Genomic DNA, 57,671 nt, shown 5'->3' with positions numbered 1-57,671 from the left:
CAAGCCGCCGCGCGATGCACTTCCGCATCGGGGCACTGAGGCGACAACAGTCCAAACGGAGGCGCCCAACAGGCCGCTCTCTGCGCCAAAGGATCGCCCGAAGCCTCCGGCCAATTATCCTTCGCGCGGCGCGTCGGATGTCCGATCGTTTGAGGCCTATCGGCTTGGGTTCTCGGGAGGGACGACGACACCGGCCACCGGGATCGACCCGCGCATACGATCGGATTTAGCCGCAGGGGAGCGGACTGAGACCTATGCCTTTCTGCTGATGGATTTCCTGCCGGACGCGGCCACGGAGCGCACGCTGATGAGCGAGTTCGGGGTCGCATCGCTCGGGCTGCATGGGACAGCACTCAAGGTCCGCGTCCCCCTGCAAGCCCAGGCGTTGGAGGGTATTGCCAGATTGCCCGGGTTTAGATCACTGGCTTACCCCTTGCCCGACCAAAAATTAGCGCCGGAGCTGAGATCTGCCATCGAGCGTTTCGGGGCCGAGGTGGTTCGATTTCCAATTGTCATCAGCCTGTTTGAAACTGATCCCAAAACTTCGTTCGCCGAACGGGTCCAAGCTACGGGTGCGGAGGTCGGTCGCTACGACCCGGTGTTGCGGAGCTATGAGGCTCTCGCAACACCCGAACAGATCCGCATTCTTTCCGGTTTGGATTTCATCCTGTTCATCGAAATCGAGCGTCGCAGCGGCGGCGGACACGATCAGAGCATGGCTACGAATGGCGTCGATTACATCCGAGCGTCCGGCTTCCTGGGTGCGGGAACTGTGTTGGGCTTACTCGACACCGGCGCCATGTTGGGAAGCGCGGCGGCAACCATGCACCAAGACCTCAACAAGAACGGTTGCGGGATTAATTTCACGAGCGACGCTGCGGGCGTTTGGAATGATCAGAATGGCCATGGCACTCACGTCCTCGCAACCATCTCCGGAACTGGGGCTGCGAAAGCGCGGTTCCGGGGCGTCGCAACTGCGGTCGGTTCGCGTGAGCGCATCCGGGTTGGAAAGATCTGGAAATCGACCAACACTGGACAAAACTCTTGGTTGCGGGACGCAATCGACTACATGGCGGACCCGACCAGCTGCGACGCGCCACGCCCCTCTGTCATCAATCTGAGCGGTGGGGCGAGCGGATCGGGACAGACTGGAACCGATTCCGAATCGCGCAAGCTCGACGCCCGCGTCTGGGAAACACGCCAGGCCTACATCGTGTGCTCCGGCAATAACGGCCCGGGCGCACAATCGATCTGGTCTCCCGGCGTGGCCAAGAATGCTCTTACGGTCGGAAACGTGCAGGACGCGGGATCGAGCTTGGTTGGCGAATTGTCCGGCAGCAGCAGCCGCGGCCCGACCGGCGATAATCGGATGAAGCCAGACCTCGTTGCAACAGGTGCTGTCGTGACCTCCGCGCAGGCGGGAACGACGGATGGTTATGTGGATAAGAGCGGATGCAGCATGGCAACGCCACATGTCAGTGGCATCGCGACGACGTTGCTGGAGCACTATCCTGATTTCAGAGATCGACCGCACTTGCTGCGTGCCCATCTCATGGCTTCCGCTACGCTGCATTCGGACGAGGTCAGTCCGGCGAACAACACCGGTGGCGGACGCAATGATTTTGGGCTCGGACGCGTCTCCGATTATCAATCGCATTGGGCGCGCCTCGACCCCAACGGCTGGAGCGGCCATTGGGCGTGGATGACAATCACCGACAAGTCTTGGGGCTTCTTCGACATCGACGTGCCTCGGGGTACCAAGCGGGTCGTCGCTGTGCTTACTTGGGACGAGCCCGAAGCGAGCGCAGGGGCATCACAGGCGGTGACATACGATGTTGACCTGTGGGCCGATCCCGGCGCCAGTTGCACGCCGGACGCAGTTGGACAATGTGGTGGCTGGGCCTCGCAGTCTAATATCGACAACGTCGAATATCTCATCATCGACAATCCGCCTCCTGGCGTTCTCCGGCTCAAAGCAATCAACTGGAGAGCTCCCTCATTTGGCTTGCCGGTGGCAATCGCAGCTAAAATCATTCGCGGCGATCCAACGCCTGCGATTTCGATGACGGCTACGCCGAGCACAACGTCTCCCGCGATCGGCTCGACCTTCACAATCAAGACAACCATTTTCAACCCGAGTTACGAGGCATATGGGGTTCAGGTGTCAGCGGCGGCGGGGTCTAGCGGTCTAAGCCTGCTCGGGGTCTCGACCACCCGCGAGGATGGCGTGGCGATGGATTTTTCAAATGCGGCCAGCCTCACACTTGGCACTGTAACGGAGGCCGATACGCGCTCCGCCATCTGGAAATTCAGTGCCACCTCGCGAGGCCCGCAGACCGTCCGCTTCAGCGGCCGGTCCAACAATGGCGGCACCGTCTTCAAGAGCGTGACTGTTACACCTTGAGCACCCAGGACTGAGTTTGACCAAGTCGCCTGAGACATTCACACTTTGCTCTCAGCTCAGAGTTCACGGTCAGCCGACTCACGAATGAATAGTTGTTGACTCCAGGGGAGAGCACGCGAGGGTTCGAGACGATAGCCCGAATAGCGGACCTCTCCGAGATCAGCAGCTTCGGACCAGAGGCCGACCTTCCGCAGAGATTTTCGGATCCGTCAGTTAACGGATTAGTAACGGCTTCTTGCCAGCCTGAATCATTGCAGATCGTCGCAACTGCGACTTCAGAAGCATATCGTCTCTCTCAGTTCTCGGTTGGCAGTCTCATCAAGGGACAAGTCCGCTATGTGCAAGGGAATTCTGATTTCGCTTAGTGCGCTGTTCTTTTTGCTGGTTTGCGATCAGTTCTGGTCGAACGGCCGCTATACGGACGTTGCTATCGTGATGGCGAAACACATCAGTCGCTCTTTCGGTGTCTGATGCAGCCAGTTTCACGAGCTCGAAATGACTGTCGCAGATGCTCTTGACGCATTGAACCAGAGAGAATGCCCGGATTGCGGGTCAAAAAAGATGTTATCTGGATTGCGGGTTGACATTGCGGAGCACTTGGAATGCCTCGCCTGTGAGGCACGCTTTTACGTTGCTCCGCGACCTCCACATGCCATAGTTTTCATCCGACAATAGGTCCATGCGAGAATCAACAAGCGCTTGCATTGGTCAACAGCGCCTGCCGTCATTGCCGACCACCTACCTGCAGCCGCGGCAGATCGTAAGCTTGCGCTGCAATACCTCATCTACTTGCTCAACCAGGTGCTGTGCCGCGATGTTGTCTGCCCCCGAATTGGGCTAGGAAGGTCTTGCTGCGCGGGCTTCATGGTTCGCGCCGCGTAACCTGACGTTTTACTATCGTCAACCGTGCCGACGCTAAAGCCATCGTAGTCCCCGGCTGGGCTGAGGACCGACGCAGGCGCGCCGATCAATGGTGTAGACAAAACCTTGTCCGACGCTGCCGGCCGGAGAGCGTCGGTCCGCGATGACGGCCCGCCATTGGTCTTCGCCGAAGGCCTTGGATTCTTGGCCGGCGCCGGTGGCGACGATACTTTGGCCGCCGCCGTTGTCGGCCAGGCATTCTTAGGGGTGGCCGGAGTGCCGGCTCCCGTTCGCTCGACGGCGGAGCGAGCGGAAGCGGCGGAGCGACTAAGGTCTGACCTTTGGCGGCGCCCTGCTACCAAACGCCAGCAGACACGAAGCCAACGACCAACAGCGTCGCGCTTTTCATCCGCGTCATTCAAACGGCTTTGGTTGACCATTGACGCATGATCCTCCGAAGTATCCAGCTCATATGGCGATCAACGTTGACGGAAATGGGAGGGAGGGGCGTCTGCACGAATCCGGAGCTTATTTCATAACGTGGCGCGCACGGCCCGCTCTCGAGTCAACGCACCGCTCTCATGGACATGATGGACGAGACCAGACACTGCCTATCGATCAAAGTGTCGCATTGCCGACTGATACAGGCCAATAGAGCTGACTTTTCTTATCCGGCTCGGTTCGACTAAAACCAGTTGGACACAAAGGAACCGCGTCGATTGTCGCGTGGCTAGTCGAATGGCCGACCAACCAGTATTGCCGGCATGAGCGAGGTATCATACTGATATGCAAGGGTCATCCCCAGTCAACGAAGGCCTCCTGAATCAGCGCCTCATAGAGCTCGGGTCAATAGCGAGCTGGGCGCCGCAGACCCTTTCGGACCTCGAAGGTTTTATTCGCGCCTCCGGCGACTATGATCTCTTTCGAGTCAATCCTATCCAATATGCGACTGCCAACGGCCTAAGTGACGCCGAAGGAATCGAGCTGTTCGTGCACGCCGCTAAGGTTGGCCTATTCGAGATGCAGTGGCTGCTCATCTGCGCCTATTGCCCGCAGGTCGCCGGCACTTTTCGTGAGCTAGACCAGGTTCATCCACGTTTCCAATGCGAATTCTGCAACGCCCTCAATGAGGCGGCGCTTGACGACTACATCCAAGTCACCTTTACGGTCTCGAGTTCGGTTCGCGACATCCTATATCGTCATCCGGACATGCTGTCCGTCCAGGACTACTATCTCCGTTACAACTTCTCCAAGGACTTCAAGCCCCCGCACGGAATGACACACGAGCAACTCGTTGCGGCACTCTCGCGGGGATTTGCCGATATCGAGGCGGGTCAGCGGTTGAACTTTGAATTCGCCGTAACGGCCGGCCGATTCGAGGTGCTCGATCTTAGCCATAAGCTTCTTTTGGTTTTCTTCGCGAACGGTGAACCGGCGGAACGCCAAGAAACGCTGGTCCAGCTCGAATCGGGCCGGTTCGTAGTTGCTGATCGGCCCACTGGACCGAGAAATATGATCCTTGGCGACGGACGCTTTGCGTTTCGACAGACGGCCGATCTTAGCCCAGGCAAACACATCATCCACATTGAGAACCGCACCAAGGATCGAGGCCGCTTCTGGTTTCTCCAGTATCCTTCCCAGTTCCAGCCCCATCTGGTCGAGTATGAGCCTTTTCTTTCCGGTAAGCGATTATTGCTCACCCCCTGCTTCGCCGAACTCTATAAGACTCAATTGGTGGACGAGCGCGATAGTCTAGCCGTTTCCGACATCACTTATCTGTTCACTGATCTAAAGGATTCGACTCCGCTGTACGAAAGCATCGGCGATGTGAATGCCTACTTTCTCGTCCGTCAGCACTTCGACATTTTGAATAAGATCATTAGGAATCGATCTGGCACGATCGTGAAGACGATCGGCGATGCAGTCATGGCTGGCTTCGAGCGTCCACAGGATGCCGTTGTTGCATCCGTCGAGATGATCGAAGAGCTGTCGCGATTCAACAAAACCGCTTCGCGGCCGCTCGGCCTCAAAATCGGCGTGCACAGAGGCAGGGCCATCGCCGTAAGGCTCAACGATCGGATCGACTACTTCGGACAGGACGTGAATATCGCCGCCCGTGTGCAAGGTCTAGCCGGTGTCAACGAAATATGCCTGACAGAGATGGTGATGGAGGCTCCCGGAGTCAGTGACATCGTCAAAGGATGCCCGGCGTCGCGCGACTACCAAAACTTGAAGGGCATCGGTCAGAAAATGGAAATACATCGGTTCAAAATTTCTCCCACGCAGAGATGAACGACCGCGCCCGTCCTGCGCAGCGGCAGACCGATTCTCGGCTGCGGTTTACCGCCAATTTTCGGCGCTGCTGCGTTGGTCTCCTGTATATTCCCGGCGGACGACGCCAGCAGGCATCAGCGTGTCTGCGTTCCCAAGCCGCGCGATCGTTCGGGTATCCTTCATTATGGAATATCGAAGTCGAGTTTACATCAAGATCGTGTTGCGGAAAGCCCGCCTGGTTAGTTACTGAGCTAGAGGGATTCCACGTGTGGCCTTAGCACGTCAACCGTCTCAATCAGCCCCGCAGCTTCCATCACGAGCAAGAGCTCCGCCGGCGTCATTTCCGGTTTCTTGAAGCGTTCGCGCATACACCGAATGGGCTGCAACAGCGCGAGCTTCGTCGAGTGCGATAGTATCCGCAATGAAAGCGTCGGCCGATTTCGCCTCCATGTTCAGGTCGGAAAGAACTGCCGCGGGAAAGTCCTTAAGGTTTTCCGGGGCCCGTCAACAAAGTCAGCCACGTGTTTACCCTCGGCCATGTCGCCGAGATGCTTGGAGAAGACGAGGAATGGCTGTTCGAGGTCGCCGAAGAAATGGACCCCGAGGATGGCCAGCTATGGGTCGTGGGCGTCGGTGAAGATGGGGTGATGGCGTTCACCGATGAGGGGATCGAGAACCTCAAAGAGCTGATCGCAATCCACAAAGAGGACCCTAGCATCATCGAAAAACGCCGCCAAGTGCTCGCTGCGACGATGAAGCCGAAAACCGAGGAGTCCGACGAGCTCTAACGGTTAACTGGAAAGATCAGCGCGCTGCGGCCTACCGCGTAGGGTTACGTTTTCCGTTACGATCATTGCGACCTGCGTCTTGGCCGCCGCAGCAACAACGTGATGATCGCCAGGATCGGGGAGCCCAGCCGCAACGGACAAGAAGTTGTCAAAATCCGTAACCATGGCATCTTCAAAGGCAGCTTCCATGCTGGCGCGCGCCCGCTCTGCACGCGCCGCGGCATCGGCAAAGCCTTTGGCGTTCAGGATCTCCTCGATAGCTGTTTCGGTCTCATCCAGAACGCGGCTTGACCAGCGGAGACGAAAAAATTCCGCCTCCGCCAATGAGAGAAGCAGGTTCCTTTTGAGCGCGCTTGCAAGCGAGCACGCATCGACGAATGCGGTGAAGCGGTTTGCAAACAAGCTTACAGGTGCTCCGCGTCCTGCTCAGCGAGATTCGCAAGCGCTTTGCCCCGCTTCTCATCACGCGTGCGCTTATATGCGAATAGGTCCTCTGCCCTAATCCTGCGATGACGCCCCACTGTCACGTGCTGAATTTCGTTCTTTTCGAGCAGCGAGACCAGAAACGGACGCGAGACATTCAGAATGTCGGCAGCTTGCTGCGTGGTCAACATCTCATGCACAGGCACAAGCGTCACCGCATCGCCGCGACCGATATGCCGCAGCAATTCCATCAAAAGACTCGATAGCGCCGGCGACAAGGTTATCTCAGCAGCCTGCTGTGCATCGTCGAGCAGTCGCAGTTTGGCATCTCCCGTCGCATGCGAAGCGAGTATCTGACGAAGCTGGTTGGCTGCCGCCTTCTCGCTCGCGGAAGGCAGGCGAGTACCTCCCAGCTCTTCAGCGTAGGCTGGCATCGTCATCGTATCTTCTCCCCTGTACGGCCTTTTGTATAGGCCATATTCGAAATAAACGCAACAAGCGAAATAAACGAAATGGCCCAAAGTTCCTGACCAGCTGGGTCCCTGCCCTTTGTCCCAAGCCGATCCTTGGGAACTTTTGGCGTTTGCCGTGCCTCATGAGCTGGTCGGCTAGGAATAAATTCCAAAATCTATGTTCTGCGAACAAATAAAATTTAGCTATATCAATGGCTTCAGCCAGCTCGCCCGACATTTGAACAGAGAGATTCTTAGACCGTCATCGATTGCTCCGCATTGGCGAAGTGATCTCGCGCACGAGCGCGCACGCATCGACGCCCGAGTGTCTCCTCGCCATATGGACTGGGCATTGGGGCGAGTCTGAAGCAGCAAAGGGTTTCTTGGTCCCGAATACAGGGCCTTCCTAGGAGGCGTTCGCCCGAGATCATTCGCGAGCCGCACGGCGGCGCTACCGGCGTTCGTGCCGGCGCAGCCTTGGTAGGCTGGCGCCGAGTTCGAACGGCTGAAGGATCCAAGATATCCTAGCGCCCTCGGCGCCGGAATGCAGAGGAACTTCGATCGAAATTCGGTCGATCAGGCTTGCCGGGTTTGAATTTCGAACAGTTTCGGCATGCCCCCGCAACCAACAATCCAGTCCCAGCAACCGCTTAAGCCCAGAACTCTGCTTTGGCACGCAATCTGCGTAGCTCCCCCTTGCGTCCCTCGCCTCGAAGCGGAGGACAGAACAAAGCTTTCACAACGGGAGGGAATGCATGAGTGAGCACAAGACCAACGGCGCGCGTAAACATGAAAGCCTGGACGCCATCGTGATCGGCACTGGGGTTGCCGGCCTTTACCAGCTCTACAAGCTGCGCGACGAGCAAGGCCTCAAGGTCAAGGCCGTCGATACCGCCACGGGCGTAGGCGGCACCTGGTACTGGAATCGCTATCCGGGCGCACGGTTCGACTCCGAGGCCTATATCTACCAGTACCTGTTCTCCGAGGAGCTCTACAAAGGCTGGAGCTGGAGCGAGCGCTTCCCCGGTCAGCCTGAGATCGAAAAATGGCTCAACTACGTCGCCGACAAGCTCGACCTGCGCAAGGACATCCGCTTCAGCACGACGGTCGCTAGCGCCGTCTTCAACGAGGCGACCCAGCGCTGGACCATCACGACCGACGCGGGCGACACCATCGACGCGCAGTTCCTGATCACCTGCTGCGGCATGCTGTCGGCGCCGCTGACGTCGATGTTTCCCGGACAGGACACCTTCAAGGGCACGCTGGTCCACACCGGGCGCTATCCGAAGGAGAAGCTCGATCTCGCCGGCAAGCGCGTTGGTGTCGTCGGCAATGGCGCCACCGGCATCCAGGTGATCCAGACCATCGCCGGCGAAGTCGGCAGCATGAAGGTGTTCGTGCGCACGCCGCAATACATCATCCCGATGAAGAACCCGAAATACGGGCCGAAGGAGGTCGAGGCTTACAAGGCGCGGTTCGACGAATTCCGCAAAACCCTGCCCCACTCGTTCACCGGCTTCGAATACGACTTCACCAACGGCAAGTGGAAGGATCTCAGCCCGGAACAGCGTCATGCCGTTCTGGAGAAGATCTGGGATGAAGGCTCGCTTCGGCTGTGGCTCGCCTCCTTCGTGGAGATGTTCTTCGAGGAGGATGTCAGCGAGGAGATCTCCGAGTTCGTCCGCAAGAAGATGCGCGAGCGCCTCAAAGATCCCAAGCTGTGCGATACGCTGATCCCGACGGACTATGGCTTCGGCACGCATCGCGTCCCGCTCGAGAGCAACTATCTGGAGGCTTACCACCAGGCGAACGTCGAGCTGATCAGCGTGAAGAACAACCCGATCAAGCGGATCACGCCTCAAGGCATCGAGCTCGCGGACGGAACGTCGTATGAGCTGGACGTGATCATCCTGGCCACCGGCTTTGACGCCGGCTCCGGTGCCTTGACGCGCATCGACATTCGTGGCCGCGGCGGTCGCTCGCTGAAGGAGGAGTGGAGCCGCGACATCAGGACCACGATGGGGCTTCAGGTTCACGGCTACCCGAACCTCTTCACGACAGGCGCGCCGCTGGCGCCGTCGACAGCGCTCTGCAACATGACGACATGCCTTCAGCAGCAGGTCGAGTGGATCAGCGATTGCATCGCCTATCTCAAGAAGAACCACCTAAGCGTCATCGAGCCGAGCAAGGATGCGCAGGATGCCTGGGTCGCGCATCACGATGAGGTCGCGAACACGACCCTCGTGACCAAGACGAACTCCTGGTACATGGGCTCCAACGTCGAGGGCAAGCCGCGCCGTCTGCTCTCCTATATCGGCGGCGTCGGAACCTATTGCCAGAAGTGCGATGAGGTCGCCTCCTCGGCCTATCCCGGCTTTGCCAAGCAGTAACGACACAAGGGGCCGCGCAACCATTTTTGGTGGCGCGGCCCTGCACCCGCATCATCACAACAATTCGGAGCAACACATGACCAAGGAATTCAAGTCGGCGGCTGACGCCATTCTCAAGGAGACGGTCACGACGGGCCAAGGCGTCCCGGGCGTGGTGGCGATGGTGACCGATCGTACCGGCAACATCTACGAGGGCGCCGCCGGCAAGCGGCGCATCGACCAACCGGCCCCGATGACGGCCGACAGCAGTTTTGCCATTTTTTCGACCACCAAGGCAATCACCGGCACGGCCGCGCTGCAACTGATCGAGGAAGGCAAGCTCGACCTCGATGCCCCGGCACGAACCTACGCCCCCGACATCGGCAAGCTGCAGGTGATCGAGGGCTTCGATGCCGAGGGCCAGCCCCGGCTTCGTGCCCCGAAGGGTGAGGTGACCACGCGCATGCTGCTGCTGCACACTGGCGGATTCGGCTATGATTTCTTCAACGAGAACTATCTGCGGCTGGCGACCGACCACGGACAGCCGAGCGTGATCACTTCGTCGAAGGCCGCCCTCATGACGCCGCTGCTGTTCGATCCCGGCTCGAAATGGGAGTATGGCACGAACGTCGACTGGGCCGGGCAAGTGGTCGAGGGCATCACCGGCAAGCGGCTTGGCGAAGTTTTCGCCGAGCGCATCTTCAAGCCGCTCGGCATGAGCGACACGACGTTCGAGATCAACGATGCGGTGCGCGGCAAACTTGCCGGCGTGCACGCGCGCAACGCCGACGGCTCGCTGACCCCGATGGACTTCGAATTGCCTGCCAATCCCGAGGTCCATATGGGAGGCCACGGCCTCTACAGCACGGTCGGCGACTACATGCGCTTCATCCGCATGTGGCTGAACGACGGTGCCGGCCCGCACGGCCGGGTGCTGAAGCCGGAGACCGTTACGATGGCCGAGAAGAACCAGCTCGGTGATCTCAAGGTGACGGCGCTGCCCGGCGTCATCAAATCGCTGTCGAACGACGCGGAGTTCTTCCCGGGTCTGTCGAAATCCTGGGCGTTCACCTTCATGGTCAATGACGAGAAGGCGCCGACCGGCCGCCCGGCGGGCGCGCTCGGCTGGGCTGGTCTGGCGAACCTGTTCTACTGGATCGACCGTCAGAATGGCTTCGGAGGCTACTGGGCCACCCAGATCCTGCCCTTTGCCGACGTCGCTTCGTTCACCGGCTATATGCGTTTCGAAACCGCCTTCTACGACAGCCTGAGCCAGCGCAGGGTCGCCTAGCTTCTGCCGGCTCGATGCCTTCATTCCGCCTCCGATCTCACTCTTTTTGCGGTGCGGTCGGAGGCGAGGCAAATGGCACCAAGGTCGGGATACGCGATTGCGCGTTTCCATGGATGGCCTCACAATCAGGAGATAAAAGCTCGGGGTCCGGCAGATCGTTTCGGACTACTCAGCGCGTCGAAGGAGGGAACGTGTTGGGTCAGGCGCCAGAGGATGCTTTCGCAAATCCATCTATCGAACGCGACGTCCTGACGAGCTGGGAACGCTTCCTATCCGGAAGCAACAGCACGCGTCAGCAGATCGTGCGGTCGGCTATTACCGATTCGTGGCAGCGCTGCCAGAAATCGGACGTCGACTACCGGCGTGGCCAGGCTCCGATGCCGATCAGGGATGACAGGCTGCAGCGCCTGCTCGACAAGCGCAACCGCCTCGTTCAGGCCGGTGCTTCGACGATGGCGCTGGCGCGCGACTACCTGCTGGAAACCGGCACCGTGATGGTGCTGACCGATGCCGACGGCATTGTTTTGCGCTTGGAGGGCGACACCAAGCTGGCGCTGCGCGATGCCGTTGAAAAAACCCACCTGCTGCCCGGCAGCAACTGGAGCGAGACGACCTGCGGGACAAATGCGATCGGCACTGCATTGCAAACCGGGCAGCCCATCCAAGTGCATGCCACGGAGCATTTCTGTTCCGGCATCCACCGCTGGACTTGCTCGGCCTGCGTGATCCGCGATCCCATCGACGGCGCTGTGATCGGCGTGATCGACATCTCCGGACTATCCTCGTCTTATGGGCGGCCGGCCCTCGCATTGGCGATTTCGGCGGCCGCGCGCATCGAGGCTCAGCTGCTGCAGATGGAGCTGGACGCCCGCTACCGGCTGCTCGACCAATGCTTCTGGATGCTGCCGCCTTCGGATCGGCATCATGCCGTGCTGTTCGACAGCGCCGGACGTCCATTCAAGGCCAGTGGAGAGATGTCGCAGATCATGCGCGACCTGGGCGCGCCGGGATGTCAGTCCGGCTTTCCCCATCTCGGCAGCCGCGACGATCAGCTCTTTGGCGCCTCCCGTCCGGCATGGATCAAGGAGGAATGGCTGAAGCCGGTGGTGCAAGGGGGTGAACACCTCGGCACCGTGATGGTGGCGCCGAAGCCGGCCCCTTCGGGCAAACTGTTGTCAGCTGCGCGAGGCGAGTCCCAGGCCTTTGCCAATACCGTCTACAGCAGCCCGAAGATGCACAACGTGGTCGAGACGTGCCGTCGCGTCGGCATATCAGCTGCTCCGGTCCTGCTGCTTGGCGAGACCGGCGTCGGCAAGGAGGTGTTCGCGCACGGACTCCATGCCGTGTCGCCGCGCCGGAACGGCCCGTTCATTGCCGTCAATTGCGGCTGCGCCTCGCGCGAACTGCTTGCCAGCGAGCTTTTCGGCTATGTCGACGGCGCATTCACCGGCGCCCGGCGCGGCGGCGTGGCGGGGAAGATCGAAGCCGCGGCGCGGGGCACCCTGTTCCTTGACGAGATCGGCGAATTGCCGCTCGACCTCCAGCCCATGTTGCTGCGGGCGCTCGAGAACGGCGAGATCAGCAGGATCGGCGAGACCGCAGTGCGCAAGGTGGACTTCCGCCTCGTCGCCGCGACCAATCGCGACCTGCAGGCGGAGGTGGACGCCCAGCGTTTCCGCAAGGACCTATTCTACCGGCTGGCTGTCGTCCCCGTCGGCATACCGCCGCTGCGCGAGCGCTGCGAGGACATTCCGCTGCTGGTCGATCACTTCGTCGCCCAGGCAGCGGCGCGCTACGGTCTTTCCGATCGCCGGTTTGCGCCGGAGGCGCTTGCGCAGCTTCAGCGCCATGATTGGCCCGGCAATGTCCGCGAGCTGCGCAATCTGGTCGAGAGCCTCATGCTGACCAGCAACGGCGAGCTGATCGAACCTTCGGACCTTCCCGATGCCATCCGGGGAACGGAACGAACAAGCGAGCACAATCCGGGCCTGTCTCTCGCCGAAGCGTCCGAACGTGACCTGATCGCGCGCACGCTCCGCTCGTGCAACGGCAACGTGACGGCCACCGCGGCCGCTCTCGGTCTTGCCAAGAGTACGGTCTATGCGAAGTTGCATCGTTATGACATTCGCTTCGAGCTGCGTAGTAAATGGTGACATTGGAAGCGCTGGTTGAGTTGCATGTTTGAGTATGGAGCTTTCAGTATGGAGCGCAAAGGAAGGTAAGAGCGCTCTATTTCTTTGGTTTGTATCTGGCAGAGGCTCTGCGGCTTTCCGCGCCGAGCACGACGACCAAATAAAACCATATCCCTCAATGCCTTACGCCGTGGCCACCGCATTGCGCTGCTTCAAAAGTCGAGATTGCCTCCCGACCTCCTTACGACGCGCTTGCTTGTCTTCGCCGTATGGTGTCCCGTTGGCGGCCTGCGTCGGCTCTTCGACCGTGCGGATAGAAGCTGGCTCCATTGCTTGGGCGTGGGTTCCTTGGTCACGAGAACCTAGCTTCCCTTCTCGGTAACAGTGCTCGTCGAATGGACAGCTTGATTCCTTCGTATGATGGAGCGAATTATTGAAGCGACCCCAAGCGGACTTGCGCCCCATACTAAAGCAAACGCCCCGGATCACGCCGGGGCTTTGACGTTGGATATCGCGGTCAGATCGCCGAAGAACAAATTTCCCCTTCCGTTTCTTGGCCCGACTCGGACCTCCGGCCATATGGCGTTTTGCGCCGCTACTAAGGGCATAGCAGACGTCAAGCGCGCCTCGCACGATGCGACGCGGTCGCGCAGCGGTGAGTTTTGGGGCGGGGCGTCTCGAAGGATGCGCCGCAAGGACGCCACCCGCCAGGTTCACGCTGCCGTGCTGCGCGGACTCTCCGCTGTTTCCTTGTCCGTCTCCTTGTCGCGAGACAGCCATGCTGGAAAGCGAAGCAGGCGTTCGTTGCCGTCTTTCGGCAGCTCGATGGGAGCTTCATTGGACGAACTCGGGAGGTCCAGTGCTACGTGGCCGACTCGCACCGCATCCGCGCGCTGATCCAGTTCGCGCAGCAGGGGATCGAGCACACTGTCGATTTCGGTCGCCACCGACACGAGGAAACTATTAAGCTCGCGAGCCTCGGGCACAACTGCTGCAGCCGACTCGATCGCCTTGGAGAGACCATCGACGACGGGTGCAAACGCGCCGGCGGCTTGCCTGATTCGGGATTTTATCGCTTCGATTTCGCCCAAAACGCGATCACGCTCCCGCCTGGACTTCTCCTCCGAAAGGCGGGCTTCAATTTCGGCGATCTGGGCCGTCAGGGTCGTGGCTTCGGATGCGAGTGCATCGCGTCTTCCGCGCGCGCGATCAAGATCGCGGCTGAGATTGTCCAGTAAATCGTCCTTTCCGAACATGGCTTTGCTCCGTAGGACAGCCGTTTTGGTCTGTAGGACGGCCTTGGCGCGAACCGCCAGCCGGTTGAGCGACCGAAAGGCTGGATCGGCCGAAACAGGCATCAACTTCGGTCGCGTCACATGGGCCGACATGGTGATCCCCCACTCGTCCACATTAGCCGCCGGCATGGTTAACAAGTGGTTAATGTCAACAGATGATACACGGGGCACCATGCCGGCGACGCCGCCTTTGTCTCCTCGCCGCCATCCATTTCCGCTATAATCGCTGCGGTAGCATCACCCGGAGGCGCATCCCGTGGAGCACGCACCGAAACCCGAGCCCAAATACCTCGTCATCTGCTGTGACGGCACCGGCAATGAGAGCTCCGAAAACATCTCCGTCCTGAAGCTCTATCGCTGCCAGCGCAAGACGGACAGGACGTCGCTGCGGCTGCCGGAGTCGGGCGCGGTGACGGCACTCGTAACGTTAACCGTCCATTAACCAACGCGGCCTAGCCTGCGGTAATCGTCCAGCCATCATTAGCTCGAAATGCCTTCCCGGTTCGCTCCAGGAGAAGCGCCGATGTGCGTTGAGTTGTTGACGTATGCCGATCTGGGCGCCCAACTCAGTATCTCCCGAGAGGCCGCGCGTTCGCTTGCGAGACGCCGCCGGTTGCCGCGCTCGCAGTCGGAGGACGGCAAGGCCCTGGTGAGCGTTGATGTCTCCGAGCTCCGGTACACACCCCGCCCACGACGCGCCCGCCGGGCCCCGATCGATGCCTCCCTGGCACAGATCGAAGCAGTCAAGATCGAGGCATTCAAGGCGGAGGTCGCGCGGCTCGAGGCCGTCGCAACTGCCTACAGAGCAGTGTTCGAGCGCGAGCGCGCCGATCGCCTCGCCGTCGAGTTGACGCAAGCGGCCGCCGAGACGACGGCCGCCAATGCGTGGGCGGCAATACTGGAAAACGAAGTGGCGGTTCTGCGGAACGGTCGCCACGCCGGCGGCGCGATCGCGGGACAAGCCGCGCGTCGTCGATTGGGACATCTGGCCGCTGCGATCGTGGAAGCAGACCGCCCGAGTCGCAGGTAGCACTCGATCCTCATCTCCATCCCCGGCTTGCCGGAGCAATCACGAGGGAATAATGACTGGCACCACCGATATCCACGAAATGAAGGCCCGCATCGTCGTGTTTGGTGTCGGCGGCGCCGGCGGCAATGCGGTCAACAACATGATCACGGCCGGGCTGCAAGGGGTCGAGTTCGTGGTCGCCAATACCGACGCGCAGGCGCTGGCCATGTCGAAGGCGAGGCACCTCATCCAGCTCGGCACAAAGGTGACCGCAGGCCTCGGCGCCGGCTCGCAGCCGGAATTAGGACGCGCCGCAGCCGAAGAGGCGATCGATACGATCCGGGATCAATTGACTGGCGCACACATGGTGTTCGTGACGGCTGGCATGGGTGGCGGCACCGGCACCGGCGCTGCCCCCATCGTCGCCAGGATCGCGCGCGAGCTCGGCATTCTCACGATCGGCGTGGTCACCAAGCCATTCTACTTCGAGGGAAAGCGCCGCATGCGCTTTGCCGAAGCCGGCATCGAGGAGTTGCTGAAGACGGTCGACACCCTGCTGATCATCCCGAACCAGAACCTGTTCCGGGTGGCCAGCGAGAAGACCACGTTCGCCGATGCCTTTGCCCTTGCCGACCAGGTGCTTTATTCCGGCGTGGCCTGCATCAGCGACCTCATCGTCAAGGAAGGCCTAATCAATCTCGATTTTGCCGACGTCCTCTCCGTCATGAAGGAGAAGGGCAAGGCCATGATGGGACGGGGCGAGGCCTCCGGCGAGAAGCGCGTGCTTGCCGCTGCTGTGGCCGCGATTTCCAATCCATTGATCGAGAATCCCTCGATCAAGCGCGCCAGCGGCCTCATCATCTCCATCACCGGCGGCAAAGATCTCATGCTGTACGAAGTCGACGAAGCTGCGACCCGCATTCGCGACGAGGCCGACCCGGACGCCAACATCATCGTCGGCGCGTCGTTTGACGATAGCCTCGACGGTATCGTCCGCGTCTCAGTGGTGGCGACCGGAATCGATAATCTCGACCCGGAGTCTCGGGCGCAACCGGTGGAAACCGCCATCGCCCAGCTCGCGGGCAGGCTGCGCAACGACGGCCGCCGCATCGAGCGCAGTGCACCCCTTCCGCAAGCGGAAAGCCCGCCGCTCCGCTCCGAAGCGCGACAGCCCGTAGGGCAACCGGCAAGGGCGGCTCCGGAATATGCGCGCCACGCCGCCGACCGGCTGCTCGATCCTTACGGCCGCACAGCTGCGCCCAATACGCCCGATGAAGCTATTCTCGATATCCCGGCCTTCCTGCGCCGCGCCGCCAACTGAACGGTCGCAGGACGGGAGTTACGGTCGTCATGCCGGGGCGCGACGAAGTCGCGAGCCCGGGATCCATCAAGCCGCGGTCATTGTTGAGCGACAGAAAATATTGCGTCAGCTTCTGCGGCTTGAATCAAATCACTCGCGCGCTGAAAAGTGGCAGACAAAACCGCGCGCCCACTTCCGCCGGGGCCATCGGACAGTCGCTGATCGCCAGGAAGCATATCCTTGCCTCGCCTCCGGGCCGGGCGACCCGCATCAGATAGAATGCCGCGACCACAAAGACGGCGGCAGCGAACACCAGCTTGGCGGCTACGAAACCCACGGCAGCCAACGTCGCGAGGTCGGGGCGCATCCCGAGCAAAGCGAGCGCAATGCAGACGGCGAAAGCTCCGCCGATGAGCAAGGCAGCAGTGAACCCGCGCCCAATCATCGTCCGGTCGACTGGTAGGGCATTGCGTGCGAGAGCGTCATCAGATCTTCCGTCCTCATGTGCGCGTCTCTCTGCCGATGAGCGCCGCCAGCGCCTTCAATCCGCGATGGATGGTGATCTTCACGTTTGATTCCGACATGCAGTACCGAACTGCCGTTTCGGCGACGCTCCTACCTTCGAGTTTCACAGCCGCGATCGTCAGGCGGGTCACTTCCCGCAAAAGGGAGGAAGACACCAGTTGGTTCCTCTCGGACGTTGGTGGACGCGATGTGAAATTTGGAGGCCGCGCAGAATATCGGGACCTCAGATGGACAGCCGGGCCGGTTCCTTTCGACAAGGCGCTGCGCCGTCGATAGGGGCGGGATGGTCTAACTTCAGACAATCGCCACAAATTTCATCGACAATCAGTCTTCACGAAGGCCGCTATGTCCCAGTATTCACTCGATATTGCGTCAGCGTGGTCAAGATGCTCGGCGAGCTCCATGGCATCCACGGCGAGCTCGATATCCATGTTGCCCTTGACCGCCATTCCAGCCCGCGACCCTGACGCATTAATTAATAGAACGCGACAGCAACTCTTTTCTCTTTACGCCAGACAACCGCGCAGCGGCGGCGGTCACCGTCGGGAATAACAGTCAGAGCAAATTCGTCGGGAATTTTTTCATCTGCAGCAAGATCGAGGGCTGCACCGAACGCAGATATGCTGCGAATGGTGCAATCTGTTTTCGAACGGCCGAAGCTGATCAAGCCTAGTCTGGTAACTTGTTTCGAATGAGGGTTCTTCTCATCCATAGTGTCCTCCAAGGCCCGAGGAGCGCAAATCCATGGGCAATGATTCGGCGGCGATGGTGCGTACCCATCAATCTCACCGAAGAGTTGGCTCACAATTTGATTAGCCAATTCACTTTCAACGCCCTGTCGGCAGCGGCAGGGGCTTGCTTTCCTCAAAGAAAATCTCGCAGCCGAGCGATTTCGGCTATCTGTTCTGCGGACAGCACGGCCGTAACAAGTTGCGTTTGCGGAGCAGTATGTATCTCGTAGAGATGACCTTGGCTGGCAGGCTTCGCTAGGAAAGCTCGGATGCATGCGTCCAAAGTGCCCTCGAATACAAGGTAAGAACTAACCGATGCCGCTGCGCGTTGGTTTCCAAGTGAAGGCCATTTTTTTAGTGCTGCTGCGGCAGTGAAGTCGATGCGCACGCGCTGCTTCGAGCCGACCAGTGCCCCTGACGCGCCTCTCCGGCGATCCGCCGATTCCGTTCTTTTCGAAGCTCTAATCATTCGGCCAATCAAAGCCTGATGGGCCAAGGTCCCGACCGCAATGATTGCGCTCTAACTTTTCCGGCTCGGTCAATAATAATTTTAGGAACTCCACCCTCGGTGCTGCGGAACTTGGACCAAACTGAGCAGCAATATCTGCGCTGGGGGCTTTCATGGCCAAGGTTTCAAGTTTGCCTATGTCGTGTTCGTTCGGAGGGCGGATGTTGCGTTGGGTCATTGTCCTCTCCTCCCGATCCACATGGTCCCCTGCAGGATTTTCCAAAAGATTAGAGTGCCGGAGCCGACAATCGAAACATTAAATGTCACATTAAATTGAGACTTATTATCACATTATAATTCAATAATAAAGTTAATAATCCTTTGACTGAAGCGACGTCTGTGATGTTCGAAAATTCACAGGCTTCCGAAAAATCTCGCCTTCGCGTCTTGTCCAGCGAGTACAGGGCACGCCCTCCGCTCAAGCACTCGAAGAAACGGCTCCTGCATTCGGGGGGCGAAGCAGGAATGCTGGAGTCGCTCTCTGCGATCTTGTGCGTTCATCCGGCACAATTGCCCAATTATAATCCAAGTAAAATAGATCGCTAGATTTAATACGGCTTGTATCCTTATTTAATTGTTATGGTCGCCGCGCCACCGTGGACCATTTCACGTCAAGATGCCCGACAATCTGTGGTAGGCTCCCAGTCACACCACGCTCACCGCGTACAGAAGACCGTTTCTATGTCCGAACCTGCTGCACTCGCCGGGGCGATCTCGAGCACGCCGCCAAATAGGCCATTGAACCCCGCGGCGGAGATCGTCGGGAGGGTCAAGGCGTTGTTGGTCGCCATGGATTTTCTCGACGCCGCGGCCCACGAGCTGCGTGCGGCGGCCTCGAAAGGATATTCACCTGGGCAGCACCTTGGTTGGTGTGACCGACGAGAGCGACTGATTTAAGGATATGACCGACATAACAGTTCGAGGCCTTTTCGGTTTGCCGCGACCGCGATACGGTCATCGAAGAACTCGAGCGGCAGAGTCCGCGGCAGCGGGATCCGAACGCAGGGAGTGACCGCGATGGCCATCACCTATCCCGTGGCGTTCCGTTCGTCATGGCCGACGACGGCGTCGCGTCCGGCGAAGCTTTGGAGGGCCTAAGCGCCAACGCCGCGGTCATGCGCGCCGAAGCGCTCTCCCGGAAGAGCCAGGCTGCGACGGCGCGGTCGCCTTTTTCGCGGACCGGAGACCCGTCGAGCGGCGATTTTGGCGACGCCAAGGTGATCGGGAAGTTCGGCGAGGTGCCGGACGATCTCAGTACGCTGTGATCGACACGAGCCACGATCATTCCTCGCTCAGGGCGGCGGCATCTCCCGGAACGAGCGGGCTCAGCACGGTCTCGATCTGCGCGAGCAGCCTCTCGATTTCCTCGCGGGCCCGATCTGGGCCTTGCTGGTCAGAGGCGGCACTATCAGGCGCCGGCTACAATGCTGAAATCCTAATCTCAAGAGCTCTCCGGCGGAAGAAGAAAGCTGCCGAGGAGGCAAGGTGCAAATCTGGATGACCCCCGAATGACGTCATTTCCGGTAGCAATCAGACCGCCTGACCCAGTGCGCTTCAAGCGCGAGAAATTGATTGGGCGATTGCTTCCGCGGATATCATCGTGGCCAGCGGCCAGGCGCCGCGTTCACAGGCCGAACATATGACCGCACCGTCATCCCTTGTTCAACCAGAAAAAGATCTTGCAGCCCGGGCCGTTCCACATATGGGTCAGAGCCAAATTTCAAGCCGAGTGACAGTCTTGCTCTTCATGAAGACACGCTCCAGGAATTGGACCGAGAGCGTACCCGGGGTCTCGTCGACATAAATGGCGCTCTCTGTCCGGAAGCAGGACAGGCGATCTTATGATCGCGCACTTACAAACCTTAGACCGAAGGGCTTGAGATCACCGTACTCGCGAGTGCTCGGCATGGACGTCGAAAATGCTCGCTCCATTCAGGTTTCGCGGAACGCGCGGGAGAAGCTGTCGAGGATAGGCTTCATGATGTACTCGAAAAACGTACGCTCTCCGGTCTTGATGTAAACGTCCGCGGGCATCCCGGGCGTCGGGATGAATTCAGGCATTCGTCTGAGAACATCATCCTGGTCCAGGCGCACCCGAACGACGTAGAATTCGCGACGCGTGTCAGCGTCGGTACGGGTTTCGGTCTTCGCCTGCACTTGCTCCGCCAAGGCGTCCGCTGACACGTAGATGACGCTCGCACCGACCATCGGCGTGATGCGCTGGTTGAGTGCCGACAGCCGCACCAGCGCCTCCTGGCCAACGCTCACATGCGAAATGTCCTTGGGATTCAGATGCGCCTCGATGATGCGCTCGTCGCCAATCGGGAGGAGCTCTAGGATCACGGCACCAGGAGAGACGACGCCGCCCGGTGTATGGAAGTTGTTCTTCACCACAATACCTCGGACTGGCGAACGAACATCGATCCGGTCAACCACATCCTGCGCAGCACGTATTTGCTCCTCAACGTCGTCCAGCTCCGCCTCGGTTTCGCGCAGCTCCTTGGTCGCGTCCCGGAGCGCCGTCGCGTGCAGCTGGGCTATTCTTTCGTTCGCCTGAGCGATCCGCTCCTTCGAATCGGCGATGCGGCCGAGATACTCGCCGAGCTCACCCCCGAGACCCGCCTCTGAGCGTCGCAACGCCAGCACATCCGACTTGCGCACCAGCTGCTGGCCAAGAAGCGAATTCTTGTCCTTCAGTTCTTCGGCGAACAAGGCAATACGCTCTTTGGTCGACTGAACTTGCGCCTGATATCCGCGGATGCTTTCCTCCAGCCCGGCGATTTGCTTCAAGAGTACGCTTTCCTCGCTCACCCGACTAGCCCGGCGCGCCTGAAGCTCGGCACGTTGCCGCTCAAGAATCGCTTTGATTTCTGGATCACGAGCGTTCTCGCTGAATTCGGCCGGAGTTTCGATTGCATCCGAAGAGCTCAGTTCAGCTTCAAGACGCGCCTTCATGGCGAGCAGTCGATACTTCTTCAAAACCAGCCGTTTCAGCTTGGCGTTGGCAGGGGTATCGTCCATGCGAACCAGGACCTGGTTGGCCTCGACGAGATCTCCGTCCTTGACCGCAATCTCGCGGATGATGCCGCCCTCGAAGTGCTGGACTAACTTGTTCTGCCCGGTAGCCACGAACGTGCCTGAAGCCACGACCGCACTGTTGAGTGGGGCGACTGCAGCCCAAACGCCGAAACAGCCGAGCCAAACAACCAGGATGGCGAGGCCGGTGAAGATGGGCCATTTGGCGCTCAGCGGAACACCGCGGTACCACTCGCCGATGTCGTCCTTTACCGCTCTCATGCTGTCCTCCCGCGCTGGTCACCCGCCCGAGGATTCGATGCGTTGCGGCTGCACCGGCTCATCAACGCCGGCCCTGCCGGGGGACCGAACCAGGCGATGCAACACCTCGCTCGGAGAGCCGAATGCTTCCGCGCGTCCGGCCCGCAGTATGAGCACTTTGTCAACACTGTTCAGCAGCGCCGGGCGCAGGGTTACGACCACCGCCGTGACCCCCCGCCTTTTGGCGCGCTGCAGGGTCTCGGTCAGAGCCTGCTCCCCCGCCGCGTCGAGATTCGAGTTCGGCTCGTCGAGCACGACAAGGGACGGATTACCGAAGAAAGCCCGGGCGAGCGCGATGCGCTGCTTCTGTCCTCCCGAGAGCGGCCCGCCACTGCGGTCGAGCACGGTCTCGTATCCTTGCTTCAACTGGCAGACCATGTCGTGAATTCCCGACAACATCGCCGCCTCATAGATGCGCTCGTCGGGCAAGTCGTCGCGCATGCGGCAGATGTTCTGCTTGATGGTCCCGGGAAATAGCTCGACCTCCTGGGGCAGGTAACCGCTATATTCCCCGAACTGGCGGCGATCCCAGTTGCGCAGCTCCGTTCCGTCCAGTCTGACCTTGCCGGCTGTCGGCACCAGACAACCCACCAAAATGCGCGCGAGGGTCGACTTGCCCGATCCGGACGGTCCGACAATGGCCAAAGACTCTCCGGGCGCGAGGTCGAGCGACACACCATTGAGCACCGGCTCCTTCGAGCCGGGCGGCAAATACAAGACCCGATCAACGCTCAGGCGCCCTTGCGGTCTGGGCAAGCGCAGCTTAGGCCCCTCGCGCTGGAATGACTCAACCGCCTGCTTGACGTGAGCATAGGCCGATCGCGCCTGAACGCAGCTGCGCCATCCCTCAATCAAGCCCTCGAGCGGCTGCAGGGCGCGGCCGGCAATGATCGAAGCCGCGATCATCATGCCCCCCGTGATCTCGGCGTGGAGGGCCAGATAGGCCCCGGTGCCGAGGATCGTGATCTGGGCCACGAGCCGGACGAATTTCGACGCACCGCTGATCCAGAAATTCCGGTCAAGGGCCTGGCTCTGCACCGTCAGTGCTGGCGCCTGCCGGCGCCCCCAGTGGAGAATGCTTTCGCTCAGCATTCCCATCGCATTGATCACCTGCGAATTTCGCGCCAGCGACTCGGCCGCCGCATCGGCCTCGGCGGCATACAGGCCTGCCTCGCTCAGACGCTCCGAGGTCGCTTTCTGGTTGATCAGCGCAATCAGTGCGAGGACCAAGCCCGATACGACTGCGATCCAGCCAAGATGTCGATGAACGAGGAATATGACTGCGAAGTAGAGGGGCGAGAGTGGCGCGTCCATCAGTAGAAGCATGATAGGGCTCGAGATGAAGCCCCGCACCTGGTGAAGGCTGCGGATCGCCTGGATGGTTCCTCCCTCGCCGGCCCTGGCGTTATTGATGCTGCTCGCCAGCACTGCGCCGCCAAGCACCGCTTCCATCTTGGTCGCAAGACGCCCCAGCACCTGTCGACGTAAAATGTCCACGATGGAGAGGATACCGATGAACGTCAGCGCGAGAGCCGAGAGCATCAGCAGTGTCTCGAGACTACGGCTCGTCAGCACGCGATCGGATATTTGAAAGAGATAGATCGGCAACGTGAGCATCAGCAGATTCACAACGACCGAAAATGCTGCGACCGCTATGAGGTTGATGCGCGCGACCGAACGCCAGGCGGCCAGCGCGTTGACAGGTCCGACGTAGTCGCGGGCCTCGCCGCCGGGTGCGACCCGAAGTTGAGCCCCGGAGTTGGTGCGCGGCGGACAGTCCAGTGTCTCGACAGCTGCCATGTTTGCCTCCCACTAGAGGATGGCATCATGAGTCCCGACATGATCAATCGAAGTATTATCCAAGATGTCGGGAGGCGGCGGCGCGGGTTTTTGGACGTCGGCAGCCACCGGCGCTGAAACGTCTTGAGCCGATGCGGCGTCCCCCTGAGACGCGGCAGTCTGGGAGGGCGCGATGTCGCTGCTGAGCGTGACGCCGTAATCTGTATACTGGGTTCCGTTGAACAGCGAATCTGCCGGAGGCGGTGGCGCATCGTTCAACGCGATCACATCGTTCGCGACGGCGGTCGTCGCCGCGGCATTTGATTTGTCCGTCATGACGTTCTCCGGGGCAGTGGTGGCGGATCCCGAACTCTCGATCGGTGCGTCAGCGGTGGTGGCGAGAGCAAGAAGCGTTTCGGCCGATCCAGGAGTTTGAGCGCTGCTGGTGTCCGGCACGGCCGGCTCTCCCGGTTCGGTCGCGGGGTTGCTGAGCGTGTCTCCGGCGCTGGTGAGCACCGGCTCGGCCGTGTTAGCGGCCGGTGCCGCAACCGCCAAAGCATTGCCAGCCACGCTGGCGGTGTCGGCCGGTTGCGACACCTCGCTGGTCGGATCGGTCAGCGCGGCAGCTGTTGTGGTGAGCACCGGCTCGCTCGTGTCCGCGACCGGCGCCGCACTCGCCGGAGCATCGCCAGCCACACTGCCCGTATCGGCCGGATGCGAGACGTCGCTCGTCGGGTCGGTCAGCGCGGCAGCCGTTGTGGTGAGCACCGGCTCGCTCGTGTCCGCGACCGGCGCCGCACTCGCCAAAGCATCGTCAGCCACACTGCCCGCATCGGCCGGATGCGAGACGTCGCTCGTCGGGTCGGTCAGCGCGACACCTGTTGTGGTGAGCACCGGCTCGCTCGTGTCCGCGACCGGCGCCGCACTCGCCAGAGCATCGCCAGCCACACTGCCCGTATCGGCCGGATGCGAGACGTCGCTGGTCGGGTCTGTCAGCGCGGCAGCCGTTGTGGTGAGCACCGGCTCGCTCGTGTCCGCGACCGGCGCCGTACTCGCCAGAGCATCGCCAGCCACACTGCCCGTATCGGCGGGTTTCGACACGTCGCTGGTCGGATCGGTCAGCGCGTCAGCTGTTGTGGTGAGCACCGGCTCGTTCGTGTCCGCGACCGGCGCCACACTTGCCAAAGCATCGCCAGCCACGCTGCCCGTGTCGGCCGGTTGCTGCGACACGTCGCTCGGCGCATCGGTCGGAGCCGCTGCTGTTGTGGTGAGCACCGGCTCAATCATGGCAGCCAGTGGTGCGGGACTCGCCAAAGCCTCGCCAGCCACACTCGCCGTGTCGGCCGGATCCGACAGTTCGCTCGATGGATCGGTCGGAGCCGCAGCTGTCGCAGTGAGCACCGGCTCGGTCATGTCAGCCACCGGCGCCGCACCCGCCAAAGCGTCGCCAGTCACACTCGCCGTATTGGCCGGATGCGACAGCTGGCTCGGCGGATCGGTCGAAGCGGCAGCTGTTGTGGTGAGCACATGCTCGCTCGTCTCAAGGACCGGCGCGCCACTCGCAAGAGCATTGCCAGCCACATCGGTGGGCTGGGATACATCACCAGGCGCACCGTTACCCGTGGTCAGTGCCGACTCCGCGATCTCAAGGGGGGGTGCTGAACTATCAAAGGTGTGAGTTCCCGTGCTGTCCGATGCAACCGTTTGCGACAACGCGCTCGACTGAGCGTCTGGACCCCTCGTCTGGCCAACCACCTCGTTGCTCACCGTGCTCACGGTGTCGATAGCCGTCGCGAGCGCAGGCGGCACCGTCGCCTCGACCGGCGCGATCGCGCCAACCATGTCGTCGGGCAGCGTACCCGCAGTGTCGGCCAGCGTCGATAGCGTCGGCTGCGTCGCCGCCTCGAGCGGCGTGATCGCGCCGGCCACGTCGTTGGGCAGCACACTGACGGCGTCGGTCGCCGTCGCGAGTGCTGGCGGCACCGTCGCCGCGACCGGCGCAATTGCGCCGACCACGTCGTTGGGTAGCGTGCCTGCAGTGTCGGCCAGAGTCGATAACGTCGGCTGCGCCGCCGCCTCAAGCGGCGCGATCGCGCCGGCCACATCGTTGGGCAGCGCGCTGACGGTGTCACTCGCCGCGGCGAGTGCCGGCATCACAGCCGCCTCGACCGGCGCAATTGCGCCAACCACGTTGTTCGGCGGCGCGCTGACAGTTTCGGCTGCCGTCGCGAGTGCCGGCGGCACCGCCGCCTCGGCCGGCGCAATTGCGCCAACTACGTCGTTCGGCAGTGCGCTGAGGGGCGCCGAGGCGAGTGCCGGCATTACAGCCGCCTCAACCGGCGCAATGGCGCCGGCGACTTCGTTGGGTAGCGTGCCCGCAGTGTCAGCCAGAGTCGCTAGCATCGGCTGCGCCGCCGCCTCAAGCGGCGCGATCGCGCCGGCCACGTCGTTGGGCAGCGCGCTGACGGTGTCGCTCGCCGTGGCGAGTGCCGGCATCACAGCCGCCTTGACCGGCGCAATTGCGCCAACCACGTCGTTCGGCAGCGCGCTGACAGTTTCGGCTGCCGTCGCGGGTGCCGGCGGCACCGCCGCCTCGGCCGGCGCAATGGCGCCAACCACGTCCTTAGGTAGCGTGCTGACTGTGTCGGTCGCCGTGGCGAGTGCCGGCATCACAGCCGCCTCGACTGAAGTAATCGTACCAACCACATCGTTGGGCAGCGTGCCAACGGTGTCGGCCAGAGTTGATAGCGTCGGCTGCACCGCCGCCTCAAGCGGCGCGATCGCGCCGGCCTCGTCATCGGATAGCGTGCTGACGGTGTCGCTCGTCCCGAGCGCCGGCGGCACCATCGCCGCAACCGGCGCAATCCCTACCACCACGTCATTGCTCACATCGCCGATCATTCCAAGCAGGGGAAAGGAGCTGATGATCGACGGGCTAAACGAGTCGCTAAGCAAGTTAGACCGAACGGATTCGATGCTTCCGAGGTCGGAATCCGCTGACAGCGAGTTGACGCAACTAAGGTCGGCTGAGATGTGACCATGGTGCTTGCAAGAATCGACATCGTCGCCACCCCCACCCCCAGAGCTCGCAGTAGCAACTGCTTCGCCACGAGCGGTGCTCGGTCTGGGCGCGTCTTCATGCGGCTCCGCCAAGCGCCCGGTCGGATCGAGCTGAGCCACATGCGTGTCCGACGAGGCGGCCGGCCCCTTGGGCCTCTCATCCTCCCAGCCCGGTTGCGCGGGGTCGCTCGCAGGCAGCTCGTCGTTTGTTCCTTGCGGCCCCGCACCTGCCTGAGCGGCTGTCGCGTCTTCTTGCCTGGCCAGCGCAGATTTGAACGGGGCGGCAAGAAACTCCTCGCAGGCAACTAGCTGGGCAATAAAGAATGACCGGGTCAAGAAACTGAAAGAGCCGGATCGCTTGTCGGCACGCTGCACTCCGGCTTCGAAAATCTTCCGCTCTTGTTCGAACAAGTCGCGCTTTTCTATCTGGTGCATGACCGCCGCCTTTCTTGTTCAAAAACCACCCTCGCCCGGCAGCATCCACCGCCAGACGAGCCTCTTCGGCATGTCAGGCGCCCGTGTCGTGCGACGTATCCGTCGCCGTGTCGAAATGCCCTACGTCGAAGTGATCCATTGGGCCCATCAAACCGATGGCGTATTCGAGCGCATCGTCGGAAGACATCGAAGCGAGCGCGCCGTGTATGTCACCCGAATGATCTGGACCGTGCGAGCTGAAATCACCCCCGAACTCACCGTGGGAGAAGTCGAACTTGGCCAGCGCGTCACCAGGACTGCGATCGGTGTCGCCCCTGCTGCCATCGTCAGCCGGCTGGAGATCGCAATGGTCCTTGGGCTGGTATTCACCGTCCTTGGCATCCTTCCAGCCCCCATCGTGCTCTGGGTAGGTGCCGTCTTTCGGGTAAGCGCCCATGCCGCTAAGCTTGGAGTAATTTTCTTTGCCGTCGCCGGTCGAATACTCGTCGTTACCGCTGTGATCGTCATTCCACTTTGACTGCTTGCCGTCGCCACAGTCGTCCGGCTTGGTTGACGTGCATTCCTCGGCTGGGACGCCGGTTCCCGTGAGCTTTATCAGTCCGAGAATGGTCATCACACTGCTCAGGATAGACATGGCTTCGTTCCTCGCTTCAGCTTTGCGACGGTCACAGGCACCTGCGCCACGCGCGCGTGCCCTGCCCGGATCACCACGCCGTCACTCCTACTGTCGCCGAAGCACACCTATGGATGCAGCGGCGAGAAAAATAGTTTCACGCTTCATTCGAGCTGCCGGCGCATGGCCACGAGCTCTCTCCGGATCCACGCTTTGACGGTTCCGACGGGAACCTGGAGGTATTCGGAAATCTCCTCGTGCGTGCGCCCGTCGACGATCGCCAAGAGAAGGCTCGCGCGGCGCTGTGGCTCGAGTTGATCGAGCATGGTTCGCAACGTCATGCTGTCTGGGATACAGCACGCAGGGTTCGGAACCGTCTGTTCCCGCGCACAGATGGCATTCAATGCTTCGTCCTCCAGCGCGAGTTCGCGCCTGGCGTTCTGGCGCATCTTGAGCGCCGTGTTGCGGACGATCGCGTAGATCCAGCCCCGGGCGGATCCGCGTGCAGGATCGAAGTTTTTCGCATATCGGAGAATCTGCGCGAATGCGTCGTGGATGACGTCCTCGGAACGCGATCTGTCGTGCACGATACGGTGCGCCATCGCGCGCAACTGCTCCTTCTCGCGCGCGTAGATCCTGCCGACGGCGGACTGCGATCCGGAGGCGCACTCAAGCAGAGCTGTTTCGTAATTAAGAGCCGTCTCGCCAGTGAGACAGCTGTCATGGCGCGCTGCGCCGGAGCGAGACCTTGCCTTCGTTAAATCGAGGCACTGATGGGGCATGCTCGAAGTCACCCCTCGTAAGGCACTGCGGCATTTTATGCCGCGCATTTACAATTTATTTAAATGACCGCTTTTAAATAAAAACGAAATCGGCTGTCGGCGAACTCAAGTCAGCAACCAGCGACTTCGTTCCCGGAAGTTTTCAAAATTTTTTTCCCCGATCACCAAAGGGCGAACGTGGTCGTCAGGGGTGCAGGCGGACCATGGCGGGTCGTGCTCCCGGCCAGGTGAGCCGCTGCGAGCAGCAACGTAAGTCTTCGAGACAACCTCGAAAATGGGCAACGTCAACATCGTCGCTAGTCGCGTTTATAACTTCAGAGCACGCATCGGGTCCGACTCCCGCGTAATGCCACCGAAGGACATTCAACGCACCTTCTCAACACACCATGTCAAAACACGCGTCGACTTGCGCACCTTTCGCGATGAGCCATCGAAACAAGCTAAGGCGCTTCCCGGACCGAGCTCGCCACATGGCACGTCGACGCGCTTTCCTTCGGAAGGCGCAATGTCGCATCTCGGCCGCGCAGAACATCCAGCAGACCAGAACATCCAACTCACTCTGACGAAGCCGCCACTGACTCCCACTTAAAGCGCCCTGCATACGACTTGCAACAATCACGATACGACAAGCGTGAAACACTTGCCGCTCACAAAATTTGCGCGACCGTGCATCCAGATTGGCGTCTTGCACCTAGTGATGACGTGGCAACAGTTACATCAATGTTCCGCCACCTAACCCGAAAGGAGACCAACATGCTAGAGATGACCAATCTTGCTCACCCTATCGAACTGTCTGATGAGGAGCTCGACCTCGTGGCCGCCGGCACCGGCGGTTGTGGCGGTGGCTGCCATGATGGCGGATCACTGATCCGAACTGGCGACATCAATGTGCTCAGCGGAAACCAAGTTCAGGTTGGCCTGCTGTCCAAGCAGTCCCAAGTCTTTATTGGGTAAAGGCGGGATGCATCGGCGCGAACCGCTTCTCCATCAGGGGAAGCGGTTCTCCGGTATCCATCCGCAGTCTTGCTTTGGCGGAAAGATACTCCGCGCAGCGCTTCAGCAAGGTGCGTCCATGGCGAACCGACCAACTCTGTTTCGCAAGGAAGCCGTCGACTTTTTGCATCAGCGCCACACCTGGGGTGAGGTCGTATTGCTGCAGCCGCTGTCGAGCACACTGCTTAGCTGGAGCCTTGCGGCGCTCGTTGTATTCATTTTGTGTTTTCTCTCCATCGCGCAATACGCCCGCAAGGAGACCGTCTCCGGGTATCTGACGCCGACCTCCGGCACAGCTAAGATTTTCGTATCACAACAGGGCTTCATCAAGGCGATACACGTGAAGGAGGGGCAAGAGGTTGCGGAGGGTGACCTGCTCCTGACCATAGTTACTTCCCAAATCACGGCTAATGGCGATGACGTCAATGCGACCGTACTGGCGGTGCTGACGCAGCAACGCAATGTGGTCGAGCGACAGATCGATGCCGAAGATCGCCGAACCGCCTCAGAACGGGATCGCCTCGGTTCGACGATCAAGGGGATTGAAGGAGAGATTCTCCAACTCGAGGACCAGCGGAACATCCAAAACGAGCGACTGAAACTTTCCGAGAGCTTCGTATCAACGGGCGCTAAGCTAACCGCGAGCGGCGCACTGCCAACGATTGAGCTCAAGCGCCGCGAGCAGGCCGCACTTGAGCAAAAGCAGAGTGTGGTGTCGCTCGATCAACAGATCACCGCGCGACACACCCAGTTGACGGACGCTCGGCATACACTCGAGCAACTCCCAACCATCGCCGCAGAGAGGATCCGAGGACTGCGTAATGAACTCTCCTCGATCGAACAGCGCCTGGCCGAGGTGAATGGGCGGCAGGCTTACGTTATCAAGGCGCCAACGAGTGGGCGCGTATCCACGCTGCAGGCGACAATAGGCCAAATCGCTGATCCTCGGCATATGCAGCTCGAAATCATTCCCGTTGATGCGCACTTGCAGGCGGAGCTGTTCTTTCCGACACGCGCGTTTGGTTTTGTGCGCCCCGGCCAGCAGGTTAGGATACTTTACGAAGCATTTCCTTATCAGAAATTCGGCACCTACCGCGGCAGCGTGACCAACGTCTCTCACACCATTCTGACCGGCAACGAAACGACCGGGCCGATCGCCCTCAAGGAACCGGCTTACCGTGTGACTGCGGCTCTCGAGCGGCCCGACATCGACGCCTATGGCCGTAAGATGCCGCTTCAGCCGGACATGCTGCTCAGGGCCGACGTTATCCTTGAGCAGCGGTCCCTGATGAGGTGGCTGCTTGATCCGGTGGTAAGCGCAAGGATGTAGCCAAGGATGTAGCCCATGCAGGGACTATTGAATTTCAGCGGCCGCAGATTCCTCCCGGTCATCCGGCAGACGGAGGCGACGGAGTGCGGGCTCGCTTGCCTTGCTATGGTAGCATCCTATCATGGTCATCGAACTGACTTGAACAGCCTGCGGCGCCGGCATCCAGTGTCCCTAAAAGGGGTCACTCTCCGCGACCTCATGGAAATAGCAGCTCGCCTCGGGCTGGCGTGTCGGCCACTGCGTATCGAGATCGGCCATCTCAGCCAATTGCGTCTGCCGGCTATTCTGCACTGGGACATGGCTCATTTCGTTGTTCTGAAAGCATATAGGAACAGGGGAATCGTGGTGCACGATCCGGCAGCCGGCGAGAAATGGTTTCCCCTCGCTGAAGCATCTAGACATCTCACCGGAGTCGCGCTCGAGCTCTCGCCCACTGAAGAGTTCTGCCGCACAGACGAGAGAGTGAGATTGCCGTTCTCGGTATTCTGGAGCGGAATGAACGGGAACACTTGTGCCCTCGCCCAAATATTAGTTCTGTCAGTGGTCATCGAAATTCTTCTCCTCGCCGCCCCTTTCTATATGCAGCTCACCGTTGACGAGGTCATCGCCAGAGGCGATGTCGATCTCCTGGTCGTCCTCGGGCTCGGATTCGCTCTGCTTCTCCTGATACGGGTCGCGTCGACCGCGACCCGCTCGTTCATTATTCTTGTTCTGCAGAACACGTTGAGTTTTCAGATCGGCGCGCGGCTGTTTCATCATCTGGTGCGCTTGCCACTCTCATTCTTCGAAAAGCGGCACATCGGCGACATCCTGTCTCGTTTCAACTCGATCGAGCCCATCCGCAACGTGCTCGCGGAGGGATTGATCACGGGGTTGATTGACGGTCTCATGTCGGTGTTGATGCTGGCGTTGATGTTCACCTACAACGTCCAGCTCGGAGTTGTTGTCCTGCTGGCGTTCGCGTTGTATGCCACCCTGCGGCTCGCTCTTTTCAGCATGTTCCGGCAACGGAGCGAAGCGGCCATTCACGGCAAGGCAGATGAGAACTCCACTTTCATCGAAACCGTGCGAGCAGTGCAAAGCCTAAAGTTGCTCAACCGAGAAAACGAACGGGAGAGCCAGTGGCTGAACCGCTATGCTGCGTATATAACAGCCAACGTGCGGCTAGGTCGGGCGAGGATCAGCTTCAAAGCGATGAACGACACGATATTCGGCTTGGAGAACGTGATCACAATCTACCTCGCCGCTCGCCTCGCACTGGACAACCTCATCACGGTTGGCATGATATTCGCGTTCGTCAGCTACAAGTTGCAGTTCGCTGAGCGGACAGCGCTGCTGATCGAGAAGCTGGTGGATGTCCGCATTCTCGGGCTGCACCTGGAACGTCTCGCCGACATTGCGCTCACCCCGCTCGAGCGCGGGCACGACCGAGACCTGTCATATATCCGACAGATTCGCGGCGAGATCGAACTGCGCAACGTGTGCTTCCGGTATGCAGAAGGAGAGTCTCTGATTCTTAACAACGTCAATCTGTGCGTTGCTCCCGGACAATTCGTGACGATCATGGGACCATCGGGCTGCGGCAAGTCAACTCTTGTCAAGATTATGCTTGGGCTGCTCGAGCCAACAAGCGGTGAGGTTCTGATCGACGGCCTTCCGCTGGGCCAGATCGGACCGCGCGCTTATCGCGAGCAAATCGGCGCGGTGATGCAGGAGGATCAATTGCTGTCGGGATCGATTGCCGACAATATCTGCTTTTTTGACACAGCGTTCGATCTACAAGCCATGATCGATTGCGCGCGAATTGCCGGCATCCACGAGGACATCGTGGCAATGCCGATGAGCTACAACAGCCTCATCGGCGACATGGGAAGCTCGTTATCCAGTGGCCAGAAACAGCGAGTACTGCTTGCGCGCGCGCTCTATCGCCGACCAAAGATCCTGTTTCTGGACGAGGGCACGGCGCATCTCGACACACAGAAGGAGAAGGAAATCAATGCGAATCTCCGGCACCTTAGTATGACGCGCGTGAGCGTAGCGCACCGACCCGAAATTACCCAGGGAGCAGATATGATCATCCATCTTGCCGCGACGGCCAGACCGTTTCGGGTCGGAATGACGAGCCTCAGACGAGAAGCTGGGGCTGCGCAAGATGTCGGTGTGACCGGGTTTGCTGCCGAAGGTGCGAAATCGGCCGAGACCGATGACTGCCCCGGCGACGCCACGGGGGATGGCTCGAAGCGCAATGGTGACTGGAAAGACGCCAAGGACGACGACTGCCATTCAAAGGACTGCTGCCAGCTGCGGAAGGACTGCACCCCCAAGCCGTCCGACGACGGCGGCAAAGGCGACAACCCGGGTGAAGCGCTAGCCAGGATCGACTTCTCACGATGCTGATTCGGCTCGCGCAGTCTGATCATTCGCGTGACATGGAAGGCGCATTCGCTTCGAAGACGTCCGATGACGCGCGCGGATACGCCATCGGCGGCCAAACGCCTGCTGCAGTCGCGCGAGCGACGTACTGGCCGGATAGAGACCAAGCCGTTTCCTCGCGCTTTTATTGTTGCGTCGATTCCGACGTACGGCCGGGCTCAACTTTTCCCCAGCCTTGAGCCTGGGTCGCTCCGAACCTCATGGGACTAGTGTCGGTGCTCACGCGCCGGTTGGCTGCTGCCGCCATCAAGGCGTTCGGAGAACGCCTGGACCAAACCAGTCGCGGTCCCGCCTGTTCACGCTGGCGGTGCGCCATCAATATGCGAAACACCGACGTTTTCGCAGATTGAGACGAACGCCCTCTTCGCCTCAGCGTCCTCAAAGCAAAATCGTGTGCCTTGGACTGCGCGCTCAATCCACCAATCGATTTTGTTTGCCCGCGAAATGCGGGATGCCTCGCCGCGCAACTGATCCAATTGCCGTCCATAGGCCCGCACGATCACACAATTTGTCATTCGTTAATCCCCCAGAAACGCGCCGTTCTAACTAGCGCTGAACGCAAGTATCCGTCCGACTGTTCATCGCCCACGCGCGGTGAGCTTTCCCCTCGAAACGCCAGAAAGTCACAGAGTCAGTCGCTGCGCAGCGATCGCACGTCAATCGCTCCTCGCCGAGTATGTAGCGCCCGCGGATCGCGGAAGCGGAATTTTTGCCTGATGGATAAATCAACAAACAATTGCGCATACGCCAGCGCATCACCGCCCAACACCTTCGACGCCCCTCCGTGAGCCCGGTACCTCGCTGAGGAGGAGCTTAGCGAAACTTTGCACGCCCGAATGTTCGATCGCTAACACAGGAACCGCGACCACTTGCCCAGGCGTGGTGGGCATCCTTTCCGAATGTTGCTAGGCTACGCTCAACTGCGAGAGAGCGATGAGCAATGACTCGAAAGATCCGGGCCTTATGGCGCTGATCAGCGGCATTTTTGCTCCGCCCGCGCCGCCCACCCCCGCGCCTCCGGCGCCGGAGATGCCGCCAACGCTCGAAGAGGAGCCCGTGACCGCGGCAGCGTCGCCTGCAAAACCGGTCGCACCCTTGTCCGCCGGCGGCCCCGATGGAAAACGAGCGCGACTGCCCGCTGTGGCGATCGCCGACCTCGTTCTTGGTGAGCTTCGCAAAGTTGAAGGCTTTTCGAGATCCGGAGTCTCGATCACCGTCTACGGAAGTCGACCTTGGAATGCGATGGTCACGTTCGCACCGTTCTCGACCACGTCCCAAGACGCTGCACGCCTGCGACACGCTTTGCCGGATATCGTCTTCAGGCTTCGTCAGTGCGTCGAGCTCGAACAGTAGGTTCGGCCGATCACCTTCCACTCGGCGGCCCGACCCTCGCGCTCGGGTAGAGCGCGGACTCATTTAGCGCGCAGCCAAATGCGGATTGATGCGAGCTTGATGAAACGCCAGATAGTTGACTGAGAATTTGTGGTATCGGGTCGCGACCCGCCGACATTGCTTGATCTTGTTGAAGAACCTTTCGACGAGATTTCGCGCACGATAGAGATACGGACTGAAGCAGATCGGGTCTTTGCGATTTCGTTCCGGCGGAATATCGCGGTCCATTCACAATCGCTGAGTTCGTAGCGCGTGATTCGAGGCCGATTTGAGAGCTTGAATCACGCCCAAAGCGATACCATCAAGCCGCAGTTGGCCGCAAAACCGCTAACGCTCCAGATTTACTTCCGCTTTCGGCGAGCAATGGACATGGCCGGGTTGGCCATTGCTTGGCGCAGATCGCGAGTGACCCATGGCGGACTTACGGGTACTATTGTTTGCTTAGCGAGGATCACCCCTTCGGTCCCGGGCGGTATCGCCAATTGTTGCACGGCAGCAAAGTATGAGCCGGTCGAGGTAGATTGGCGGAGTGGCCTTGGTAACATCATGCTTCTTGGATGAAGCCGATTAGCACGGGCCCTTCATCACGATGGCGCCCGGCCCCCCCAGCTACGTCGATATCCGTTCGTGGTCTCCCGAGGAAGAAGCGCAACTTCTTGCGTTATTCGACAGTGGCATGAGTGCAAGCGAGATCGGCCAGCGGTTAGACCGCACTCGCCTCGCGGTCTACGGTCGATTGCAACGCTTCCATAAGCAGCAAGGTCGAGTAAGCCGCACTAGCGGACGCGTCTTCGCGCAGCGGGCCGGGTAATCGGCGGGCTCGTGAAAACGTGGAAAGCGGGGCCAAGAATCGGCTGTTCCGCTGGACACTTACCTCGGCTTTTGGACCATCTTGCATGCACGAAAATGCGGGGGTGGACGGGACGTCGGAGTAGGTTCGTTACGCTTTCGAGGAGAGCGAACGACGTCATAGGGGAGCCGGCGCCGCTCGAGGCATCGCCAATCACCGTTCCTGCCGCAAGGCGAACGCTGATCCCCACCCGTCGTGAAGGTTAGATTGGCGTATTGCGCCGTATCGAAGCCGCCGTTTCCATCGATAAGCTCACCGATCTGGCCGGCAATACCGCCACCAGCCCATGTCAGTCATCCGTCAACGATTGGATCGCTAAAATCGGTTGGACAGCGGACATCACGGTGACTGAGGCGCTCTTCGGCTTGGGGCCGTACCGCACGTTCTAGATTGTCTCGCGAACACTCTCGAACCCCGCCTCGATGACGGTGGACCCGCGAGCGGGCTACTCGTCTTGGCGTTGGTCAACGTAGCTCGGGTAAAAGACTTCTGCTATTGCGGTGAAGTTTTTAGATTTGCAACGGGGGCAGTGAGACGGCAAGTGAGCCCGCTCGATCCGTAGGACACAGTAACCGCCCCTCGGAAATCCTCTTCCAGTGTTCTCGAAATGAGGCGTGAGCCAAAGCCTTTCACGGTCGGCTCCGACACAGATGGGCCTCCGAATTCTTGGTAGACGAAGACAAACTTTTGATCACCCGCTTGATCTTCGGATGACCACACAACCGACACGCGGCCGCTTGTCACGCTCAGAGCGCCGTACTTCAACGCGTTAGTAGCAAGCTCGTGGACCGCCAAGGACAGGGCGAGCGACTGTCGTGATTTCAGTACAAGTGGAGGACCGGAAATCGTAATCCGGTCTTGGCCTGTTCTGTACGGGCTCAGGGCAGTATTGATCACATCTCGCAGTGGGGCGCAGCCCAATTTGCCGCAGTAAGCAAGTCGTGCGCTCGTCCGGTGATTGTCCGGCGCCCTAACCCGACGGACGATCGCGGCGCTGGGCGTCGATGCACCCCTTTGACTACCCCGCCAGCTTCTGGGCGGCGACGCTCGTCGAATTCTGCGAACGTAGCGATACCGCTGCGCGCGCCGCGGCAGCTCGTCATAGGTCTCTGGGAACGTGGAGGAGCTTGTCGCTTGTCCTGGATACCAAACTGGTTGAGGCTCCTGAAGCATAACTCCGTCGGCTTAATTGATCGCGGGCCGGCGACTTCCAGCCCGGGAGGGGCATTGCAAAGTCCCCGATACCCTATTCACACGGCGTGCCAGGGTTCATGCGCGATGACGGAACAGCCTTTGGAACCATCGGTTCCGGACTGACTTGGTTTGATCCACCGGACCCTTACCGCCGAATACGTCCGGTGCGGAATGGCGGCCCCAGCCCTTGGCCCCCCATCCCCGCTGGGGCCGCTCTGTTTGCGCCCCCTGAGCGATGGCCGCAGGTTGTTGTGCCAAAGCTTCGAACCTGACGCCCTTCCGCATGCGCGCGGATTGACCAAAGGAAAGAGGGCCGAAAAGGAGAGGGCCGACTGAGGCGGCCTTCCGTTGACGAGGGCGAGCACCACCGCCCGATGAGTTAGCGAGGACTTGGCGTAGCCTCGTGGTCGTAATCTGGGCAAATCAAACAGGTGGACCATCATAGGTCCCGACTCCTGCCTGACCAGTTCAGACCTGAATCGCACAATGCGCGCCCCGGAATTCGATCGACTTGGATGCTGATTCATGCCCACTCTCCGAAGAAGAAGAAGACGAAGAAAGAGAGTAGCTTCCCGTTAGTGCGACCGACTATCAAAGATAGAAAGTAGGACACCCAAAAATTCGTAAGACGTGAGGGTCAAAACGGGCCCGTTTTGAGGTCAACGGCGACATCGGCTGACGCCAAGTTGCGTCGAACTCAAGCGAACGTGCAGCCGAGCCGTTGCGAGGTGCGCTGTTGGGCAAAACGCGAAGAGCAGAAGCGCGAGCAGGTCTAGTCGACTATTCTTCCTTAACAGGCAGTCAGCGAAAGACGTAGCTACATCGCCTACGGGCCAGGTGCATCGCCGCCCACGACGACGTGTCGGCGTTGCCGTGCACGAGCAACCACACGGGGCGAATCCGTGAAGACGGCGGCGGCCGCTTGCCGCTCGATTCCGCCCCCAAATCAACAACATCCGAAACACATCGTGACTGAAGTAATTGCATACGCAGCAATTTGACGGCGGCCGGGGCTTCCTTCAGTTCGTTCCGTATCCAGAACGAACCGAAGGAAAGTCGCTGGCGTTGCAGATTTACAACCCGCACAGCGGACTGAAATACTAAGCTCGGCCATTGAGACAACCGAAACATATTCCATTCTTAGTTCGATATGGTCGGCGGGGGCGAACGATGTTTGATGTCTATCGCAATGACAAGCGCGGCTTGCTCGTTCTAAGTACAGGCTCGGCCGTACCTGCGCTTTACTCTGCACATACCTGGCGAAAGAGCAGAAAACGAGTTCTCAAGGTTAGCAACGAAATCAAGTCAGCCGTTCAGGCACAAGGCTATTACATCCGCAGCCTGCGGGCCACTAAGGAACGAATGATCTACGTCAAGTAGGTCGGCAGCCGGTGTTCCCCATTTGCAAATCTCTATGACACGGCAGAAGCCAATCCGCCACTATCGCGCTTCGTCAACTGTCGACGCCCGCGCTTCGGTGGTAGCCCGAACCTCGGTGAAGCCCTAGGTCAGGATCCGTCGCCTGCACATGCTAGATCCTCGCCGTCGACTCCGTGCTCAGGCTGTAGTTGGGCAGGCGGGCGCGGCCGCTTCGAAGGCCCGTATTGTGTGGAGCGGCTTTAGCAGCACCTCGCTACCGTATATGCCTCGGTCGCTTCACGTCCCAGCTCAATGTTCGTCATGCTTATTCGCTGTAGGACCGTTGTGGACCTGTTTCGGCGGTCTCGTTTGAGGCCAAGCAACGCCGAGCCCGCTCGATCTGGCTGTTGGTGGCTCCCTGATTGCGGGCATACATCTCGGCCACAGCCGCCGAATACCTCGCAACGTAGTATCGGACTTCCGAACAGGAAATCCGCTCTCCCGGTCTGTGCTGGCGCGCGGCATAAGCTTCAGAGCTCACCGCGATCAGGAACAGGGCGGCGGCGCCGATCCAACGCGTAACAGTCATTGTGTCCCCCACAGCTACAAGGTTCGTTGCGGGAGCTGGCCTGAATCGTTCTGACTGTGCAAATTAACATTCACGCACTCGCGCAAGGTGTTGTGGAGTGTTGCTTTCCTGCTGCACATGCCAGAGCCGTAGAATCTGAGCAGACTTGTGCGCGCAATATGTGGGATCACGCCTTGCTCCCGGCGCCCGGTCATATGGATCCCCCCGTACTGACTTTGCGCCAGCCTCGATCTTCGTCGTGCGCCCTTGAGGGACGATCGCACGGACACGCCCAGGCTCCTGCCGAGCCGGCGGCTCTCCTAGCGCCGACGAGCCACCCACAATCCAAGTAGAAACGCGGCGAAGAGCGACTGCAATGAGGAAGTCGGGGTTGCGGCGGGCTATTTGCTTCAACCTCGGGAAGTCATCAGGCGGTTCCGGCATCTGAATTCTGCATGAACTCTTCGAATGCTTTCCGCTCTCCGCAGCTCAAATGCAGGGCGTGCTTCGTGCGTCGCTCCAGGATATCTGCAGGCCTGCTCGCCCATTCTGCCTCCTGCAGATAGTGGACCTCGCGTTCATAGAGCAGCCCGCCGAAGTGCCGCCCGAGCTCCGGGATGCTCCGCACGGTGCCTAGGAGGTCCCACGCACGGGTACCGTAGAGGCGTGCATAGTGCTGGATCAACTTGCGCGGTAAATTGGGATATTCGGCCGCGATCGCCGCCACGAACTCCTGGAACGTACCGCCGATCTGACCGCCTGGCAGTGGCCGGCCGGCGGTCCATGCCGATGACATACTCGGAAACCACGGCTGCAGCCGCTCCAGCGCCTGCTCCGCCAGCCTACGGTAGGTCGTGATCTTGCCGCCGAAGATCGACAACAGAGGCGGCTCTTCGGGCGCGCCGTGCACCTCGAACACATAGTCCCGAGTCACCGCCGACGGATTTTTCGCATTGTCGTCGTAAAGCGGCCGCACGCCGGAAAACGCATAGACGATGTCGCTCTCTGCTGGAGGCGTCTTGAAGTAGCGCGCCAGCACGCGCAGCAGATAAGCGATCTCGTCGCCGTCGATCGCGACATTCTCGGCGCTTCCCTCATAGGGAATGTCCGTGGTGCCGATCAGCGCAAGGTCATCCTCATAGGGATTGACGAAGATGACGCGGCCATCCTCGTTTTGCAGCAGATAGGCTTGCGGCCCGCTCCAAAATTTCGGCACCACGATATGGCTGCCCTTCACCAGACGCACATTGTGTGACGAATTGAGTTTTGCCACTCCCTGGACGACATCCTGCACCCACGGCCCCGCTGCATTGACCAGTGCACGCGCCCGCACGCGTTGTGAGCGTCCGTCCTCGCTTAGCATCTCAAGCAGCCAGGTCTCGCCCTCCCGCCTGGCACTCACGGCGCGCGTGCGCGGCAGGATCATCGCCTCCTTCTCCCTGGCAGCGATCAGATTCAAGACCACCAGCCGCGCATCATCTACCCAGCAGTCGGAATATTCAAAGCCGCGCCGGAACTCCGCCTTGAGCGGCGCGCCTTCGGGCGCCTTGGCGAAATCCAGTCCGCGGCTTGCCGGCAGCTGCTTGCGGCCACCGAGGTGATCGTAGAACAACAGCCCGGCGCGGACCAGCCAGGCGGGCCGCTGCTCAGGCGAGTGCGGGAGCACGAAGCGCATCGGCCAGATAATATGCGGCGCCGAGGCGAGCAGCACCTCGCGCTCGATCAGCGCCTTGCGTACCAGGCGTAACTCGTAGTATTCGAGATAGCGCAGGCCACCATGGACGAGCTTGCCGGAGCGCGACGAGGTGCCCTCGGCGAAATCGCCCTTCTCGCACAGCAGAACCTTCAGGCCGCGCCCTGCCGCATCACGCGCGATCCCGGCGCCGTTGATGCCCCCGCCGATGATGGCGAGATCGACCAGCCCGTGATCCCTCCCCGGCGCCGTCGCTGACATCACGTCCGGCTGCGCTTGATCTCAATCGCCAGGCGCGCGGCGGCCTTCTTTGCCTTGCCAGGTTTGGCCTTGGCAGGTTTTTTGGGCGTCTGCAGGCCGTAGGTCGAGAAGCCTTTGGCGGTGTCGGCAATCTCGGCTTCGCTCAGAATGTGCGACTGACCGAGCGCCAGCGACAGATAATATTGCCGCGCGATGGTCTCGAGCTCGACTGCGAGCCACATCGCCTTGTCGAGGTTGGCGCCAACCGCGATCATGCCGTGATTGGCAAGCAGGCAACCGTTGCGTCCTTCGAGCGCGGCGAGCGCGAGTTCCGACAATTCGGCGGTGCCGTAGCGCGCATAGCCGGCGCAGCGGATGTCGTGGCCGCCAAACGCCGCCATCATGTAGTGGCAGGCGGGGATCGGCTTGCGCGCGATCGCCAGCACCGTGGCGTAGGTCGAATGGGTGTGTACGACGCCGCCGACATCCGGCCGGCCGCGCATGATGTCGAGATGGAAGCGCCATTCGGTGGAGGGCTGGAGCGGTCCCGACCATGAGCCGTGCTTGCCTTCGAGCGGCATCGCCGCGATCATCTCCGGCTTCATCGCATCATAGGGCGTCGCCGATGGCGTGATCAGCATGACATCCTTGTAGCGCGCCGAGATATTGCCCGAGGTGCCCTGGTTGAGGCCGGAGGCGTTCATCCATCGGCACTTGGCAATGATCGCTTCGCGTAACTGGCGCTCCTCACGGGTCATCTCCACATACCTCTCCTCGTCAACATGGATTGAGCGGCGGCTCGCCAGCGAGATAGCGGCGAACCTCCTCGGCCGCTTGGTCGGCGGCGACGGTTACTGTGCGCACTGAGGCGCCGGCGATATGCGGCGTCAACGTGACATTGCGCAATTGCAGTAACGGCCAATCCGGCGGCACCGGCTCGACCGCGAACGTATCAAGCGTGGCGCCGGCCAGCCGCCCTGCGGATAATGCCTCATGTAGCGCCTTGTAATCGACCAGCGGGCCCCGCGCGGTGTTGATCAGGAATGCGTCCTTCTTCATCGCGGCCAGTGCGTCGTGGCCGATGAATCCCGTAGTCTCCGGCGTCACCCGCGCATGCAGCGTCACCACATCGGCCCGCGTCAGGAGGTCGGCAAGCGCGACATGCTCGACACCGTCATTGCGGTCCTGCGCGCTGATTTGCACATAGGGGTCTGCGACAAGGATCTTGCAGCCGAACGCTTTCAACAGCTTCACCACGCGGCTGCCGATCGCGCCATAGCCGACGATGCCGATCGTCATCTCGCCGAGTTCGCGCCCGGTGCGATCGGCACGATAGAGATCGCCGCGCCATTCGCCGCCGCGTAGCGATTCATGCCCGCTGCGGATCAGCCGGGTCTCCGCGAGGATCGCGCCAATGGTGAACTCAGCGACGGCGCTGGCGTTGCGGCCGGGCGTGTTGACGACCAGCACCTTGTGATCGCTCGCCGCCTGCATGTCGATATTGACCGGCCCGCCGCGCGACACCGCGATGAACTTCAGCTTCGGCAGCCGCTCCAGCATCGCCCGCGAGACCGGCGCCAGATGCGTGACCAACAGCGACGCATCGCCGATGAAGGACACGACTTCGTCGGGATCGCCCATGAACTCCTTCAGGCCGTCGAGCTTGGAGCCGGCATAGCCGTGCTCCATCGGCTCGTCGGGCCATGGCTGCTCGAGGGTGCGGATATCGATGCCGTTGCCGCAGGCCGCCGTGATCTTCTCGACGAAGATCGAGGGAAGCATGAATCGATCCCCAATGACGGCAATGGATTTAGACATGACCAGCTCCCGCGCGCAGCGCCGCGAGCTGCTTCCAGACCGGATGTGACGCCAGCCGGGCATCGAGATAGGCCGGGAACATCTTTGCATAGCGCGCGGCCAATGCCGCGTCAGGCGCCTGCGGTTCGTTCAAATAAGGTCTCACCCAATCCTCGGCACAATCAGTCATGTTGGAATAGAGTCCGGTCGCGACGGCTGCGATCATCGCAGCTCCCGCAGCACCGGCTTCGCCGCGGCTACAGACGCGAACGTTGCAATCGAGCGCAGCGCTCAAGATCACCCCCAGCGCGCGGCTCCTCGCCGCGCCACCCGTGATCCGCACGTCGCGCGGCAGACTTCCCATCGCGGCGTAGCAATCGCGGGCGGCAAAGGCGAGCCCTTCTATCACCGCGCGCATCAGGTCCCAATAGCCATGGCGCGAGCGCAGGCCGAGGAACTGCGCGCAGGCCTCATGCGCGACGAACGGACCGCGCTCGCCGGCATCGGAGATGAAGGGGTGAAACAGCAGCGCGCCGGGCTTCGCCTCCAGCACCCGATCGTCCAGCCGCCGGATCATGTCGGCGCGCGTCCGCGCCACGCCCTCGGCCGCGAGCAGATCGCGCGCGAGATCGAGCAGCCAGTCGATGTTCAGCGTCGCTGCCATGTTGGATTGCATCTGGGCGTAGTGGCACGGCACCGGGAACGGCATGGTGTAGCCGGTCGCTTCCGCGTTCAGCGTCACTGCGCCCGCGCTCGACGCTAGCCGCATATGCATGCCGGTCGAGCCGATGATGGTGCAGCCGACATCGGGTGCCGGATCGTAAAGCCCCGCGCCGAGCGCATTGCAGATCACATCGACATAGCCGAGCGTAACAGGCACATCGACGGGCAGACCGGCTTCTTCCGCCGCGGTCGCGCTGAGCGGATGGGTCGTCGTCACGCCGTCGACGACCTCGGGAAACAGCCGCATGCAATCGGAGATGCCGATCAGCCGCGCCGTTTCGGCATCGAAGCGGCGCTTGTGGAATTCGCCGCAGGAGAATGTGGCCTCCGACGGATCAGTGGCGCGCTCGCCGGTGAGGTTGAAGTAGAGCCAGTCCTTGCAATGGAACGCCGTCGCCGCGCGCGACAGGGTTTGCGGCGCATGCGTCTGCAGCCAGGCCAGTTGCGGACCCTGCTGACAGGCATTCAACCCCGAGCCGGTGCGCCGATGGAGCGCGATGTTGCGCTCGCTGGCCCTGATATCGTCAACGATCTCGGCAGAGCGTGAATCCAGCCACAACAACGCTGGCGCCACCGGGCCGCCGCCATCGTCGATCAGCCAAGTGCCGTCGCCCTGCCCCGTCACCGCAATCGCCGTCACGCGCGTGGCAAGCTCGGGCACTAGCGCCGCCAGCCCGCGCAGCGCTGCGACCGTATCTGTCCAGGTCCGCGCCATGTCCTGCTCGACACGCCCGCCGGGCAGCGTGACGTAGGTATTCGGCAGCGAGGACTCAGCCAACTGCTTGCCGTCCCGCGTGAACGCCACGGTCTTGATCAGGGAGGTACCGGCATCGATGCCGACGATCACGTCACGGCGCTGCGGATTGAGCATCGTCAGCGCACCTCCGCATGACGGATGCAGGTGCCCTCAGTGCCAAAAATGTGCAGATGGCGCGGCTCCAGCCCGAAGGAAATGACGTCGCCCGGTCGCGCCGCCACCCTGCCCGCCGTCACGGCGATCAGGAAATTTCCGGCACATTCGCCGGCGACGTGCGACTGGTCGCCGAGCCATTGATTAGAGACGATGCGGACGCGCACGTCTCCGCTGCCGACCGCGACCTTCTGCGGCCGGATGCCGACGCGCACGCGCGGCGTCTGCTGCAGCGCCTGTTGAGCGGTGGAATCTAGCCTGTCGCCCGGAATCAGAAACGCCATGGCGCTGCCGACCGACAGGCGGAAACCACCATCGGCGCGCGCCACCTCGGTCTCCAGAAGATTCATCGGTGGTTCGCCGATGAAGCTGGCGACGAACAGGTTGGCGGGCCGGTTCTTCAGCTCCTTTTCGCTGGCGAATTGCTGCAGAATACCGTCTTCCATCACCGCGATCCGGTCGGCGAGCGCGCTCGCCTCGGTCTGGTCATGGGTGACGAAGATCGCGGTCATGCCGCGCTCGGCCAGTAGGCCCTTGATCCGTCCGCGCAACACCGCGCGCAGCTGCGGCTCGAGCTGGCCCATCGGCTCGTCGAGTAGATAAAGATCTGCATCGCGCACCAGCGCCCGCGCCAGCGACACCCGCTGCTGCTGTCCACCGGAGATCGCCCGCGGATAGGCGTCCAAGATGTCCTCGATTTCGACCAGCCCCGCGATCGCATCGACCCGCCGCGTCACCTCGCCGCGCGACAGCTGCTGGACCTTCAGGGCGAAGCCGATGTTCTCGCGCACTGTCAGCGGCGGGTAAAGCGAATAGCCCTCGAAAGCCATCGCCACCTTGCGCCGCGCCGGGGGCAGCGCCTCGATCCGCCGCTTGTCGAGCGCGATCGAGCCTGAAGTGACGTCCTCGAAGCCCGCGATCATGCGCAAGGTCGAGGTCTTGCCGCAACCGGACGAGCCGAGTAGCGCGACGATCTCACCCTTGCCCACCTCCATGTCGAGCGCGCGCACGGCGTGCACCGGCGGCTTGCCGCGACTGCGGTAGACCTTGTCGACATTCTCTAGCTCGAGCATGCCCCTCGTCGCTCCTATGCCGCCTGGCGCCGGTGCGGCAGCCCGATCCGAACACCGGTCGCACGATCGAACAGCAATGATGCTTCCGGCGCGAAGCGGACGAAAACGTCATCGTCGGCCACGGTCGCGCTTGGCGGCAACGCCGCCAGCCATTCAGTACCATCCGTGAAGCGCAACAGCAGCACCGCCTTCTCATGCATCGGGGTGACCGCGACGACGCGCGCCGGGATGGCATCGCCGGTGGCTACTTGCGAGATCACGAGATCATCGGGCCGCACCCCGACCCAGCACGCCCCCAGATCCATCGGCTGGTGGTCTGCCGTATCGAGCCGCACGCGCGTTCCTGAGATATCTGCGAACAAGACGCCACGCTCCGCGACGGGCACGACCTCGGCGAGATTGATGCTGGGATCGCCGAACAGCCGCGCCACCGCAACTGTGGCCGGCCGGGCATAGATCTCCTCGGGACGCGCGACCTGCACCAGGCGCCCCTCGATCAGCACCGCGATGCGATCGGCAATCGCCATCGCCTCGCGATAATCCTGAGTCACATAGAGCACGGACGCCGAGCCGCGCCGCAGCAAGGTCGGCAGTTCGAGCCGCATCTCATAGCGCAACTTGGCGTCGACATTGCGCAGGGGATCATCGAGCAGCAGCACCTCGGGATTGCCGATCAGCGCGCGGGCCAGTGCCGTGCGCTGCTTCTGTCCGTTCGACAGTTCGCGCGGACTATGATCAAGGACATGTTCGATCTTCAACAAGTGGCTGATCGACTGGACTTTTGCGGACACGTCGGCGCCCGCGTCCCGCGCCCGCAAGCCGCTCGCGATATTGGCGCGGGCAGTCATGTGCGGAAACAGCGCAAAGTTCTGGAACGCCATGCCGATGCCGCGCCGCTCGGGCGGCGCGCCGACGATCGAGTGGCCGCCAACCAGGATGTCGCCCTCGTCCGGCTCGAACATCCCAGCGATCATCCGCAGCAGCACGGTCTTGCCGCTCCCGGACGGACCGAACACGGCCACGATCTCGCCCGGCTCGACGGCCAGCGAGAGATCGGCGGCGCAGCTCACAGCGCCTAATGCCTTACCCACGGAAGAGAGTTCGAGACGCGCCATGCCCTAGCCTTTCACCGCGCCGAGCGACAGGCCCTCGACCAGATAGCGCTGCGCATAGAGCGCAAGCAGCAAGGTCGGTGTCACCGAGAGCACGATCGCCGCGGCGATCTGGCCGTACTGGATGCCCGAAGCAGTGACGAAGGCCAGTGCACCGACCGTCACCGGCTGCTTGTCCGCCGAGGCCAGGATCAGTGCAAAGACGAAATTGTTCCAGCAGAAGATGAAGGACAACAGCCCCGCCGCAGCAATGCCCGGACCCGCGAGGGGTACCGCGATCCGCGTAAAGGCCTCGCGCCAGGAGTGGCCGGCTAGCCGATAGGCATGCTCGATATCCGGGCTGATATCCTCGAAATAGCCGCGCACGATCCACAGGATCAGCGGCAGCGCGATCAGCTGATAGACCCAGACGATCCCGAAATAGGTGTCGTTGAGCCCGAGCTGCTGGTAGTAGAGCGACAGCGGCAGCAGCACCAGCAGAGGCGGCGCAAAGCGAAACGACAAGAGCGTGAAGGCGATGGTCTCGCCGAGACGAAATTTGAACCGGGCGAAGGCATAGGCGGCGGGCACGCCGAGCAACAGCGCGAGCAGCACCGCCGCGCTCGACAGCACAAAGCTGTTCATCAGGTTGCGCATGAAGGAGATCTCGAGATTGCCGGCTGTGGTACGCAGCTGGCCGGAGATCAGCGCCCGGTAGTTGAAAAGCGTCGGCTCAAACAAGATGCGCGGCGGTATCCGCAGGATCTGCTCGTTGCTCTGGAACGACATCAGGAATATCCAGACGATCGGAAACATGAAGAACACCAGCACCAGCGCCAGCGCCACGCCTCGAAAAACTCGACCTGCCAGACTGCTGTGCTCCATCGCGGTCCCCTGATCGCCTAGGCGTGGCCGTGCGCGCGCTCGCGCAACCGCAGCCAATTCTTGATGAAGATGTTGGAGAGGATGTTGGTGATCAGCCAGAGGATCATCAATAGCGCCGCCGAGCGGCCGACATTGGTGTACTGGAAAAATTCGAGATAGGCCTGCACCTGGAACACCATCAGCCGGTCGCCGGGTCCTCCTTGCGTCATTGCATAGATGATGTCGAACTGCTGGATCGAGTCCAGAAGGCGAAACAGCGAGGCCGTGATGATATAGGGGGTCAGCATTGGCAGCGTGATGCGGAAGAACACGAAGCTCGCTGGCACGCCGTCGAGCGCGGCGGCCTCGAACGGCTGGCGCGGCAGCGAGCGCAGACCTGCCAGCAGAAGGATCATCATGAAGGGCGTGTAGACCCAGACATCGACCAGAACCACGGTGAACAGCGCCGTCGAGGGATCAGAGGCCCATTTGAAATCATGGATGCCAAGCAGGCTCACAGCATAGGACAGGATGCCGAAGCTCGGATTGGTCATCAGCTTCCACATCAGGGCGGCGATCGCCGGTGCCGTCATCAGCGGCAGCAACAGCATGATCGACACTGCGTTGTGGAAGCGGGTCGGCCGCCTCAGCAACAGCGCGATCCCTAGACCAAGCAGCAACTCCGCGACAACGGTCACCGCGGTATAGACCAATGATATCTTGAGCGTATTCCAGAAGGCGGGGTCGGACAGAAAGTCGATGTAATTGTCGACGCCGATGAAGCCGCGCAGATAGGGCAGGTTCAGCCGGTAGCGCTGCAGCGAGTACACCGCCGCGGTGACGAAGGGCACCAGGATGGCGATACAGACCAGCAAGGCCGGCAGGCTCAGCAAGTAAGGCAGCCAGCGGCCGCGCGGCCTCGGCTTGAGGCGCGCCGTCGCGCTGGTCTGGAGGAGTTGGGCCATGCTCATGATGATAACGGATCAGCTGTGGGCGTGAACACCGCCGGTTCGGAAAGGGCCTCGATCCCAACCGGCGGGTTGGCGTGGTGCGGAGGAAGCTCCACCACGCGATGCGTCAACCTAAACCCGCCTGCTTGAGCTGGCGGTTGATATTGTCAGCGAGCTTGTCGAGCCCCTCATCGACGCTGACCTCCTTGGCGACCATCTTCTGCAGCGACGCCGCCCACTCCGTGGTCAGGTCGAAGAACAGGGGCTGCGCGGTGAAGTAGATCTTTGCGCCGGGCGCCGAGACATCGTGCTGCTCCAGATAGCCCGGATAGGATTTGCCGATCCGGTCGCGGAATTCGGAGTCTTTCCACACGGACGCGCGCACCGGGTTGACGAAATCCATCTTCCGCGCGCCGAACAGGTCATGCTCGGTCGAGGCCGCCCATTGCATGAACAGCCAGGCCGCGTCCTTCTGCTTGGAGAAGCTCGACATCGCCAGCGACCAGATCCACACGTTCGGCGTCGGCGCCTTGGCCGCCGGGTTCGCCGCGAACGGCGCATAGCCGAGATGGCCCCGCTCCTTGTTCTCGCCGCCGTTCATGAAGTAGCCGAGGATGTCCGCATCGAAGATCATGCCGGAGGCGCCAGCGCCAAGGTCGGTGCCGACCTGGTACCAGGTGTAGGTCGACCAGTTCTTCGGACCCGAGGTCTGGATCATCTTGACCCACTTCTCGTGGAAGTCCTTCGAGGCCTTGGTGTTCATGGCGGCCTTCAGCTTGCCGCCTTCCATGACGAAATCCTTCTGGCCGAAGTTCGAATAGGCCGACAGGAAGCCCGGATGGATCGTCGCCCAGGAGCGCGAGCCGCGGACGCCGATACCGTAGGGACCGCCGGCATCCTTGGTGATCTTGGCCGCGACCTCGAGCATCTCGTCAAGATTCTTCGGCGGTTTGACGCCAACCTTGTCGAAGATGTTGCGGTTGTAGGTGATGTTGTTGAGCTCATAACCCCAGGGGATGCACCACTGCTTCGCCTTGCCGGAGCCGAGTTCGGAGCCGGCGACGCCATCCCATGCGGTCGAGGCGCGCAGGCCCGGCAGGACGTCGTCCCAAGCAAAGGATGGGTTCGTCTTGGCGGGATCGTTGATGTAGGTGTTGAGGTCTTCGATCCAGCCGGCCGGACCATAGGTCCACGTCATGTAGGCGCCGGTCATGAAGGCGTCGTACTGGTCCGACTTCGACGAAAGCGCCGCCGTCACCTTGTCGAAATAGACGTCCTCAGGAAAGATGTCGTAGGCCAGGTTCATGCCCGTCAGGGACTTGAAGGCTTCAATGTCCCCGATCATCGCGTCAACGTAGGGGTGCTTGTTGAGCAGCAGCTTGATCGTCTTGCCGCTCTGGGACTTCCAATTGAAGTCGGCTGCCATCGCCCGCGATACCGAAGATGCGAAGGCGGCATTGGCGGCGGCCCCGGCGATCCCGAGCTTGGCGGCGCCATCCAGCAGGTCACGCCGGCTGATGCGTTTGGCAGCGTAGGACTCGAATAGATTCTTCTCTCGATCGTACACTTAAACCTCCCTGTTCTAGCGTTTACTTCCCTTCCGACCTTCTTTTTTTCCTTTGCCGGATGTGACCTCCGGCTTGTCAGCAGTGAGCGCAGACGCGGTCGCTTCGTCGATAATGAGCCCGTGCAAAAGGCCGCTCTTCAACACCGCGCGCAAAGCCGTCAACTTGGCGAGGCCGCCGGCGACGGCGACGATGCGATGCTTTTTCAGATCCGCCCGGGTCATCGAGGTGGCGCGCGCCGACAGGTCGGTATCGAGCAGTGCCCCGTCGTCGTTGAAGAAATGACCGAGCAGGTCGGCACAGGCCCCTGCGCGCTTCAGTTCCGTGACCTCATCAGGTCTGATCATGCCACTCGACACCAAAAACCCATCGCTGTGGATCTGGCCGATGCCGACGAACAGGAGCGATGCCTTGCGTGCCAGCGCGAACACATCGGCGATGCCGAATTGCTGCATCAGAACGGCGCGATCGGCCACGGAGTTCGCAAACACCGGCACCGGCAGCAGGTAGGCTTCCGCGCCGGTGCGTTCAGCCAGCCGGTGGATCACGTCAAACGGATTGGCGGCGAATTTCCGCGTCAGGCCGCCGAGCAGCGAGACGAACTGCACCTCGCGCGCCGGCGTCTGCGGCAGCTGCTCGACCACGGCGGCGAGCGTACGGCCGTGGCCGACGCCGATGACTTTGTGCTCGCCGCGTTCAAGCGCCTGGCGCAGGAAGCTTGCGCCTTCCAGCGCCAGAGCCTTCAGCGGAAAAGCGCCTTCGCCGAGGTCGGGCGCCACGCGGCAGTAGGACAGGCCGTAGCGCTCGGCCAGGACGTTTTCCAGCGCCACGCACTCGGCGATGGGTCCCTCGACGAACACGCGGATCATGCCTTCGCGACTGGCCCGCGCGATCAGCCGGTGAGCTTTCGTGCTCTGGATGTTGAGTCGGTCCGCCACTTCCGACTGAGTCAGTCCCCCAGCAAAATGCAGCCAGGCGGCACGCGTCGCGAGCGAGGCCTCGCCATCCATCATCGGCAGTCTGTCGCTGGATGCGGTCACGCGCGGAAAAGCCTCTTGCAATTTTCTTCACGGCTTGCAAAAAATTGCAGAGGTCGGGCGGGGCGTCAATCCCCCAAACGTGCTGCAGCGCAATCGTTAGCCCGCCCGAGCCCCGAAAGATCAGGCGCATCAGCGATAAAGCGGGCCGCAAAAGCTTCGGTAAGGTCGAATGGCAGGCTTGTTCCTTGGCATTGACGTCGGCACCAGCGGGGTCCGCGCCTGCGCGATCGACGCGCAGGCCGCCATCCGGGGCCAGGCGTCGGCCGGACTGCCGCCGCCGCGCGTCAATGGCAACGCCGTCGATCAGCAGCCGGAGCTATGGTGGCAGGCAACGCTTGCCGCGCTCCGTAAGCTCGGCGAGCACGTCGATCTCGGCGCGGTCGAGCAGATCGTCGTTGACGGAACGTCTGGAACTTTGCTGCTCGTCGATGACGCCGGCCGGCCGTTGACGCCGGGCCTGATGTACAACGACGCCCGCGCAAAGGACGAGGCCGCGCGCATTTCCGATGTGGCTCCAACAGACAGCGGCGCGCATGGCGCCAGCAGCGCACTCGCAAAGCTCTTGCATCTCCTCGCTCGTGATGACGTCAGCCGTGCGCGCTACGCGGTGCACCAGGCCGACTGGATCGCCGGCCGCCTCGCCGACCGTCACGGCATCAGCGACGAGAACAATGCGCTGAAGCTCGGCTACGATCCCGTAACGCGGACATGGCCCGGCTGGCTCGATGAGCTCGGCGTGCCCCGCCATCTGCTGCCCGAGACCACGATTCCGGGGACGGCCTTCGCCGACATCGATCGCAATATCGCGCGCATGCTCGGTCTTTCTCCGCGAGCGAAGATCGCTGCAGGCACCACCGACGGCGTGGCCGCGTTCATCGCCACGCGGGCCGACGCAGTCGGCGATGCCGTCACTTCGCTCGGCACCACGCTGGTGGTGAAGCTGCTGGCCTCGCAGCCGATTTTCGCGGCCGGCCAGGGCGTTTATGCACACCGGCTCGGCGATCGCTGGCTGACCGGTGGTGCCTCCAATTCCGGCGGTGCGGCGCTGTTGATGCACTTCTCGCCCGACGACATGGAGCGCTTGACGCCTCAGCTTGAGCCGGAGGCACCGACCGGACTCGATTACTATCCCCTGCCAAAGCCCGGTGAGCGTTTTCCAATCGCAGATCCGACGCTGACGGCGCGGATCACGCCACGGCCGGCGGAAGACCATCGGTTCTTCCAGGGCTTGCTCGAAGGCATCGCGTCGGTAGAGGCGCTCGCCTACCGGCAGCTCGCAAAACTGGGTGCGCCAGCGTTGCGGCGGGTCGTCAGCATCGGCGGCGGCGCGCGGAACAACAACTGGACCGCAATCAGGCAGCGCACGCTGGGCGTGCCCGTGACGGTCGCCGAGCAAACCGAAGCGAGCTTTGGCGCGGCGCTGCTTGCGCTGAACGGTGGTCCGCCATGACCATTGCCAGGACCATCACCGGCCTTCGCACTATCGCCGATCACTTTGATCACGTGCTGCTCGATCAATGGGGCACGCTGCATGAAGGCATGACGGTGTTTCCCGCCGCCCATGACTGCGTGAGGCGCCTGCACGAGGCTGGCAAACGGATCCTGATCCTCTCCAATTCCGGCAAGCGCGCCAGCAGCAATCAGCGGCGCCTCGCCGCCCTGGGCTTATCGCCGGACATTTACGATGGTGTGTTATCATCAGGCGAAGTGACCTGGCAGAGCCTGAAGGCACGCGCGCAGACGCCCTTCACGGACCTCGGCCAAGCCTGCTTCCTGATCTCGCGCGATGGCGACCGCTCCATCGTCGATGAGCTCGACCTGGCCCTGGTTCCAGATATCACATCCGCCGACTTCATCCTGCTCGCGGGCCTCGACGACAGCGTTGCGGAACCGGAGCCATGGCGCGAACGCCTCACGGTGGCGGCCGTCCGCAAACTGCCGATGCTGTGCGCCAATCCCGACCTCGTGATGTTTGGGGTGACCGGGCTAATCCCGGCTCCGGGCGCGCTGGCGGCCTTTTATCAGCGGCTCGGCGGCAGGGTTTCGTTTATCGGCAAACCACACGCGCCGATGTTTGCCGCGGCACTGGAACGATTGGGCCATCCCTCGCCCGACCGCATCCTCGTCATTGGGGATTCCATCGATCACGACATCGCCGGTGGGCGTGCGGCGGGCATGCTGACCTTGCTGGTCGGCGCGGGCGCGCATCGGGAAACACTTGCAGGATCGCACAATGTCGCACACGCGATCCGGCAGGTTGCCGGCGCGGATGCGCGGATGCCGCACTGGACTGTGCAGCATCTCAGTTGGTGAGGATCGCTTCATGAAACAGCCTCGCGCCTTGTCCGAACTTCGCCGTATGTCCGCCCGCGTCGGCAAAAACATCCTGCTGGTGCAGGGCGCCGGGGGCAATTCTTCCGTCAAAGAAGGCGACGTGCTCTGGGTCAAAGCCTCAGGCACTTGGCTCGCCGACGCCGAAGACAAGGACATCTTCGTGCCGGTCGCGCTGTCAGACGCTCGCACCGCTCTGGCGCGCGGCGATGATCGGGTGCCGTTGGCCCCTAATACTATAACTCAACTACGCGGTTCGATTGAGACTGCGCTGCACGCGTTGATGCCGCATCCTGTCGTACTGCACGTCCATTCCGTTAACACCATCGCATGGGCGGTGCGCACCGACGCTCACCAAGAGTTCGAACATCGCTTGCGTGGATTATCTTGGCTTCGGCTCGGCTACTTCCATCCGGGCCTGCCGTTGGCCCAAGCGGTCAGCGAAGCGATCGCGCATGTCCACGTCAACGTGCTGATCCTCGGTAATCACGGCTTGGTCGTGGGGGCCGAAACTTGCGCGGGCGCGGAAGCCCTGGTGATGGAAGTCGAAGCGCGTCTGGCGCTGCCGCCACGCAGTGCCGCGTCAGGCGATCAGAACGCGCTCTGCATTACCTGTGCAGGTACTGATTATCGCTTACCCAAAGATCGGATCTGTCACGGCATCGCGACCGATCGCTATTGCCGCGTTATTGCCACCAGCGGATCCCTGTATCCCGATCACGTCGTCTTTCTCGGGCCGGGCTTGCCGATCTTGGAGCAAGGCGAAAGCCTGCAAAATATGAGCTTGCGCGCCGAGGCTGCAGGGCAATCACCGCCCGTTGCTCTGCTCGTCCCTGGACTTGGCAGTCTCATCCGCACTGACGCCAGCGCTGGCGCCGAAGCCTTGCTGAGCTGCCTCGCCCTCGTGACCAGCCGCCTCCCCCTCGACGCCGAGATTGTGTATCTCTCCTCCGAGAGCGAGCATGATTTGCTGAACTGGGACGCGGAGCGCTACCGCCAGCAGCTCACAGCAAGCCGCTGACGAAGCCTGAGTAGCCGCCGGTCTTCCCGGCTACATCTGAAAGACCGATAGCCCGGCAATTCCGTGGTTCATAATCTAGGAACCTCAAACGCGCCGGGCTGAATCCATCGCGCCATCAGAAGCGTCTGTAAGGCTAGGTACTAAATTTTTACAGAGACCTCGGGATGACGTTCGTATTCGCGCCGTCGAAACACTCAAGCTGATGGTCCACGCGATGTTGCCGTCAGTGACGATGAGAATTACTGCCGTTGGGGATCAGCAGAGGTGAGCCCTACCTAGTTAGCCTGCTCAGTCCCTTCAACCTGACCAGGAGCCGACTAGTTGGTAAGGTTATTACAGCGAGATGGGAGGCGTAGGGTTCGCGTTTGAACTCTCCCGCGCCGTCATTACTGTGATTGAATTGCCAATTGCCTTTCCCGCCGCGCGGACGGTGTCGATGAACAGCTTCGCGGCCGGGTTGAAACCAATCGGACCACCATGTCCTCTAGCTCCATCGCCAGTATCGCCAAGAAAGCGCCCACGGAGGCTGAGGCGGATTTTGCCACCTGGCTCATGATGGCCAAGCTCGGTGGTTTCGATGACCTGCCGTCCAGCGCCCAAAGCTTTCTGACTAACTATCGAACTCGGCCGCTGTAGACCTCGCGAACGGCTAGGGGCGTGGACTCGGCCCTCGCTCATTGTCTCGAGGGCGCAGCGCCGGAACCAAAGGCTCGGACGCCAGCGACAGAAAATCCGTCCCGGCACTGCTGATTTTCGCAAGCATAGTGGCACTATCGCATTCGGATTGTTAGCGCAATAAGACCGCCCGCGGATTGTGTGCGACGTCCGCTTTTCCCCCGATAGTGACCCAAATAGCGGACATCGTGCACTTCGCTTGGCCAAGAACAGACATCAAGGGGAAACCCGTGGCGTATATTGGTCGGCAAAACGGAGCCGCCGTATCCAGTACCTTTAGTGTTGAGTATCGGAGGCAAGAAATGATCGTAGCTCGTCGAGAAAGCGTGCCAAAGCCGGCTCGCCCTCCAGCATGATGTGATTCCGGCCTTCGAGCGGGACAAAGCGGGCACCGGGAATCCCCGCGGCCAGCCGACGGCCCGACTCGAACGGCACCCTCGCGTCGTTGCGGCAATGCATGACAAGGGTCGGCACCTTGACCTGCGGCAGTAGTGAACTGATTTCCACTTCGCCATTTGCCAGTAAATTGCGCGCTGCGTCTTCGGCCGAGCTCGAGATACGCTGTAGCTCGTTAAACCAGTCGGCCTGCTCCTTGTTAGCGTCCGGAATAAACTGGGACGTGAACATCTGCCTGAAGGCCGGGTTTTCCTGACCCCATCCCAGCCGCATCAGCGTCAGCATCGCATCCCCGGCCGCCTTCTCCGCCTCGGTCCTGGCGCGCTTCTTCCACCCGACGACATAGCCTCCGTAGAGAATCAGATGCGACACTCGCTCCGGATGGCGGACCGCGTAGGCAATCGAGACGGCGCACCCCTGGGATATGCCGAGCAGCGCGAACCGTTCGATGCCCGCGGCGTCGACCACCGCATCGAGGTCGTCGACGAACCGCTCGAATGTTACGTCCGGGACGTCACGATCCGAAAGCCCATTTCCCCTTGCGTCATATCGGATGAAAAGGTGCTCGCGGGAAAATTCCTGGTAGAGATGCCGCCAAATCGGACTTTCGAAGTCGAATTCGATGTGAGTCATCCAGTGCCCTGTCTTCACCAGCGGATGCCCTTGGCCCATCCGGGCGTAGGCCAGCTGCACGCCGTCCCCGGTCTGGCAGAAGTGAATTTCCTGCTTGTGTTGGACGGTTGACGCCGCCACCGTGTCTTCCGCAGACGAGGGAATCGCGGCGTCTGGAATTGCCTCGATGTCCTTGGCAGTGAGCCCGAACACGCCGACCGCGCGCGAGATGTTCTTCACAGCCTGCTCGCCCAGATCAGCAAACGCCATCGACAGCTTGTCCCGGATCTGGTCGTTCGCCGCCCTGGATATGCATACGCCGCCGGGCTCGCAGAGCGTTTCCAAGCGTGCCGCGATGTTGACGCCGTCGCCGAAGATATCGTCGCCGTCGATGATAATATCGCCGACGTTGATCCCGATCCGGAACACGACCTGCCGTTCCGCAGCGATCCCTGCGTTGCGCCCCACCATGCTGCGCTGAATCTTGACAGCACAGGCGACCGCATCCACGACGCTGGCGAATTCCACCAGCATCCCATCGCCGGTGGTTTTGACGATGCGGCCGTGGTGCTCGGAAATGCCGCAGTCGACCAGTTCCCGCCGGTGCGACTTGAGGGAATTGAGGGTCCCCACCTCGTCGGCGCCCATGAGTCGGCTGTAGCCGACCACATCCGCCGCTAGAATGGCCGCAAGCCGACGTTGCATGGCTCTTGCCCTCTCATGCCACTGCTAGTCTGCCCGCAATCAGTGGCCGCGACAAGGCTGAAGCGGGCCGGTGGAATCCGCCTCGGATCAAAAGCGCCGTTTTGGTTTTGCCGCGCACTTCCGGTCTGTCCCGATGATCGGACGTAGTCGGTGTCGGCGGCCACTTCGCAAAAGGGCCGATTGCGTTGAAAACGGCCGGAGGTAGTTCGTTGTAATGGCGCGATCGCAGATGCGGCCGAAGGGCCAGACTCTGGATGCGCTCATTGATCCGTTCCATGCATTTTCTTTGTCGCGAACTCGGATGAGGTTTGGCTCAGATCGCCATCACCTCATGATGCGGCTCCGGACCTGCCTCTGCACAGGCGGAGGATATCATCCGTGGCAAGCGCGGCGGCGGTAAGTGCACCGGGAAGCATTGACCTAGGTCATGGGCCGGGCGGTGCCATGGCCGGTGCTGGGCTATGATGGACACGATCACGTTCGTTGCCCGACAAGCGGCGAGTACGTTCAGCACCAGTTCGACGCTGAGTCGAATGCGGCACGCGCCTCCTTCATCCTCGTGCGTGCAATGCCCAGCCTGCGGCAATAACCATTTCATCAATCGCGTGACGCACAAGCTGTTGGGCCATGAAGACGACCGCTGATAGTGCCTCCACGCAAAAGCCGCCAAGGTTTCCCTCAGCGGCTTGTGTCGTTGCGTTGCGTTTGCGTAGAGGTTTGCCGCGCCGAGCGGTGCTCGAACGTAGCCCAAGCCTGCCACCCACAGGACGCACAACCTTCATGAATGAGGCAGTCGATGCGTTGCCTGTATGTCGGGGCCAACGTATCCCCGATGGGCTACCACGTGTCACTGGCGACGATGCTAATCAAGCCAGTGCTGCTGTCCTATCAGATGAAATAGATAGCCCCGCGGCCCCCGTGTGCCTCAGTATCACGACCCATGGTAGCAGCTCCATCGAGAGAGCCCCCTCCATGAAGCGGCGTAAGTATCATCCCGGCAACTTGATCCCGATGTTCCGGCTGGCTTCGAAGCTGTGCAAGCAAATGCGCGCGGCGGGCTTCACTGATAAGGGAGTCGCTGGAGTTAAAACCTGAACCGCCCCGGGTTTGCCGGAGGCCATTCGGTTTAAGTTATGCCGCCATGGCCGGCTGTTCCAGAATGGCGTAGCAGCGTTGCTCGGCTTCGGCCGGCGGTATGTTGCCAATGGGCCAGGAGCCGCCGCTTGTTGAACCAGTCCACCCATTCCAGCGTCGCGAACTCGACGGGCTCGAAGCTGCGCCATGGTCTGCGCCGATGGATCACCTCGGCCTTGTAGAGACCGTTGATGGTTTCGGCGAGAGCGTTGTCATAGGAATCTCCGACGCTGCCGACAGAAGGCTCGACGCCAGCTTCAGCCAGGCGTTCGGTGTATTTGATAGAGACGTATTGGGCGGATTCAAACGGTCGTCGCAACACCAGGAGTTTGGAGGTTGCGATGAACGTTGTAAGGCGCAGATCG

General features: G+C 61.2%; 44 protein-coding genes and 4 pseudogenes (1 of these 48 running past the window's edge). 20 read left to right on the top strand and 28 right to left on the bottom strand.

The window, feature by feature from the left end:
* Positions 1-2,404 carry the 3' portion of a S8 family serine peptidase gene (locus AC0L3A_RS25730; protein ID WP_007601843.1) on the top strand. Its footprint begins 356 nt before the window's first position, so only the last 2,404 of its 2,760 coding nucleotides appear in the window; the start codon falls outside the window, past its left edge; the stop codon is at positions 2,402-2,404.
* 1,647 nt (positions 2,405-4,051) lie between these two features.
* Entirely contained in the window at positions 4,052-5,557 is a 1,506-nt protein-coding gene (locus AC0L3A_RS25725; protein WP_007601821.1) for an adenylate/guanylate cyclase domain-containing protein, read from the top strand.
* 233 nt (positions 5,558-5,790) lie between these two features.
* On the opposite strand, the gene AC0L3A_RS25720 is transcribed toward AC0L3A_RS25725, so the two are convergent.
* Complete coding sequence (locus AC0L3A_RS25720) at positions 5,791-5,880, bottom strand: hypothetical protein (RefSeq protein WP_473255413.1); 90 nt, start codon at positions 5,878-5,880, stop codon at positions 5,791-5,793.
* A 180-nt stretch (positions 5,881-6,060) separates the two neighbouring features.
* Between AC0L3A_RS25720 and AC0L3A_RS25715 the strand changes: the two genes are divergently transcribed.
* The gene (locus tag AC0L3A_RS25715) at positions 6,061-6,327 is read left to right on the top strand and encodes a hypothetical protein (protein ID WP_473255409.1); all 267 of its coding nucleotides are present in this window, start codon (positions 6,061-6,063) and stop codon (positions 6,325-6,327) included.
* Between the two features lie 3 nt (positions 6,328-6,330).
* Here AC0L3A_RS25715 and AC0L3A_RS25710 read toward each other — a convergent pair whose 3' ends face one another.
* Positions 6,331-6,729: a PIN domain-containing protein gene (locus AC0L3A_RS25710; protein WP_473255408.1), complete on the bottom strand. Its 399-nt coding sequence runs from the start codon at positions 6,727-6,729 to the stop codon at positions 6,331-6,333.
* 2 nt (positions 6,730-6,731) lie between these two features.
* Positions 6,732-7,190: a helix-turn-helix domain-containing protein gene (locus AC0L3A_RS25705; protein ID WP_007601819.1), complete on the bottom strand. Its 459-nt coding sequence runs from the start codon at positions 7,188-7,190 to the stop codon at positions 6,732-6,734.
* Positions 7,191-7,957: 767 nt separating this feature from the next.
* Here AC0L3A_RS25705 and AC0L3A_RS25700 point away from each other — a divergent pair.
* From AC0L3A_RS25700 to AC0L3A_RS25690, 3 genes are all read left to right on the top strand, one after another.
* Positions 7,958-9,592, top strand: a complete 1,635-nt coding sequence (locus tag AC0L3A_RS25700) for a flavin-containing monooxygenase (protein ID WP_473255407.1) — start codon at positions 7,958-7,960, stop codon at positions 9,590-9,592.
* A gap of 76 nt (positions 9,593-9,668) precedes the next feature.
* Positions 9,669-10,862 carry a methyl acetate hydrolase AcmB gene (acmB, locus tag AC0L3A_RS25695; protein ID WP_007601813.1) on the top strand — a complete coding sequence of 398 codons (1,194 nt, stop codon included), beginning with the start codon at positions 9,669-9,671 and terminating at the stop codon, positions 10,860-10,862.
* A gap of 452 nt (positions 10,863-11,314) precedes the next feature.
* The gene (locus AC0L3A_RS25690) at positions 11,315-13,015 is read left to right on the top strand and encodes a sigma-54-dependent Fis family transcriptional regulator (protein WP_473255406.1); all 1,701 of its coding nucleotides are present in this window, start codon (positions 11,315-11,317) and stop codon (positions 13,013-13,015) included.
* A gap of 692 nt (positions 13,016-13,707) precedes the next feature.
* Here the strand turns inward: AC0L3A_RS25690 and AC0L3A_RS25685 are convergent.
* Positions 13,708-14,382, bottom strand: coding sequence for a hypothetical protein (locus AC0L3A_RS25685; RefSeq protein ID WP_035994494.1), 675 nt, complete (start codon positions 14,380-14,382; stop codon positions 13,708-13,710).
* A gap of 163 nt (positions 14,383-14,545) precedes the next feature.
* On the opposite strand from AC0L3A_RS25685, the gene AC0L3A_RS25680 reads away from it, so the two are divergent.
* The 3 genes from AC0L3A_RS25680 (at position 14,546) to ftsZ (ending at position 16,619) form a co-directional block, all read left to right on the top strand.
* A complete protein-coding gene (locus tag AC0L3A_RS25680) occupies positions 14,546-14,731 on the top strand; it encodes a hypothetical protein (protein WP_473255415.1) in 186 nt (61 codons plus the stop codon).
* A gap of 81 nt (positions 14,732-14,812) precedes the next feature.
* Positions 14,813-15,319, top strand: a complete 507-nt coding sequence (locus tag AC0L3A_RS25675; protein WP_354129545.1) for a hypothetical protein — start codon at positions 14,813-14,815, stop codon at positions 15,317-15,319.
* Between the two features lie 52 nt (positions 15,320-15,371).
* Positions 15,372-16,619, top strand: coding sequence for a cell division protein FtsZ (ftsZ, locus tag AC0L3A_RS25670; RefSeq protein ID WP_473255405.1), 1,248 nt, complete (start codon positions 15,372-15,374; stop codon positions 16,617-16,619).
* 124 nt (positions 16,620-16,743) lie between these two features.
* Here ftsZ and AC0L3A_RS25665 read toward each other — a convergent pair whose 3' ends face one another.
* The 6 genes and pseudogenes from AC0L3A_RS25665 to AC0L3A_RS25640 all read right to left on the bottom strand — a co-directional run bounded on the left by AC0L3A_RS25665 (position 16,744) and on the right by AC0L3A_RS25640 (position 19,153).
* Positions 16,744-17,043: an NrsF family protein gene (locus AC0L3A_RS25665; protein ID WP_354129547.1), complete on the bottom strand. Its 300-nt coding sequence runs from the start codon at positions 17,041-17,043 to the stop codon at positions 16,744-16,746.
* A 55-nt stretch (positions 17,044-17,098) separates the two neighbouring features.
* A pseudogene (locus AC0L3A_RS25660) lies at positions 17,099-17,263 on the bottom strand (sigma-70 family RNA polymerase sigma factor); the annotation flags it as partial.
* 216 nt (positions 17,264-17,479) lie between these two features.
* Positions 17,480-17,599, bottom strand: a pseudogene (locus tag AC0L3A_RS25655) (LabA-like NYN domain-containing protein); the annotation flags it as partial.
* Positions 17,599-17,835, bottom strand: coding sequence for a hypothetical protein (locus tag AC0L3A_RS25650; RefSeq protein ID WP_007601788.1), 237 nt, complete (start codon positions 17,833-17,835; stop codon positions 17,599-17,601). The gene AC0L3A_RS25650 and the pseudogene AC0L3A_RS25655, both read right to left, overlap by 1 nt.
* Positions 17,836-18,315: 480 nt before the next feature.
* A complete protein-coding gene (locus AC0L3A_RS25645; protein ID WP_157158667.1) occupies positions 18,316-18,540 on the bottom strand; it encodes a hypothetical protein in 225 nt (74 codons plus the stop codon).
* A 478-nt stretch (positions 18,541-19,018) separates the two neighbouring features.
* Entirely contained in the window at positions 19,019-19,153 is a 135-nt protein-coding gene (locus tag AC0L3A_RS25640; protein ID WP_007601784.1) for a hypothetical protein, read from the bottom strand.
* A gap of 261 nt (positions 19,154-19,414) precedes the next feature.
* Between AC0L3A_RS25640 and AC0L3A_RS25635 the strand changes: the two genes are divergently transcribed.
* Positions 19,415-19,627, top strand: a complete 213-nt coding sequence (locus tag AC0L3A_RS25635; RefSeq protein WP_473255404.1) for a hypothetical protein — start codon at positions 19,415-19,417, stop codon at positions 19,625-19,627.
* Positions 19,628-20,294: 667 nt separating this feature from the next.
* Here AC0L3A_RS25635 and AC0L3A_RS25630 read toward each other — a convergent pair.
* From AC0L3A_RS25630 to AC0L3A_RS25610, 5 genes are all read right to left on the bottom strand, one after another.
* Positions 20,295-21,659, bottom strand: coding sequence for an HlyD family type I secretion periplasmic adaptor subunit (locus AC0L3A_RS25630; RefSeq protein WP_219681371.1), 1,365 nt, complete (start codon positions 21,657-21,659; stop codon positions 20,295-20,297).
* An 18-nt stretch (positions 21,660-21,677) separates the two neighbouring features.
* Positions 21,678-23,498, bottom strand: coding sequence for a type I secretion system permease/ATPase (locus tag AC0L3A_RS25625; RefSeq protein ID WP_007601780.1), 1,821 nt, complete (start codon positions 23,496-23,498; stop codon positions 21,678-21,680).
* 12 nt (positions 23,499-23,510) lie between these two features.
* Positions 23,511-26,972, bottom strand: a complete 3,462-nt coding sequence (locus AC0L3A_RS25620) for a hypothetical protein (protein WP_473255403.1) — start codon at positions 26,970-26,972, stop codon at positions 23,511-23,513.
* A 73-nt stretch (positions 26,973-27,045) separates the two neighbouring features.
* Entirely contained in the window at positions 27,046-27,606 is a 561-nt protein-coding gene (locus AC0L3A_RS25615) for a hypothetical protein (RefSeq protein ID WP_007601778.1), read from the bottom strand.
* Between the two features lie 143 nt (positions 27,607-27,749).
* On the bottom strand, positions 27,750-28,367 hold the full coding sequence (locus tag AC0L3A_RS25610) for a sigma-70 family RNA polymerase sigma factor (protein ID WP_354129575.1): 618 nt from the start codon (positions 28,365-28,367) through the stop codon (positions 27,750-27,752).
* A 753-nt stretch (positions 28,368-29,120) separates the two neighbouring features.
* Between AC0L3A_RS25610 and AC0L3A_RS25605 the strand changes: the two genes are divergently transcribed.
* The 4 genes from AC0L3A_RS25605 (at position 29,121) to AC0L3A_RS25590 (ending at position 34,476) form a co-directional block, all read left to right on the top strand.
* Positions 29,121-29,321: a hypothetical protein gene (locus AC0L3A_RS25605; RefSeq protein ID WP_007601774.1), complete on the top strand. Its 201-nt coding sequence runs from the start codon at positions 29,121-29,123 to the stop codon at positions 29,319-29,321.
* Between the two features lie 118 nt (positions 29,322-29,439).
* Positions 29,440-30,690, top strand: coding sequence for a beta-barrel domain-containing protein (locus AC0L3A_RS25600; protein ID WP_007601773.1), 1,251 nt, complete (start codon positions 29,440-29,442; stop codon positions 30,688-30,690).
* Between the two features lie 15 nt (positions 30,691-30,705).
* Positions 30,706-33,087, top strand: a complete 2,382-nt coding sequence (locus AC0L3A_RS25595) for a peptidase domain-containing ABC transporter (RefSeq protein WP_473255402.1) — start codon at positions 30,706-30,708, stop codon at positions 33,085-33,087.
* Positions 33,088-34,056: 969 nt separating this feature from the next.
* Positions 34,057-34,476 (top strand): hypothetical protein, encoded by a 420-nt coding sequence (locus AC0L3A_RS25590; protein ID WP_035994466.1) that lies wholly within the window; start codon positions 34,057-34,059, stop codon positions 34,474-34,476.
* 59 nt (positions 34,477-34,535) lie between these two features.
* Here the strand turns inward: AC0L3A_RS25590 and AC0L3A_RS25585 are convergent.
* Positions 34,536-34,734 (bottom strand): annotated as a pseudogene (locus AC0L3A_RS25585) (transposase); the annotation flags it as partial.
* A 370-nt stretch (positions 34,735-35,104) separates the two neighbouring features.
* On the opposite strand from AC0L3A_RS25585, the gene AC0L3A_RS25580 reads away from it, so the two are divergent.
* The 3 genes from AC0L3A_RS25580 to AC0L3A_RS25570 all read left to right on the top strand — a co-directional run bounded on the left by AC0L3A_RS25580 (position 35,105) and on the right by AC0L3A_RS25570 (position 37,939).
* Positions 35,105-35,326 (top strand): GcrA family cell cycle regulator, encoded by a 222-nt coding sequence (locus tag AC0L3A_RS25580; protein ID WP_354171544.1) that lies wholly within the window; start codon positions 35,105-35,107, stop codon positions 35,324-35,326.
* Between the two features lie 254 nt (positions 35,327-35,580).
* Positions 35,581-35,754, top strand: coding sequence for a hypothetical protein (locus AC0L3A_RS25575; RefSeq protein ID WP_157158666.1), 174 nt, complete (start codon positions 35,581-35,583; stop codon positions 35,752-35,754).
* Positions 35,755-37,729: 1,975 nt separating this feature from the next.
* On the top strand, positions 37,730-37,939 hold the full coding sequence (locus tag AC0L3A_RS25570) for a hypothetical protein (RefSeq protein ID WP_219681358.1): 210 nt from the start codon (positions 37,730-37,732) through the stop codon (positions 37,937-37,939).
* Positions 37,940-38,913: 974 nt separating this feature from the next.
* Here AC0L3A_RS25570 and AC0L3A_RS25565 read toward each other — a convergent pair.
* From AC0L3A_RS25565 to AC0L3A_RS25520, 10 genes are all read right to left on the bottom strand, one after another.
* Positions 38,914-40,440, bottom strand: a complete 1,527-nt coding sequence (locus AC0L3A_RS25565; protein ID WP_473255412.1) for a glycerol-3-phosphate dehydrogenase — start codon at positions 40,438-40,440, stop codon at positions 38,914-38,916.
* Positions 40,440-41,177: a class II aldolase/adducin family protein gene (locus AC0L3A_RS25560; protein ID WP_473255411.1), complete on the bottom strand. Its 738-nt coding sequence runs from the start codon at positions 41,175-41,177 to the stop codon at positions 40,440-40,442. Before AC0L3A_RS25560 ends, AC0L3A_RS25565 begins: the two co-directional genes overlap by 1 nt.
* Before the next feature lie 19 nt (positions 41,178-41,196).
* Entirely contained in the window at positions 41,197-42,237 is a 1,041-nt protein-coding gene (locus AC0L3A_RS25555; protein WP_473255401.1) for a 2-hydroxyacid dehydrogenase, read from the bottom strand.
* On the bottom strand, positions 42,230-43,810 hold the full coding sequence (locus AC0L3A_RS25550; protein ID WP_473255400.1) for an FGGY family carbohydrate kinase: 1,581 nt from the start codon (positions 43,808-43,810) through the stop codon (positions 42,230-42,232). The genes AC0L3A_RS25555 and AC0L3A_RS25550 overlap by 8 nt, the downstream gene beginning before the upstream one ends.
* Positions 43,811-43,812: 2 nt before the next feature.
* Positions 43,813-44,922, bottom strand: coding sequence for an ABC transporter ATP-binding protein (locus tag AC0L3A_RS25545; protein ID WP_473255399.1), 1,110 nt, complete (start codon positions 44,920-44,922; stop codon positions 43,813-43,815).
* 14 nt (positions 44,923-44,936) lie between these two features.
* On the bottom strand, positions 44,937-46,037 hold the full coding sequence (locus tag AC0L3A_RS25540) for an ABC transporter ATP-binding protein (RefSeq protein WP_473255398.1): 1,101 nt from the start codon (positions 46,035-46,037) through the stop codon (positions 44,937-44,939).
* 3 nt (positions 46,038-46,040) lie between these two features.
* A complete protein-coding gene (locus AC0L3A_RS25535; RefSeq protein ID WP_473255397.1) occupies positions 46,041-46,898 on the bottom strand; it encodes a carbohydrate ABC transporter permease in 858 nt (285 codons plus the stop codon).
* Positions 46,899-46,915: 17 nt separating this feature from the next.
* Positions 46,916-47,842 (bottom strand): carbohydrate ABC transporter permease, encoded by a 927-nt coding sequence (locus AC0L3A_RS25530; protein WP_473255410.1) that lies wholly within the window; start codon positions 47,840-47,842, stop codon positions 46,916-46,918.
* Positions 47,843-47,954: 112 nt separating this feature from the next.
* Complete coding sequence (locus tag AC0L3A_RS25525; RefSeq protein WP_007601754.1) at positions 47,955-49,394, bottom strand: extracellular solute-binding protein; 1,440 nt, start codon at positions 49,392-49,394, stop codon at positions 47,955-47,957.
* Between the two features lie 15 nt (positions 49,395-49,409).
* Positions 49,410-50,405, bottom strand: coding sequence for a sugar-binding transcriptional regulator (locus AC0L3A_RS25520; protein WP_035995620.1), 996 nt, complete (start codon positions 50,403-50,405; stop codon positions 49,410-49,412).
* A gap of 196 nt (positions 50,406-50,601) precedes the next feature.
* Between AC0L3A_RS25520 and AC0L3A_RS25515 the strand changes: the two genes are divergently transcribed.
* From AC0L3A_RS25515 to AC0L3A_RS25505, 3 genes are read left to right on the top strand one after another with little or no spacing between them, the layout of a single operon-like run.
* A complete protein-coding gene (locus AC0L3A_RS25515) occupies positions 50,602-51,882 on the top strand; it encodes an FGGY-family carbohydrate kinase (RefSeq protein ID WP_007601751.1) in 1,281 nt (426 codons plus the stop codon).
* On the top strand, positions 51,879-52,745 hold the full coding sequence (locus AC0L3A_RS25510) for a TIGR01459 family HAD-type hydrolase (RefSeq protein WP_007601750.1): 867 nt from the start codon (positions 51,879-51,881) through the stop codon (positions 52,743-52,745). The genes AC0L3A_RS25515 and AC0L3A_RS25510 overlap by 4 nt, the downstream gene beginning before the upstream one ends.
* Positions 52,746-52,755: 10 nt before the next feature.
* Positions 52,756-53,784 (top strand): class II aldolase/adducin family protein, encoded by a 1,029-nt coding sequence (locus AC0L3A_RS25505; RefSeq protein WP_219681350.1) that lies wholly within the window; start codon positions 52,756-52,758, stop codon positions 53,782-53,784.
* Between the two features lie 951 nt (positions 53,785-54,735).
* On the opposite strand, the gene AC0L3A_RS25500 is transcribed toward AC0L3A_RS25505, so the two are convergent.
* Positions 54,736-56,172, bottom strand: a complete 1,437-nt coding sequence (locus AC0L3A_RS25500; protein WP_354171534.1) for an alpha/beta fold hydrolase — start codon at positions 56,170-56,172, stop codon at positions 54,736-54,738.
* Positions 56,173-57,303: 1,131 nt separating this feature from the next.
* Positions 57,304-57,671: pseudogene (locus tag AC0L3A_RS25495) on the bottom strand (integrase core domain-containing protein); the annotation flags it as partial.

The sequence above is a fragment of the Bradyrhizobium sp. MI1.3 genome (assembly GCF_055811695.1).
This window is presented reverse-complemented; position numbering and strand designations above follow the sequence as displayed.

Excerpts from the sequence above, each read along its gene's own strand:
- AC0L3A_RS25600 (WP_007601773.1), top strand. The coding sequence starts at position 29,440 with ATGGCGAACCGACCAACTCTGTTTCGCAAGGAAGCCGTCGACTTTTTG.
- AC0L3A_RS25675 (WP_354129545.1), top strand. The coding sequence starts at position 14,813 with ATGTGCGTTGAGTTGTTGACGTATGCCGATCTGGGCGCCCAACTCAGT.
- AC0L3A_RS25725 (WP_007601821.1), top strand. The coding sequence starts at position 4,052 with ATGCAAGGGTCATCCCCAGTCAACGAAGGCCTCCTGAATCAGCGCCTC.
- AC0L3A_RS25550 (WP_473255400.1), bottom strand. The coding sequence starts at position 43,810 with ATGCTCAATCCGCAGCGCCGTGACGTGATCGTCGGCATCGATGCCGGT.
- AC0L3A_RS25690 (WP_473255406.1), top strand. The coding sequence starts at position 11,315 with ATGGCGCTGGCGCGCGACTACCTGCTGGAAACCGGCACCGTGATGGTG.
- AC0L3A_RS25630 (WP_219681371.1), bottom strand. The coding sequence starts at position 21,659 with ATGAGAGCGGTAAAGGACGACATCGGCGAGTGGTACCGCGGTGTTCCG.
- AC0L3A_RS25615 (WP_007601778.1), bottom strand. The coding sequence starts at position 27,606 with ATGTCTATCCTGAGCAGTGTGATGACCATTCTCGGACTGATAAAGCTC.
- AC0L3A_RS25505 (WP_219681350.1), top strand. The coding sequence starts at position 52,756 with ATGAAACAGCCTCGCGCCTTGTCCGAACTTCGCCGTATGTCCGCCCGC.
- ftsZ (WP_473255405.1), top strand. The coding sequence starts at position 15,372 with ATGACTGGCACCACCGATATCCACGAAATGAAGGCCCGCATCGTCGTG.
- AC0L3A_RS25545 (WP_473255399.1), bottom strand. The coding sequence starts at position 44,922 with ATGCTCGAGCTAGAGAATGTCGACAAGGTCTACCGCAGTCGCGGCAAG.
- AC0L3A_RS25580 (WP_354171544.1), top strand. The coding sequence starts at position 35,105 with ATGGCGCCCGGCCCCCCCAGCTACGTCGATATCCGTTCGTGGTCTCCC.
- AC0L3A_RS25590 (WP_035994466.1), top strand. The coding sequence starts at position 34,057 with ATGAGCAATGACTCGAAAGATCCGGGCCTTATGGCGCTGATCAGCGGC.
- acmB (WP_007601813.1), top strand. The coding sequence starts at position 9,669 with ATGACCAAGGAATTCAAGTCGGCGGCTGACGCCATTCTCAAGGAGACG.
- AC0L3A_RS25635 (WP_473255404.1), top strand. The coding sequence starts at position 19,415 with ATGGCCGACGACGGCGTCGCGTCCGGCGAAGCTTTGGAGGGCCTAAGC.
- AC0L3A_RS25650 (WP_007601788.1), bottom strand. The coding sequence starts at position 17,835 with ATGGATGAGAAGAACCCTCATTCGAAACAAGTTACCAGACTAGGCTTG.
- AC0L3A_RS25625 (WP_007601780.1), bottom strand. The coding sequence starts at position 23,498 with ATGGCAGCTGTCGAGACACTGGACTGTCCGCCGCGCACCAACTCCGGG.
- AC0L3A_RS25560 (WP_473255411.1), bottom strand. The coding sequence starts at position 41,177 with ATGACCCGTGAGGAGCGCCAGTTACGCGAAGCGATCATTGCCAAGTGC.
- AC0L3A_RS25530 (WP_473255410.1), bottom strand. The coding sequence starts at position 47,842 with ATGGCCCAACTCCTCCAGACCAGCGCGACGGCGCGCCTCAAGCCGAGG.
- AC0L3A_RS25665 (WP_354129547.1), bottom strand. The coding sequence starts at position 17,043 with ATGATTGGGCGCGGGTTCACTGCTGCCTTGCTCATCGGCGGAGCTTTC.
- AC0L3A_RS25570 (WP_219681358.1), top strand. The coding sequence starts at position 37,730 with ATGTTTGATGTCTATCGCAATGACAAGCGCGGCTTGCTCGTTCTAAGT.
- AC0L3A_RS25605 (WP_007601774.1), top strand. The coding sequence starts at position 29,121 with ATGCTAGAGATGACCAATCTTGCTCACCCTATCGAACTGTCTGATGAG.
- AC0L3A_RS25555 (WP_473255401.1), bottom strand. The coding sequence starts at position 42,237 with ATGTCTAAATCCATTGCCGTCATTGGGGATCGATTCATGCTTCCCTCG.
- AC0L3A_RS25535 (WP_473255397.1), bottom strand. The coding sequence starts at position 46,898 with ATGGAGCACAGCAGTCTGGCAGGTCGAGTTTTTCGAGGCGTGGCGCTG.
- AC0L3A_RS25595 (WP_473255402.1), top strand. The coding sequence starts at position 30,706 with ATGCAGGGACTATTGAATTTCAGCGGCCGCAGATTCCTCCCGGTCATC.
- AC0L3A_RS25500 (WP_354171534.1), bottom strand. The coding sequence starts at position 56,172 with ATGCAACGTCGGCTTGCGGCCATTCTAGCGGCGGATGTGGTCGGCTAC.
- AC0L3A_RS25540 (WP_473255398.1), bottom strand. The coding sequence starts at position 46,037 with ATGGCGCGTCTCGAACTCTCTTCCGTGGGTAAGGCATTAGGCGCTGTG.
- AC0L3A_RS25720 (WP_473255413.1), bottom strand. The coding sequence starts at position 5,880 with ATGACGCCGGCGGAGCTCTTGCTCGTGATGGAAGCTGCGGGGCTGATT.
- AC0L3A_RS25520 (WP_035995620.1), bottom strand. The coding sequence starts at position 50,405 with ATGATGGATGGCGAGGCCTCGCTCGCGACGCGTGCCGCCTGGCTGCAT.
- AC0L3A_RS25510 (WP_007601750.1), top strand. The coding sequence starts at position 51,879 with ATGACCATTGCCAGGACCATCACCGGCCTTCGCACTATCGCCGATCAC.
- AC0L3A_RS25515 (WP_007601751.1), top strand. The coding sequence starts at position 50,602 with ATGGCAGGCTTGTTCCTTGGCATTGACGTCGGCACCAGCGGGGTCCGC.
- AC0L3A_RS25685 (WP_035994494.1), bottom strand. The coding sequence starts at position 14,382 with ATGTCGGCCCATGTGACGCGACCGAAGTTGATGCCTGTTTCGGCCGAT.
- AC0L3A_RS25610 (WP_354129575.1), bottom strand. The coding sequence starts at position 28,367 with ATGCCCCATCAGTGCCTCGATTTAACGAAGGCAAGGTCTCGCTCCGGC.
- AC0L3A_RS25705 (WP_007601819.1), bottom strand. The coding sequence starts at position 7,190 with ATGACGATGCCAGCCTACGCTGAAGAGCTGGGAGGTACTCGCCTGCCT.
- AC0L3A_RS25565 (WP_473255412.1), bottom strand. The coding sequence starts at position 40,440 with ATGTCAGCGACGGCGCCGGGGAGGGATCACGGGCTGGTCGATCTCGCC.
- AC0L3A_RS25645 (WP_157158667.1), bottom strand. The coding sequence starts at position 18,540 with ATGACCCAACGCAACATCCGCCCTCCGAACGAACACGACATAGGCAAA.
- AC0L3A_RS25640 (WP_007601784.1), bottom strand. The coding sequence starts at position 19,153 with ATGGCGACCAACAACGCCTTGACCCTCCCGACGATCTCCGCCGCGGGG.
- AC0L3A_RS25700 (WP_473255407.1), top strand. The coding sequence starts at position 7,958 with ATGAGTGAGCACAAGACCAACGGCGCGCGTAAACATGAAAGCCTGGAC.
- AC0L3A_RS25620 (WP_473255403.1), bottom strand. The coding sequence starts at position 26,972 with ATGCACCAGATAGAAAAGCGCGACTTGTTCGAACAAGAGCGGAAGATT.